We start from the raw sequence: 57,671 nt of genomic DNA on the forward strand, positions 1-57,671 counted from the left end.
ACGAGGTGGATTACAAGCGCTGCCTGGAAGTGCAGTCGCCCTATCTCGGCCCGGTTGAAGGCCACTATACGGACTGGACCCCGCTCGATGGCCGCCCGGGCCTCTTCCCGGAAGACCTCGACGAGAAGGATCCCTGGCAGTTCAAGAACATTCTGGTCCGCAGCTGATCACCCGCGCCTGACACATCCCGGCAGTCAGCCGGGGAAAACCGTTCAAAACCTTGCAAGGCGGACTGTGCAACCGTCCGCCTTGCATTAGATTAAGGGTTCGCAGCATCGTGGCCCGACCTCACGGTGCAGAAGAATCGCGGGAGACCACGCAATGAAGATCAAACAGAGCCTCGTGCTCGTGTCCGCCGCCCTGATGCTGAGCGCCTGCGTTTCGCAGCCGACGCAACGTGCGCTTCCGCCGGCGCAGCCGCAGGGCGTCGAAGGTGCCTGGGTTGATCCCAATGGCATCGTGTCCACCTTCCAGGGCGGCACGTTCAGCACACGCTCGACGGATAACAACGCGCTTCTGGCCAGCGGCACCTACACGAATGTGTCGCCGACGCTGGTGGAGATCAACATGACCTCCATCGTCCGCCGCACCCAGTCCCGCGTCAACTGCGCGCTTGTCTCGCCAAGCCAGCTCAACTGCACCGCCGATACCGGCTCGCAGTTCTCGCTGACCCGCCGCGGCTAAGACGGCCGGATTTCTCCTGGAGCTGCCAGCTCCCGCAAAACCCCGCTCCGGCGGGGTTTCGTGTTTTGCGCGCATCCGTTTGCGGTTACACTACTGTCACATTTCGCTTGAAGTCGCTTTCCCTTGATGGAAACATGAAAAGTGGAACGAGTGTCATAAACCCGAACTACAATCAGGCGGAACAGCGCGGCGGTATCGTCGCTTGCAACAGGAGCAGACCAGGATGATCAGACGTATAGGTTTCAGCGCAATTGCCGCGACAGTGCTTGCCCTTTCCTCGGGGGTCGCCTTTGCCGATTACCAGTTGGACATCCTGCACATCAACGACCTGCACTCGCGCATCGAGGCGATCAACAAGTCCGACGCCACCTGCTCGCAGAAGGAAGCCGATGCCAAGGAATGCTTTGGCGGCATTGCCCGCGTCAAAAGCGCCATCGACGGTTTCCGCAAGGACAATGCCGGCGCCAATATCCTCGTTCTGGATGCCGGCGACCAGTTCCAGGGCTCGCTCTACTACTCCACCTTCAAGAGCGCGCCCGTTGCCGATTTCATGAACGGCATCGGCTTTGACGTGATGGCCATCGGCAATCACGAATTCGATGATGGCCCGGAGGAGCTCAACAAGTTCATCGGCGCGCTGAAATTCCCCATCATCTCCGGCAATACCATCGCCAAGAAGGGCTCGCTGCTCGACGGCAAGTACAAGGGCTATGTGGTTAAGGAGATCGGCGGCCAGAAGATCGGCGTGGTTTCGGTTCTGGCAACCGACAGCGGCGAAACCTCCTCGCCCGGCCCGGATATCTCGTTCGAGGACGAGATCACCTACCTCAAGAGCGCCGTGGCCGACCTGCAGGGCCAGGGTGTCAACAAGATCATCGCGCTGACCCATGTCGGCTACAACAAGGACAAGCAGATCGCCGCCTCCGTGGACGGCATCGACGTGATCGTCGGCGGTCACAGCCACACCTATCTGTCGTCCACCGATCCGAAATCGTCGGGCCCCTATCCGACGCTCGTCAAGAACCCGGCGGGCGTCGAAGTGCCGGTTGTCACCTCCTATGCCTATTCCAAATATCTCGGCGAGCTGAAGGTCACCTTCGATGACAATGGCGTGGTGAAATCCGCAACCGGCGCCCCAAAACTGCTCGATGCATCCGTGACGCCGGACGAGGCCTATACCGCCAAGGTCAAGGAACTTGGCGCACCGCTCGAAGAGCTGAAGAAGAAGGTTGTCGGCACGTCGGAAGGCCTGATCGATGGCGACCGCAAGTCCTGCCGTGCCGTCGAGTGCTCGATGGGCAATCTCGTGGCGGACGCCTCGCTTGCCAAGGTCAAGGAACAGGGCATCACGATTGCCATCGTCAACGGCGGCGGGCTTCGTGCCTCCATCGATCAGGGCGACGTGACGATGGGCGAAGTGCTGACGGTGCTGCCGTTCCAGAACACGATTGCCACCTTCCAGATCAAGGGTGCAGACCTCGTGGCAGCCCTTGAGAACGGCACGAGCCAGATGGAAGACGGCGCCGGACGTTTTGCGCAGGTCGGCGGCATGAAATATTCCTTCGACCGTTCCAAGCCGGTCGGCAGCCGCGTCAGCGCCGTGATGGTCAAGGAAGGCGATGCCTTCGTCGCCATCGATCCGGCAAAAACCTATGGCGTCGTTACCAACAATTACGTGCGCGGCGGCGGCGACGGCTTCAAGATGTTCGCCACGAATGCGGTCAACCCGTATGACTTCGGGCCGAACCTCGAACAGGCCGTGGCCGACTACATTGCCGCCAACTCGCCCTACAAGCCCTATACGGACGGCCGCATCACCGACCTGACGCCGGCCGGCTATGTCGCGCCCGCCAAGGCTCCGGCCCCGGCAGCCCCGGCTCCGGCAACGGCTGCCGCGACGCCTGCTCCGGCTGCAGCGCCTGCGGCACCCGCCCCGGCTCCTGCGGCTGCACCTGCCGCCCCCGCTGCTCCGGCCCCGGCCGCTGCTCCGGCACCGGCTGCCGCGCCTGCTCCGGCCGCTGCTGCTCCGGCAGCCGCTCCCGCACCGAAGACCTACACGGTCGTCAAGGGCGATTCGCTCTGGAAGATCGCCGAAAGCACCTATGGCGACGGCGAAGAATGGACGAAGATTGCCAAGGCCAACACGCTGCGCAATCCCAACATCATTGCCATCGGCGCGACGCTGGAACTGCCGGCCAAGTAACCGCACGATTTTGGCGGACGAATTGTCACGCGCAAGAAACCGGTCCGGGGCTTCCCCGGGCCGTTTTTTATTCCTAGATAGAACCGATTGCCTCCGGCGCGCGTAGCGTGGGATGCATCCGCAGACATTCCGGGGAAAACTTCAAGATGATGAACGCCGCCGACAATCACCTTCCGTCCGATCACCCTCCGGTTCGCTTCGGCAAGGTTGGCGTTCTTCTCGTCAATCTCGGCACGCCGGACGGTACCGATTACAAGTCGATGCGGCGTTATCTCGCGGAATTCCTGACCGACCGGCGCGTCATCGAATGGTCGCGGCTGCTCTGGTATCCGATCCTTTACGGCATCGTCTTGAACAAGCGCCCGCAAAAGGTCGGCGAGGCCTACAAGAGCATCTGGAACAACGAGCTCGACGAAAGCTACCTGCGCACCTATACGCGCAGCCAGGGCGAAAAACTGGCCGAGGCGCTGAAGGATCTGCCGCATGTGCATGTGGACTGGGCCATGCGCTATGGCCAGCCCGCCATCCAGGCGAAGATGGAAGAGATGCAGAAGGCCGGCTGCGAAAAGATCCTGCTCTATCCGCTCTATCCGCAATATGCCGCGGCAACGACGGCAACCGTCAATGACGAGGCCTTCAAGGCGCTCCTCAAAATGCGCTGGCAGCCGGCACTGCGCACCGTGCCGCGCTATCATGACGATGCCGTCTATGTCGACGCGCTGGCCAATTCCATCGAGCAGCATCTGGCCAAGCTCGACTGGGAACCGGAACTGGTGATCACCTCCTATCACGGCATTCCGATGTCCTACTTCAAGAAGGGCGATCCCTATCACTGCCAGTGCTACAAGACGACACGCCTGCTGCGCGACCGTCTTGGCTGGCCGAAGGAAAAGCTGATGCTGACCTTCCAGTCCCGCTTCGGACCGGAAGAATGGCTGCAGCCCTATACCGACAAGACGGTGGAACAACTGGCCAAGGATGGCGTGAAGCGCATTGCCGTGCTGAACCCCGGCTTCGTCTCCGACTGCCTGGAAACGCTTGAAGAAATCGCCGAGGAAGCCGGCGAAATCTTTCTGCACAATGGCGGCGAGAAGTTTACCCACATCCCCTGTCTCAATGACAGCCCCGATGGCATGCGCGTGATCGAGCATGTGGTGCGCAACGAGCTCAAGGGCTGGGTGTAAGGACAAGGCAGGCGGCGGCCGGTCCGACCGGCACCGCTCTCCTGCTTTGAGCCTCAGCCGCCGAGGCTAATTTTTTCGCCATCCTCGGGGATGAGCAGACGTAGGGCAGAAATTCCTGCGGCATCGGCGGCCGCCCGCAGATCGGCGCGGCTGGTGGTGGCGTGATCGAGCGCCTCCATGTGGGTGGCAATCACGGTCGCAAAGGGTGTGGCCTTGCAAAGTTCGACAGTCTGCGCCGCATCCATGACGATCAAGTCGCTATCCCAGACAGCGCCGCAGGAATGCGTCACGATCACATCCGGGAGTGTCATCGCCACCTGATCAAGGACGGGCGGATAAAGCACCGTATCACCGACCCAGTAGATTTGAGGCTCGCCGGGTGCTTTGAGCGAAAGGCCCATGACGGAGCCCATCTTTGCACGCACCGGCCCAAGGCCATGGCTGCCCCGTTGGCGGGTGATGGTGATGCCCTGCCACTGAACGCTGTCGTCCAGCGGTGTGACGTCGAGAAATCCGGCCGCCCCGATCGTGTCCTCATCGCCGGGCTGGCAGAGGATCGGCAGGTCCTTTGGCAGCCGCGCCTTGGCAACGCTGTCGAAGTGATCAGAATGAAGGTGCGAGACGATCACCAGTTCGACACCCTCCAGAATATCCTCGATGGAACACGGCAGCTCGACCAGCGGGTTCGGCGACTTGCCCGTATAGGAGGGCAGGCTGTGGCGCGGGGCGAGATACGGATCGATCAGGATGGTGCGCCCGCCATAGACAAGTTTCAGCGTGGCATTGCGGATCAGCTGCAGTTTCATCGGGCACTCCCCGCGATAAGGTTGCCTGCATTCGGCGCAAGGGCGAAAAAATGCGTCAGCGTCAGCTTGTGCTGCAAGCCGATCGACCTGGCAAGCTGCAAGGACGCAAGGTTCGTCTCCTCCACGACGTAGCGGCCCTGCAGGCTGCGCCTCTCCAGTTCGGCAAAGGCTGCGCGCACCACGCGAGCGGCATGGCCCTTGCGGCGCGCATCGGGACGGGTGGAGAGGCCTCCGACTTCCCAGAGGTCGCCGCTATTCTGGAAGGCGAAACAGACCGAAACGGCGGCACCTTCGTGGCAAGCCTCGACCACGAAGGCGCAACCGGTTTTGAGAAGCGGCATCAACCAGTCGCGCGCATAACCCCTTGCTTCAAACAGCGACCAAGCCTCCGGCGACAGATCGCCGGTCACCGGTCGAGGAAGATCAGCCTCGCAAGATCCTGCAGGACCCTGCCCTGTGAACGATAGAAAGCTTGTGGTGCGACGAAGATCAAAGACCTTTGCCACCGCAACGCGATCCGCCTCCCCAGCAAGCTTGAACACGAGGCGGCAATCGCGCGGGACATGGGCAAGCAACCGGGTCGTCAGTTCCGGATCGTCGCTGGCGATAAAGCAGACAAAGCCGGCGGTCGGATAGGTTTCGCGGTCATAGGCACTGGCGCTGACGCGCAGCAGAACCAGAACCGCCTCACCCCTTTGCCCCCGCACGTGGAACGCTTGCGTATCCTGCGGATAGCCATGCAGGTACTTCGACAGGGAAATCGTCTTCAGCGGTTCCCGGTTGAGATAGGTCAAGATATCGCGCTTCATGGTGCAGGGCCCGGCATGATCCGAGACTGCCGCAAACTCCGATGATGCACCAATCAAGAGATGGAATGGGAGCGGCCGTCACACCGCCTCGGCGCGAAAGCCCGATGTGGCAGCCTTCCAGAAATCCGGGTCCGCGTAGTCTGTCGGATCATCGACGCCGGCAAGGAAAAAGGCTTCGCGACGCTCGACGCAGGTGCCGCAGCGTCCGCAATGCTGTTCCCCGCCCTTATAGCAGGACCAGGTTTCGCTAAACGGCGTGCCGTGGCGTGCCCCTTCGGTGACGATATCGGCCTTGGAACCGTTGACGAACGGCGCCAGCAGCGTCACGTCCGCATAGCCATCCAGCGCCTGGCGCTGCATGACCTGGAAGCTGTCGATGAAGCCGGGACGGCAATCGGGATAGATGAAGTGATCGCCGCCATGGACGGCGACAGCCACCGCATCGGCCTTTCGGGCTGCGGCCATGCCAAACGCGATGGCAAGCATGATGGCATTGCGGTTCGGCACCACCGTCACCTTCATGGTCTCCTCGGCATAATGGCCGTCGGGCACATCAAGATTGTCGGTCAGCGCCGAGCCGGAGAGATGGCGGCCGATGCCGGAGATGTCGATGACATCGTGGGGAACGCCGAGACGGTTTGCCGCGCGGGCGGCAAATTCCAGCTCCTTTTTGTGGCGTTGGCCATAATCGAAGGAGATAAGGCCGATCAGGGTGTGTTCTTTCGCCACCTTGTGAGCAAGCGAAACGGAATCGAGTCCGCCGGAGCAGACGACGAGTGTCTTCATAGGTCAGGGTCCTTGTTTTAACCGGGTAGGCTGCGACCGGATATTTCTGCGCACGGCGGATACAGCAAAAGGCGTCCCCGCGCAAATCCCCGTCATCCCCTGCATCGGCTCTGGCCTCGCCACCCGGTATGACCTACATGAGGGGAACCTGCTTAAACCCGTTTGGAGGGGCTCATGGAATTTTCCGGCTTCGATATCGTCGTCATCGCACTCGTCGCCTTCGTGGTCCTGGTGCTGATTGCCGGCATCAAGACCGTGCCGCAGGGCTATCGCTATACGGTGGAGCGGTTTGGCCGCTACACGCGCACGCTCGATCCCGGCCTCAACCTGATCATCCCCTTCATCGATCGCCTCGGCGCCAAGATGAACGTGATGGAACAGGTGCTGGATGTGCCGACGCAGGAGGTCATCACCAAGGACAATGCCAGTGTATCGGCCGATGCCGTGGCCTTCTACCAGATCCTCAATCCGGCGCAGGCGGCCTACCAGATCTCCAACCTGGAAAACGCCATCCAGAACCTCACCATGACCAATATACGCTCCGTCATGGGCTCAATGGATCTCGACGAGCTTCTGTCGAACCGCGAGGTCATCAACGAGCGCCTGCTGCGGGTGGTGGATGATGCGGTCGGGCCCTGGGGCATCAAGGTCACCCGCGTCGAAATCAAGGATATCCAGCCGCCGCGCGATCTCGTGGAATCCATGGGCCGGCAGATGAAGGCCGAGCGTGAAAAGCGCGCGCAGGTGCTGGAAGCGGAAGGCTCGCGCAATGCTCAGATCCTGCGGGCCGAGGGCGCAAAGCAAGCCGCCGTGCTGAAAGCCGAGGGCGACCGCGAGGCGGCCTTCCGCGAAGCAGAAGCGCGCGAGCGTCTGGCCGAAGCCGAAGCCAAGGCCACCTGCGTCGTCTCCGAAGCGATTGCCGCCGGCGACGTGAACGCCATCAACTACTTCGTGGCGCAGAAATACACCGAAGCCATGGCCTCGATCGGCACGGCGCCCAATTCTAAGATCGTGCTGATGCCGATGGAAGCCTCCTCGCTGATCGGGTCGCTCGCCGGTATCGGGGCGATTGCCCGTGACGTGTTCGGCGAAACGCCCACGGCACCGAAGCAACCCCGCGTGCCGACCCCGCCGCAACCGTCAACAAACCGCAGTGCCACACCAACGGTCAACCCGTTCAACCAGACCAGAACCGAGACCTGAAGGCCATGCTGATCAACCTTGTCGGCTGGCTTGGGCCGTGGAGCTGGTGGATCCTTGGACTGGCGCTACTGGCGGCCGAAATGGCGGCTCCCGGCGTCTTCCTCATCTGGATCGGGCTTGCGGCCATGGTGCTGGGGGCAGCGTCTCTGGCGCTCTGGAGCACGGCCTGGTGGAGCTGGCAGCTGCAACTGGTCCTTTTTGCCGTCCTGTCGCTGGTGCTGACTTTTGCCGGGCGCAGTTTCTTTGCACGCGGCCATACGCAAAGCGACCAGCCTCTCCTCAACCGGCGCGGCGACAGCCTTGTCGGGCGCACTTCAACGCTGGTGGAGCCGATCCGCGAGGGCCGCGGCCGCATCCGGCTGGATGATACCTGGTGGTCGGTGACCGGGCCTGATCTTCCCGCCGGCATGCGCGTGCGCGTGGCCGACTGGACCGGCAGCGAGCTGATCGTCGAACCGGTCGCCTGAGTTTCTGTCAGACGACGCCGATGCGCAAAAGATCGTGGAAATGCACGAGGCCGACCGGATAACGGTTCTCGTCAGCCACGATCAGCGCGCCGATATTGTGCTTGTTGATGAGGCCCAGCGCTGCCGTGGCGAGCGTATTCGGCGCAATCGTCTTCGGCGTTGTCGTCATCACGTCATCGACGCAGAGTTCGCCGAGATTGCGGCTGAGATTGCGCGCCATATCGCCTTCGGTGACGATGCCCGCCAGCCGGCCGTCTTCCTCCAGCACGATGACGCAACCGAAATGCTTGTGTGACAGCGTGCGCACCGCCTCCACCATCGGCGTGCCGCGCGCCACCAGCGGCAGGCGATCGCCGGTGTGCATGATATCGCGCACATGGGTGAGGCTCGCGCCGAGTTTGCCGCCGGGATGGAAGACGTGGAAATCGCTCGGCGTGAAGCCGCGTGCCTCCAGAAGCGCCACCGCCAGTGCATCGCCAAGCGCAAGCTGCATCAGCGTCGACGTGGTGGGTGCCAGCCCATGCGGACAGGCTTCCTGCTCGGCGGGCAACAGCAGCACCACATCGCTTTCACGCGCGAGCGACGATGCGGGCGCACAGGTAAGCGAAACGAGCGGAATGGAGAACCGACGCGTATAGGCGATGATGCTTTTGAGCTCTGCGCTTTCGCCACCCTTGGAGATTGCCAGCACGAGATCATTGCCGGCAATCATGCCGAGATCACCGTGATTGGCTTCGGCGGCATGGACGAACGAGGCGGGTGTGCCGGTCGACGCAAGCGTTGCGGCAATCTTTGCGCCGATATGGCCGCTTTTTCCAACCCCCGTCACGATGACACGGCCGGTAATGGCGGACACCAGGCGGATGGCCTGGCGCATGGGCTCGCCCAGACCGTCGGCAAGCGCCGTTTCCAGCGCTTCAAGGCCGCGCTTCTCTGTTGCGATCGTGCGCAGCGCCGAAGCAACCGCGTCAAACTCTTCTGTCTGCAGGGCGTTCGTGTTCATGGGCGATGCCATAGCGCCGTTTCCCGGCGAAGTCCATGTGGACATAGGCCGCAGGTCGCACGGTCTGCGCCCACCCCTGCGACAAGCTGCACTCATCCAACAAGGAAACGTTAACCACGTTGCTTTAGCATTGGCTAACACTGTTTTCATGCCCGTTTTCCTGTCAGGCCACGCAATGATCTCCACTTTCCTCCTCGCCGGGCTGGTTTCCCGGCACAGGATGCCGGCGACGCTGCTGTTGGCAACCGCGGTGCTGGCGCAAGCCTCCGCCTCCTTTGCGCAGTCGCCAGACATGTCCGGTTCCGATCCGCAGGGGGCGACAAATTCGTCCACCATGACCGTCGGTGCTGCGCCCCTCAGCGCCGGCATGCTGCAGGAGGCGTCGCCGCAGGAGGACCAGGCGGATGACCTCAGCCAGCTGATCGATGGCGCGCAGAACCCGATGGAGACCGGCATCGACGCCGGTGACGGCATAGAGCGCCGCGACGACGGCACCGGCATCCGGCTCGGCACGTTCACGCTTCGCCCGACGATCAACCAGAGCCTCAACCGCGAAACGACGACGAGCGGCGGCATAACATCCACCCGCAGCTATCTCGCCACAACCGCCAATGGCACGCTCACCTCCGACTGGGCCCGCCACCAGCTGACGGTCACCGGAGAAGGCACCTATGAGCGCAATGTCGGCGGGCGCGGCAGCACCGATCCGGAAGGCCGTCTCGATGCTGATCTGCGCCTTGACCTCTCCGGCAACACCACCGGCCATATCACCGGTGGCTATGCCTTCGAGCGCGAGGATACCGGCGATCCGAATGCCGTGAGCGGGGCTACCACCCAGGCCGGGGTCAACCGGTATTCGGCAGGCGCATCGCTGGAGCGGGATTTCGGCGTGCTGCGCGGCACCGCCGCCATCGATGCGGCACGCACCACCTATGGCACGGCCCGCCTCTCTGACGGCAGCAGCCTGTCTCTCAGCGACCGGGACCGGACCGCCGTCGAAGGTCGCCTGCGGCTCGGCTATGAACTCTCGCCCGCGCTCATTCCCTTCATCGAGGCACGGCTTGGTCGCGCCGTCTATGATGCCACGCGCGATGCGTCGGGCTACGAGCGGTCGTCGATAGGCTATGGCGGTCGCGGCGGGCTTCAGTTCGATTTCGGTGAAAAGCTGCGCGGCGAATTCGGCATCGGCTATGCGACGGTGAATTACGAAGATGCCCGCCTTGCCGCCCTCAATGCCGTTACGCTGGATGGCACCGTCTTCTGGTCGCCGCACCGGGGCACGGATGTCGATCTGGGGCTTCGTACCACGCTTCAGGACGCTGCGACGGCCGGCGCCAGTGGCTGGAGCGAATACCAGCTGTCGGCCGGCCTGACCCACCAGATCCTGAACGATCTTACCGGGCGCCTCACGGCGTCTGCCACGCGGCGCGATTTTCCCACGGCAGCGGATGAAACCGACTGGCAGGCCGGCGCCGGCCTCATCTGGAGCGTCAACCGCTATTTCGACGTGACGGCCAATATCGGCTATGAGCACACCGCCAATGCCGGCGGCGCCGACAGCAATCTCTGGCGCGCCGGTCTCGGCCTCAGCCTCAAGCGCTGACCGCGCATAAAAAAGGCCCTGCGGATGATGTTCCTCAGGGCCTTTTCGTTCAAAGCGTAAAACTCAGATCTTCGAGGTCATCGCCTTCAGCGGGCCTTCGATCAGCGGGCGGATGTCGCCGCGCTTCAGTGCGAAGGCAAGGTTTGCCAGGATGAAGCCATCCTTGGCGCCGCAGTCATAGGTTTCGCCCTTGAAGTGATAGCCGGCAAATTCCTGTGCCTTGGCGAGCGCCAGCATGCCGTCGGTGAGCTGGATCTCGTTGCCGGCGCCGCGCTCCTGGGTTTCCAGGATCTTGAAGATTTCCGGCTGCAGGATGTAGCGGCCGTTGATGAAGAAGTTGGAAGGAGCCGTGCCCTTGGCCGGCTTTTCCACCATTTCGGTGATCTTGAAGCCTTCGTCGCCCACCTTGTCGCCAACGCCGACGATGCCATACTTGTGCGCCTGGTCAGGGGCGCATTCCTCGACAGCCAGAACGTTGCCGCCGGTCTTGTCGTATAGCTCGACCATGCCCTTCAGGCAGCTTTTCTCCGACGACATGATCATGTCGGGCAGGAGAACCGCAAACGGCTCGTCGCCGACGATGTCACGGGCGCACCAGACGGCGTGACCGAGACCGAGCGGAACCTGCTGGCGGGTGAAGCTTGCGGTGCCGGCGGTCGGCAGAAGATCCGCCAGAAGCGTCAGTTCGGCGTTCTTGTTACGCTCGCGCAGCATCTGCTCGAGTTCGAACTGAATGTCGAAATAGTCTTCGATGACGCCCTTGCCGCGGCCTGTGACGAAAACGAAATGCTCGATGCCGGCTTCCGCCGCTTCATCGACGACATACTGGATCACCGGCTTGTCAACGACAGTCAGCATTTCCTTCGGAACAGCCTTGGTGGCGGGAAGAAAGCGGGTTCCAAGTCCAGCGACGGGGAATACGGCTTTTCGAATTTTCTGGTTTGCCAATCATGCCTCCTAAAGCACTTCAATCATTTTGGTGCGACGCAAAATTTCAGTTAGCGGATAATCATCACATATTCACAAACAATGACAGATCCGTGTTCGCATGGTAAAGAATTTATTGACATTGTCCGTCTACCCTTCGGTCAATGCCAGGGCGTGGTTCCCGATCCTGGCAATTTTCAGGCCGGACAGAAGGAACACGACTGCCGATGAAAATCTTCTCCAAACATCGTTTCGCAGGCTTTGCCCTGTGCGTGACTGCAGCCATCACGCTTTCGGGCACCGCAATAGATGCCAGAGCAGACCAGGGTTTCAAGTCCTGGGTTGCCAATTTCTACCAGACGGCCGCGGCAAGCGGCATCACCCGCGCGACCTATAACAAGGCTTTCGCCGGCATAACAGGCCCAGATGAAGACGTTTTGCAGAAAGCGGGCTACCAGCCGGAGTTCAAATCGGAAATCTGGCAGTATCTGGATTCTCGCGTCAACCCGTTTACCGTGCGCATCGGCCGCGAAATGCTGGCCAAGCACGGCCGCCTTCTTGCCGGTCTCGAAAACCACTTCGGCGTGGACAAACATATTCTACTGGCGATCTGGTCGATGGAATCCAACTATGGTTCTGTTCTGGAAAAGCCGGATCGTCTGCACCATGTGCCGCAGGCGCTCGCAACGCTTGGCTGGGCCGACGCCAAGCGCTCGAAATTTGCCCGCACACAGTTGATCGCGGCGCTCAAGATCCTGCAGTCGGGCGATGTGACGCCACGCCACCTCACCGGCTCCTGGGCAGGCGCCATGGGCCATACGCAATTCATCCCGACAAGTTACCTGCTCTATGCGGTCGATGCCGATGGCGACGGACGCCGCGACATCTGGAATTCGGTTCCCGATGCGCTGGCAAGCTCGGCCAATCTCTTGGCCAAGAATGGCTGGCAGGCCGGCAAGACCTGGGGCTACGAGGCGGTTCTGCCGCGCGGCGCTGCGCGATATGAGGGCCAGACCAAGACACTTGCCCAGTGGGAAGCGCTGGGCTTCACCCGCCCCAACGGCAAGGGTTTCCCGCGCCAGAGCGACCGCGCGGAGCTGAAACTGATGGCGGGCGCCAATGGTCCGGCCTTCCTGATGGTGAAGAACTTCTTCGTCATCAAGCGCTATAATGCAGCCGACAGCTATGCGCTGGCGGTCGGCCTTCTGGCTGACGAAATTGCCGGCTATGGCGGTGTCACGCAGCCTTGGCCACGCCCGCAAGGCGCGCTCGACATGAAGGAGAAGTTCGAACTGCAGAGCCGGCTGAAAGAGCTCGGCTATTACAATGGCGAGATCGACGGCAATTTCGGCTCCGGCTCGAAAGCAGCCATCAGCGCTCTGCAGGCGCGGCTCGGCATGGAAGCCGATGGAGAGCCGTCGCAGGCCCTTCTGAGGCGGATCCGCAAATAAGCTCTTGGAGGTCAAGCACCGGCCTCTGAACGAAAGACAGGATGGAATGATCAGAAACGGGGCGAGCCGACAGCGATGGGGGCGCGTGCTTTTATTGAGCGCGCTGGCCTTTCCGCTCGCCCTGCCGCTTGGCCTGCCCGATGCGGCAGCGCAGGAGCGGCGCACGCTGATGGATCTCTTCTTCGGCAACCGGCGCCAGGTGCAGGAGCGCTCCATCATCAACCTCAACACGCAGCCGCAACGTCGCCGCCAGCCGGCACGCGTCACCGCTCCCCGGCCCGAACGAGCGCCGGTCCCGATGGCAGGGGCCGCCGATGCCACGGCCGTGACCGCGCCGCCCGCCGTGCAAAAGATGGAAAACGCCCGCAAGATCCTCGTCATCGGCGATTTTACCGCGATGGGCCTTGGCAAGGGGCTCACCGCCGCCTTTTCGGACGATCCTTCTGTTTCGATCCTCGAGCAGGGCTCCGGCTCCTCCGGCCTGGTGCGCGAGGACCACCTGGATTGGCCAAAGGAACTGGAAAAGCTGATTGCCGCGGAAAAGCCGAAGCTGGTCGTGGTGATGATCGGCGCCAATGACCGCCAGACCATGCAGATATCGGGCGGGCGCGAACGGTTTCGCACCGACCGCTGGTTTGGGGAATACGAGGCCAGGGTGACGAAGCTTGTCACGCTCGCGACTGCCCAAAAACTGCCCGTCCTCTGGGTCGGCCTGCCGCCCTTCGAATCGCCCTCGCTGACGGCCGATGCGGTCACGCTGAACAGCATCTACCAGAAACAGGTGGAAGCGGCCGGCGGCGAGTTCGTCGATATCTGGGATGGCTTTGTCAGCGAAGGCGGCCAGTTCATCGTCAGCGGCTCGGACATCAACGGCCAGCCGGTGCGGCTGCGCGCCCAGGACGGTATCGGCTTTACCGATGCCGGCAAGCGCAAGCTTGCCTTCTATGTGGAAAAACTGGCGCGCCGCCATCTCGGCGACCTGTCGGTGACCGACCTCATCCGACTCGATGCCGGCGACCTGCCGCTGCTCTCCAGCCTGCCGCCGCAGGCCGAGACGCCGGTGAAGACGCAGCCGATCAGCCTGTCAGACCCCAGTCTCGATGGCGGTGAAACGCTGATGGGGGCGTCCCGCCCCCTGCCCGCCGCAGCGGATTCGCCGCGCGACCTGCTGGTGACCAAAGGCGAACTGAAGGAAGCCCCCATTGGCCGCGTCGATTACTATCGCATGGATGTGACCGGCGCGACCCGGTAAACCTCAAGCCCGTTCGAAGGCAGCCGGTATTGCGGCCAGAACCGCCAGGCACTCCTCGAAAGCCGTCAGGTCCGTGTAGAGCGCATCGGCTGCGGCGTCATGGATGGCGATATGCCCGCCGCGCCGCTCGATGCCTCCGTGCAGCATGAGGTTCTCGATCATGTCGAAATCCTCAAGCGACATGCCGTCGGGACCGCGCTTGCGCCCATCGGCCCCTTCGCGAATATCGCCGGCGTAGAAATCCCGAGTCCGGGCAAAATGGTTGGCGGTCATGTTGGTATAGGCGGCCACGAGCTTGCCCTGCGCGCACATATAGCCCAGCTCAAAGGCGGTGCCGACATCGGCCGCGATACCGCGAAACGGCGTGAGATTGGCAATGACGCCATCGGCACGGTTCATCATGTCCTCGTCGACGCCGCTGATCTTGAGGCCGAAGGCGTGGCGGGTCGGCGCCGGTTCGATCGTCACATCGCCCGGGCAGATCGGCTCAAAGCCGTAGGCACGGGCCATGGCGGCCTTGGCATCGAGCATGTCGCGGGCATTGGGCAGGAAAACCTCCGGCCCGGCGAGGTAAAGTTTCAAGGTCATGAAACCGGTATCCGGCAATAAACGAGTGTGAAAAAGAAGGACGTCTAAAAGGTCAGCCCGGCGAACCGGGCTGACAGGCAGGACATGGATCAGGCCGGCAGAACCGAGGCGCCCATCAGCGCCTCGTCGACGGCACGTGCCACCTGGCGTCCTTCGCGGATCGCCCAGACGACCAGCGACTGGCCGCGGCGCACGTCGCCGGCAGCCCAGAGCTTGTCGACGGAGGTCTTGTAATCGCGCTCGTTGGCAATGACGTTGGTCGAGCCGCGGCGATCGACGTTGAGCGCCAGCTTGCCCTCCATGTCGGACAGCACGCCGTCCTTGGCCGGGCCGGAGAAGCCGATGGCGATGAAGGCGAGGTCAGCCTTGATGATGAAATCGGTGCCGGCAATCGGCTTGCGGCGCTCGTCCACCTGGCAGCAGCGCACGCCCGTCAACTGTCCATCCTCGCCGACGAATTCCAGCGTTGCGACCTGGAATTCGCGGTTGGCGCCTTCGGCCTGCGAAGAGGACGTGCGCATCTTGGTGGCCCAGAACGGCCAGACGGCAAGCTTGTCTTCCTTTTCCGGTGGCATGGGGCGGATGTCGAGCTGGGTGACCTTCACGGCGCCCTGGCGGAAGGCCGTGCCAACGCAGTCGGACGCCGTATCGCCACCGCCGACGACGACGACATGCTTGGCGCCCGCCAGGATCGGTTCCGACGGCCAGCCGACGCTGTCGATGTTTTCGCGACCGACGCGGCGGTTCTGCTGCACGAGATAGGGCATGGCATCATAGACGCCGTGCAGGTCGACACCCGGAATGCCGGCCGGACGCGGTGTTTCCGAGCCGCCGCAATAGATGACCGCATCATGCTCGGCCAGCAGCTTTTCCATCGGCAGATCGACACCGATATTGACGCCACAATGGAAGGTGACGCCCTCGCCCTTGATCTGCTCGACGCGGCGATCGATGAAATTCTTCTCCATCTTGAAGTCGGGAATGCCGTAGCGCAGAAGCCCGCCGGGCTTGCTCTCGCGCTCGTAAACATGCACGTCATGGCCGGCGCGACCGAGCTGCTGGGCAGCGGCGAGGCCCGCCGGGCCAGAACCGATGATCGCGACCTTCTTGCCGGTATGAATGGTGGCCGGCTGCGGCGCGATGAAGCCCAGCTCATAGGCCTTGTCGGCAATCGCCTGCTCGACCGTCTTGATGGCGACCGGCGCATCTTCGAGGTTCAGCGTGCAGGCTTCCTCGCACGGCGCCGGGCAGACGCGGCCGGTGAATTCCGGGAAATTGTTGGTGGAGTGGAGGTTGCGGATCGCCTCCTCCCACTTGTTGTTATAGACGAGGTCGTTCCAGTCAGGGATCTGGTTATGAACGGGGCAGCCGGTCGGGCCATGGCAATAGGGAATGCCACAGTCCATGCAGCGCGCGGCCTGCTTTTGCACTTCCGGTTCAGACATGGGGATCGTGAACTCGCGAAAATGGCGAATGCGGTCCGACGCCGGCTGGTACTTTGCCACCTGCCGGTCGATTTCCATGAAACCCGTAACCTTGCCCATGTTTCATCCCTCAATCTTCGCCGCTAGCGCAGCACGTTACTAACCATGTGTCGTCGTCTTTGCCGAAGTATCGTCATCCCAATCAGGGAAGGGATTGAACTTAATACTCATAGCCTCGATTGCCGCAGCTTCCGCCGGATGGATCGTAATCGTTCCGTCCCTCTCCTGGCGAATGATGATCCTCTGCCCCTCAAGGAAGAAGTCATCTGGAAGTGCTATAAGACGACGATTCCCTTCTCTGGTGATGTTGCTTTCGCATTCTCTTGTCTGCGGTCCCATCGGCGCCCTCCGGATTGAGTTCAAACTCTTACCACAGGGCGCCGAAAACCAATCATTCCGCCGCAACGCCCATGCGCATGCGTTCCATTTCCTCGAGCGCACGACGGTATTCCACCGGCATGACCTTGCGGAACTTCGGACGGTACTCGGTCCAGCGATCCAGGATCTCCTTGGCGCGGGTGGAGCCCGTGTAGTGGAGATGGTTGGAAATCATCTGGTAGAGACGTTCCTCGTCGTGGCGCGTCATGTCTTCGGAAACGTCCACCCGTCCCTTGTGCATGAGGTCGCCACCATGATGGTGGAGCTTCTCCAGCATGTCGTCTTCTTCCGGCACCGGCTCGAGTTCGACCATGGCCATGTTGCAGCGCTTGGCGAAATCGCCGCTTTCATCGAGAACATAGGCCACGCCGCCGGACATGCCGGCTGCGAAGTTGCGGCCGGTTTCACCCAGAACGACGACGATGCCGCCCGTCATGTATTCGCAGCCGTGGTCGCCCACGCCTTCGACGACGGCAATGGCACCGGAGTTGCGCACCGCGAAACGCTCGCCCGCCACACCGCGGAAATAGCACTCGCCGGTGATGGCGCCGTAAAGCACCGTGTTGCCGACGATGATCGAATGCTCGGCGGCAAGCTTTGAATTTTCCGGCGGACGCACGATAATGCGGCCACCAGACAGACCCTTGCCGACATAGTCGTTGCCGTCACCCACCAGATCAAAGGTAATGCCGCGAGCAAGGAAGGCGCCAAACGACTGGCCTGCCGTGCCACGCAGCGTGACATGGATAGTGTCGTCCTTCAGGCCCTTGTGGCCCCAGCGCTTGGCCAGCGCACCCGACAGCATGGCACCGGCGGAACGGTCGACGTTCTTGATCGGCACTTCGAAGACAACCGGCTCCTTGGCTTCGAGCGCCGGAAGCGACTTTTCGATCAGCTTGCGATCGAGCACATCGTCGATCGGGTGCTTCTGGCGCTCGGTCCAGAAGGTTGCGTCCTTCGGTGCATCGACCTTGTGGAAGATGTTTGAGAAATCGAGCCCCTTGGCCTTCCAGTGGGCGATCATCTCGTCCTTTTCCAGAAGTTCCGAAGCGCCGATGATCTCGTCCAGGCGCGTGAAGCCGAGGGCCGCCAGCATTTCGCGCACTTCTTCGGCGACGAAGAAGAAGTAGTTGATGACGTGTTCCGGCGTGCCCTTGAAGCGCTTGCGCAGAACCGGGTCCTGGGTCGCCACGCCAACGGGGCATGTGTTCAGATGGCACTTGCGCATCATGATGCAGCCGGCGGCAATCAGCGGCGCGGTGGCAAAGCCGAACTCGTCGGCACCGAGAAGCGCGCCGATGATGACGTCACGGCCGGTCTTCAAACCACCATCCACCTGCAGCGCGATGCGTGAGCGAAGGCCGTTCAGCACCAGCGTCTGCTGGGTTTCGGCAAGGCCGATTTCCCACGGCGAACCGGCGTGCTTCAGCGAGGTGAGCGGCGAAGCGCCCGTGCCGCCGTCGAAGCCAGCCACCGTGATATGATCGGCGCGGGCCTTGGCCACGCCTGCCGCCACCGTTCCGACGCCCACTTCCGAAACGAGCTTCACCGAAATATCGGCGGCCGGGTTGACGTTCTTCAGGTCGAAGATCAGCTGCGCCAGATCCTCGATCGAATAGATATCATGGTGCGGCGGCGGCGAGATGAGGCCAACGCCCGGCGTGGAGTGACGGGTCTTGGCAACCGTTGCATCCACCTTGTGGCCGGGCAATTGGCCGCCCTCGCCGGGCTTTGCACCCTGCGCCACCTTGATCTGCAGCATGTCGGCATTGACCAGATATTCCGTGGTCACGCCAAACCGGCCGGAGGCGATCTGCTTGATGGCGGAACGTTCAGGGTTCTGGTTGCCGTTGGCAAGCGGCAGATAGCGATCGCTCTCCTCGCCGCCCTCGCCGGTGTTCGACTTGCCGCCGATGCGGTTCATGGCAATGGCCAGCGTCGTATGCGCCTCGCGAGAAATCGAGCCGAAGGACATGGCGCCCGTGGAGAAACGCTTGACGATGTCCACCGCCGGCTCCACCGCGTCGATGGAGACCGGCGTGCGGCCGATATCGGCCGCCGACTTCACCTTGAAGAGGCCGCGAATGGTGTTCATGCGCAGCGCCGTCTCGTTCACCATGGCGGCAAACTCGCGGTAACGCTCCTGGCTGTTGCCGCGTACGGCATGCTGCAGCGAGGCGACCGCATCCGGCGTCCAGGCATGGCTTTCGCCGCGCATGCGGTAGGCATATTCGCCGCCGATATCGAGCGTGGTGGCGAGAATCGGGTCCTTGCCGAAGGCCGACAGGTGGCGGGCAACGGTCTCCTCGGCGATTTCATTGAGACCGACGCCTTCGATGGAGGTGGCGGTTCCGAAGAAATACTTCTCCACCAGCTCGGACGACAGGCCGATCGCGTCAAAGATCTGCGCGCCGCAATAGGACTGGTAGGTGGAAATGCCCATCTTGGACATGACCTTCAGGATGCCCTTACCCACGGCCTTGATGTAGCGATAGACCACTTCGCTCGCATCGACTTCCTTCGGGAATTCCCCGCGCGCATGCATGTCGGTCAGCGTATCGAAGGCAAGATAGGGGTTGATGGCTTCGGCGCCGAAACCGGCGAGACAGCAGAAATGATGGATCTCGCGCGGCTCGCCCGATTCCACCACGAGACCGACGGAGGTGCGAAGCCCCTTGCGGATCAGGTGATGGTGCACGGCAGCGGTCGCGAGAAGCGCCGGGATCGCAATGCGATCCGGCCCGATCTGGCGGTCCGAGAGCACGATGATGTTATAGCCGCCCTTGACGGCCGCTTCCGCCCGCTCGCAGAGGCGATCCAGCATTTCCGGCATGCCTTCGGCGCCGCGCTCCACGTCATAGGTGAAGTCGAGCGTCTTGGTATCGAAGCGGTCTTCCGTGTGGCCGATGGAGCGGATCTTTTCCAGATCGCCGTTGGTGAGGATCGGCTGGCGCACTTCCAGGCGCTTGGCCTTTGCCGCCCCTTCGTGATCGAGAATGTTCGGACGCGGACCGATGAAGGAAACGAGGCTCATCACCAGTTCCTCGCGGATCGGATCGATCGGCGGGTTGGTGACCTGGGCGAAATTCTGCTTGAAATAGGTGTAAAGCAGCTTCGACTTCAACGACATCGCCGAAATCGGGGTATCGGTGCCCATGGAGCCGATGGCTTCCTGGCCCGTCGTTGCCATCGGCGACATCAGGATGCGGGTGTCTTCCGAGGTGTAGCCAAAGGCCTGCTGGCGGTCGAGCAGCGACACGTCGCGGCGCAGCGCACGCGGCTCGACGGGCTTCAGCTCTTCCAGGATCAACTGGGTGCGATCAAGCCAGGTGCGATAGGGATGCTGCGTGGCAAGCTCCAGCTTCACTTCCTCGTCGGAAACGATGCGGCCCTTTTCCATGTCGATGAGCAGCATCTTGCCCGGCTGCAGGCGCCACTTCTTGACGATGGTTTCTTCCGGCACCGGCAGAACGCCGGCTTCGGACGCCATGATCACGCGGTCGTCGTCGGTGACGACATAGCGGGCCGGACGCAGACCGTTACGGTCGAGCGTCGCGCCGATCTGCTTGCCATCGGTAAACGCAACGGCCGCCGGGCCGTCCCACGGCTCCATCAGGGCGGCATGGTATTCGTAGAAGGCCTTGCGCTCCGGGCTCATGGACTGGTTGCCCGCCCAGGCTTCCGGGATCAGCATCATCACCGCATGGGCCATGGAATAGCCCCCGCGCACGAGAAATTCCAGCGCGTTGTCGAAGCAGGCGGTGTCCGACTGGCCTTCGTAGGAGATCGGCCAGAGCTTGGAGATATCATCGCCGAAGAAGGGCGAGGAAACGGACGCCTGACGCGCCGCCATCCAGTTGACGTTGCCGCGCAGCGTGTTGATTTCGCCGTTATGGGCGACCATGCGGTACGGATGCGCCAGCTTCCACGACGGGAAGGTGTTGGTGGAGAAGCGCTGGTGCACGAGGGCGACCGCGCTTTCGAAACGCGGATCGGACAGATCCTTGTAATAGGCGCCCACCTGATAGGCGAGGAACATGCCCTTGTAGACGATGGTCGAGGACGACAGCGACACCGGATAGAAGCCGGTCTCCTGGCCGCCGAAGGCATCGTAGATACGGTTGGAAATCACCTTGCGCAGCAAGAACAGCTTGCGCTCGAAATCATGGTTCGTCGCTGCATCCCGGCCGGCGCCGATGAAAACCTGACAGTGATAGGGTTCGGTCGCGGCAATATCCGGGGCCTTCGACAGCGAGGAATTGTCGACGGGCACATCGCGGAAGCCGAGGAACTGCTGACCTTCTTCGGCGATGACCTCGATCATCACCTTCTTGAAGTGTTCGATCTGCTCAGGCTCTGCTGGCATGAAGATGTGGCCGACGGCATATTCGCCGGCCTTCGGCAGGGTGACGCCCTGCTTTGCCATTTCTTCGCGGAAGAAGCGGTCAGGAATCTGCACCAGAATGCCGGCGCCATCGCCCATCAGCGGATCGGCACCAACGGCACCGCGGTGCGTCAGGTTTTCCAGGATGAACAGGCCGTCCTTGACGATCTGGTGCGACTTCTGGCCCTTCATATGGGCGATGAAGCCGACGCCGCAGGCATCATGTTCGTTGCGCGGATCGTAAAGCCCCTGCGCCAGCGGCAGGCCGGAGGCGGACAGGCGGCGGAAAGGCATGGCGGCTTTCACGGCTTCGTCCGAGCCGGCCGCAGAGCCTTCTGGTGCATGAACCTTCGTCATCGTCTTTCCTCCTACAGGCCGCACAAGCGGACAGGGTTGACCAGGGTGATGGACCTCGCTCTGCGGGCCAGCACAATCATAGAGGCCACACGCGTAGCGCAGAAGACAGCCACCCTTTAAAAACAAAGGTTAACGGAATTCTGCGCTCTCGTTCGGCAAATTAGGACAGGAAGACTGCCCTAATTCTCAATTCCTATGACAGAAATTTGGCGTTCGCGCAAGGTGCCCGCCATAAAATTCCGACACCCGTTCTGCTTGAAAATGTCGGGAACAACGGCCAAGGACGCAACAAAATTACGTCAGCATGGCGCAAATGATCTTTTTCCTTGCTTCCAAAACAGGTCCGGGCGCCGATGACGGGTAAAACCTATTGAACCTCGCAGATATCGGCCTAATCTCCGGGTCGAGCGGCTGGCGCCGCCGGCCGTTTCCCGGCTGCCCCACACGTCTTGAAAGTCTGCAATTTCATGTTTTTTGCCTCGGATAACTGGGCTGGCGCCCATCACGCCATCAACGAGCGGCTGATGAAGGAATCGACCCGCTTTGCCGCCGCCTATGGCACCAGCGCGCTCGATCAGGCCATCGAGCAGCGTTTCAACGAGATCTTTGAACGCGAGGTCTCGGTATTTTTCGTCGCCACCGGCACGGCGGCCAATTCGCTGTCGCTCGCAAGCCTTGCCAAGCCCGGCGGCGTCACCTTCTGTCATACGGAAGCACATGTGATCGAGGATGAATGCGGCGCGCCGGACTTTTTCAGCGGCATGCGCATGTCGCCCGTCGATGGCCGCAACGGCAAGATGGATCCCAAAATCCTGTCGAGCCGCATCGCCCGCTATCCGCAGGATGCCGTCCATCACGGCCGCGCCACCGCCGTCACCATGACGCAGGCGACAGAGTTCGGCACCGTCTATTCCCTGGCTGAAATCGAAGAGATTTCCCGCGTGGCCAAGGCAAACGGCCTGCCGCTGCACATGGATGGCGCCCGCTTTGCCAATGCGCTGGTACAGATCGGCACGACGCCTGCTGAAATGACCTGGAAGCGTGGCGTCGATGTTCTGTCCTTTGGCGGCACCAAGAACGGCTGCTGGTGCGCCGAAGCCATCGTGTTCTTCAATCCGGAGATGGCCAAGGAACTGCCGTTCATCCGCAAGCGCTCGGCGCAGCTGTTTTCCAAGTCGCGTTTCATCGCAGCCCAGTTCGAAGCCTATCTGCAGGATGATCTCTGGCTGGATCTTGCCCGTCACGCCAACGCCATGGCCGACCGCCTGCGCGCCGGCCTTGCCGCATCCAACAGTGCCCGCCTTGCCTGGGAAACCAGCGCGAACGAGGTGTTTGCCGTCATTCCGAAAGACACCGCCAAGGCCGCCGAAGCCAAGGGCGCCAAGTTCTATGACTGGCTGGAGCCGCACGACATGGCCGAACCGGTCGGGGACGACGCCGTTCTCATCCGCCTCGTCACCAGCTTTGCAACGGAAGCCGAGGATGTCGACGCCTTCCTGGATGTGATCGCCGCAGGCTGAGACAGCACCGGACCATCGGTCAGGGCGCCGGATGCGGCACGATCTGCGAGGTAATGAGGCTCGACAGCGCCTCCACCAGAGCCTGATCGGCGCCCCGTCTGGCGACCAGCACGAACTCCACGTCCTCCAGAACCGGAAGACGGGCGCCGGCAATTTCGCGAAGGCCCTCCGGCGCCATGCTGCGCGGCTGAACCAGCACGCCCATGCCGGCCCGCGCCGCCGCCGTCAGCCCGCTGAGGCTTGCGCAGGTGCAAACGATCCGCCACGGAATTTTTGCCCGGTCCAGCGCATCCTGCGCGGCCTTGCGGGTGATGCTGAGCGGCGGAAAGGCGATGAGCGGCAGCGGCTTATCCTCCTGCAGACGCACCAGATCCGGATCGCGCGCCAGCCAGATGAGCGGTTCGCGGTAGAGCAGCCGACCATGGGTTTCGCCGATATGGCGCTTGGCCAGCACCAGATCCAGATCGCCGACATCCTGCATCTGGGTAAGCGTCGCACTGAGCGCCACCGTCAGCTCCAGATCGACCAGCGGATAAAGCCGGATGAAATCCTCCAGAACGCCGGTCAGGCGGCTTGCCACCACATCCTCCGATACCCCGAGCCGCAGGCGACCGCGCAGGCGGTTTTCCGAAAACAGCGACAGGGCACGGCCGTTCAGATCCAGCATGCCGCGCGCATAGCCGATGAGCGCTTCGCCTTCTGCCGTCAGCCGCACATGATGCGTTGTGCGGTCGATCAGCTGGCGCCCGAGCGACCGTTCCAGGCGCTGGATGTGCTGGGTGAGCGTCGGCTGGCCAATCCCCAGCCGCTCGGCCGCCGCTGTAAAACTGCCGGTCTGCTGCAACATGACGAAGCTCGACAGGTGAGTGAGGTTCAGCATTTATTGCAATCCGTGATAACTGTTAGTGTTTGCATCTTGCATCATGATGGGTGAAGGGTAAATCCTGCCTGCCACGTTAGGATGCCTGCCCATGAGCCGCTTTCTTCCCGATCGCTTCACCCTGATGCTGGTGACGACGGTCATCATCGCCTCCTTCCTCCCCGCCAAGGGCGCCTTCGCCGACTATTTCGGCATTGCGACGGATTGTGCCATCGCGCTTCTGTTCTTTCTCCATGGCGCGCGGCTGTCGCGTGACGTGGTGATTGCTGGCGTCTTGCACTGGCGCCTGCACCTGACCATTCTTGCCGTCACCTACGCGATCTTTCCGCTGCTCGGCCTTGCTGCCGGCTATATTCCCGGCGAGATCCTGAAGCCTGAGCTTTACATCGGCATCCTGTTCCTGTGCGTGCTGCCCTCCACCGTGCAGTCGTCCATCGCCTTCACCTCGATTGCCGGCGGCAATGTGCCGGCCGCGATCTGCTCGGCGTCGGCCTCCAACCTCTTCGGCATGTTCCTGACGCCGCTGCTGGTTGGCCTGTTGATGACGACAAACGGCAGTTCCGGCTTCTCTCTGGATGCGCTGGAGACCATTCTTCTGCAGCTTCTTGCCCCGTTCATCCTCGGCCAGATCCTGGAGCCGTGGATCGGCAAATGGATCCGCGGCCGCAAGAAGCTGTTGATGCCGGTCGACCGCGGCTCGATCCTGATGGTCGTCTATCTCGCCTTTTCCGAATCGGTCAACGAAGGTTTGTGGCAGACGTTTTCCATCCGCGATATCGGCGTCGTGCTGGTTCTGGATGCGCTGCTGCTGGCGCTCGTGCTGGCGATCACCATGTTCGGCAGCCGGCTTCTCGGCTTCAACAAGGAAGACGAGATCACCATCACCTTCTGCGGATCGAAGAAGAGCCTTGCCTCCGGCGTGCCGATGGCAGGCGCCATCTTCGCGGGCCAGAGCATCGGCGCCATCGTTCTGCCGCTGATGCTGTTCCACCAGATCCAGCTGATGGTCTGCGCGGTGCTTGCGCAGAAATATGCAGCAAAGCGTGCCGCCTCTGCCGTGCCCATGGCGGTTGAGCCCTCCAAGATCTGACAAAGGCAGGCGGTCATTAACACCGCCTTGCCCACAGAAAAAAGGCCCCTCCCGTCAGGGAGAGGCCGTCTGCAGCCGGAACGCTGATGCGCGTCAGTTGACCTGTTGCGGAGCCACCTGGGCTTCGATGGTCTTTGGCGTTTCCACCACATCCGCGGCAATCGCGATGCGGCGCGGCTTCAGGGTTTCCGGAATATTGCGCAGAAGATCGATGTGGAGAAGGCCGTTCTTCAGCGAGGCGGCCTGCACTTCCACATGGTCTGCCAGCTGGAAGCGGCGCTCGAAGGCGCGCTTGGCGATGCCGCGATAGAGGTATTCGCTCTTGCCGGCACTGTCTTCCTCGGACTTTTCACCCTTCACGGTCAGCACATGGGCATGGGCCTCGATGCTGAGTTCGGTTTCATCGAAGCCGGCCACCGCCATGGTAATGCGGTAGGTGGTCTCACCGGTGCGTTCGATGTTGTAGGGGGGATAGGTCTGGGCCTGCTCGGGATGGCTTGCGCCATCGAGCATGGAAAAAAGCCGGTCGAAACCGACGGTGGAGCGATAGAGCGGCGAAAAATCGACGTGACGCATGATGTCCTCCTTGAAGCGACGTTTGCGAAGTTCAGTCTCACGGCGGCACCCCGTTCTGGCTGTGCCACCTTTTGGTTACGGACCCTTTCGGCGTCCGTGACAGACAGATGGGAGCTCTAAATTTCCGCTTCAAGACCTTTTGGCTGCAAAAAAAGCGAGGTCACCTCATCTGCCGGGATCTGCGGCTGAACGGCGGGTGAACGGACGGTTCCGCCACCGTTCAGGCACCCTCTGCCAGAAAGGCGACAACCGGACGGCCTGCCGCCGGCCACTGAAGCCACGTCCCTTCTCTTCAGTGTCATTTGGTCGGGGCCGGCAATCCGGCTCCGGCTTTTTTCTTTGACGCCTGCGCGCCAAGATCCTAACCCTTGCACCAGCGAGACGGTCCGGTGCTTTGCGCCAGCAGACATTGGCCGGTCGAAGCAGACAGACGACGTCTGCCGTGTTTCCCGCGGCATACGTTGCACAGGAAGGACGGCAAGCCGATGGATGACATCCTCTTTTCCACGCCCGGCAATCCGGTTCCCGACAATCATGTCGCCGGCTATTTTGAGGGCCATCGCGGCACGCGGCTGCGCTACAGCCTGTTTCGCTCCCATCTGTCGCCGGCGCGCGGCACTGTCGTCCTCGTTCAGGGTCGCAACGAATTCATCGAGAAATATTTCGAAACGATCCGCGACCTCAACGCAAAGGGCCTGTGGGTGGCGACCTATGATCTGCGCGGCCAGGGCGGATCAGACCGGCTGCTTGATGATCCCCGCAAGGGCCATGTGCGCCGCTTTGCCGATTACGAGCGCGATCTGGAGCTGTTTCTCGAAAAGATCGTTCTGCCGGATGCGCGCCTGCCCTTCTTTCTGGTCGCCCATTCCACCGGCGCGCTGATTGCGCTTTCGGCGGCCCCTCGCCTGCAGAACCGCATCGACCGCATGGCGCTGGCGGCGCCCTATGTGGCGCTGACCGGGCAATCGCTGCCCGAACCCTGGATCCGGCGGCTGTCGCGGCTGCTCTCCACCCTCGGGCTTGGCGCCACATCGCTCGGCGCCGACCGCAGCCAGCGCCCGTTCGAGGGCAACCCGCTCACATCGGATCGGCAGCGCTTCCTGCGCAATGCAGAGATCATCGCCGCACGGCCGGACCTGACCATCGGCGCACCCACGGCACGCTGGCTGCACGAGACGCTGAAGACCGCTGCCCGCGTCTCCTCCCAGACGCATCTGACGAAAATCACCATTCCGACGCTGCTGCTCGCCCCGATGCTGGATGGGGTCGTGCCCTATCTGGCGCAAGAGCGGCTCTCGCGCAATTTCCGCGCCGGACAGCTGGTCACCATCACCGGTGCGCGCCATGAAATCTTCCAGGAGCGCGATATTTTTCGCGTCCAGGCACTTGCCGCCCTGGAGGCATTCATGCCGGGCAGCGAGCCGATTCCGGATTTTTCCGAGCCCGCCGCCTGACGCGTCCGATCACTTCAGATAGGCGATCGCCTCGTCGTAAACGGCGCGGCTTCCTGCCGCGATGATGCTGCCGCCCGCTTCGGGCCGTCCGCCCTCCCAAGTGGTGACAATGCCACCGGCCTGCTCGATGATCGGGATCAGGGCCCCGACATCATAGGGCTTCAGGTTGTTTTCGATGACGAGATCGACATGGCCTGCGGCAAGCAGCACATAGGCATAGCAATCAAGGCCATAGCGGAACAGCTGCACCTTGTCTTCCACCGCCTTGTATCGCGCCAGGGCGTCGTCTTCGAAGATATGCGGCGAGGTGGTGAACAGCGTTGCGTTTGCGAGCGTGCCGCAATCGCGCGTGCGGATCTGCCGCTCGCCGTCGGGACCGCGATACCAGGCGGCCGTGCCATCGGCATAATAGCGCTCGCCGGTAAACGGCTGGTCCATCATCCCCATCACGGCCCGGCCCCCGGCATAAAGACCGATCAGTGTACCCCAGGACGGAAGGCCCGAGATGAAGGCGCGGGTTCCGTCGATCGGATCGATCACCCAGACATGCTCGCGGTCCAGGCCTATGGATTCATGCTCCTCGCCGAGAATCCCATGGTCGGGGAAGCGGGCGGTGACGAGATCGCGAATGGCGGTTTCGGCGGCGCGGTCGGCCTCCGTGACCGGATCGAACCCGCCCGCCAGCTTGTTGGCAACCAGGGTGCCGGTGCGAAAACGCGGCAGGGTCTGTTGGCGGGCGGCATCGGCCAGGGCATCGAAGAAAGCGCGATCAGGCAACATGAAATATCCCGTGCTTGAGAGGGTGCCTGTCTTTCTACCCGATCGGTCGACCGGGGCAAGCCGATCCTGCAAAATGCTCTATGCCTCAAGTTTAATCACAGGCAATAATTGCTTGACAAATGAGCATAGCTTTCGTAACGTCGTGATCGCAGTCTTTTGACTGTAAATACCCTCCTTGGGTGTTTCCTCCCTAGACTTAGCCGCGCCCGTAGGCGCGGTTTTTTTTGACCTGCACACGGCCGCATGCAGGCGCGAGAGCGCCAACCACATTGCACGCAGGATAAAATACAGGAGGGGCCGCTATTCCGCGGCGAGCGCCATGTCGGCACTGAAGCCGACGGAAAATTCCACCATCTGGCGCATGAAGGTGGAGAGTGCACCGGCAATCAGGTCAAAATCCGGCCGCCGCTGCAGCGTGACCTCATCGACATAGAGCGCGCGATTGACCTCGATCTGGAGCGCGTGCAGGCCCCGCACGGGGCGTCCGTAATGCTCGGTGATAAATCCGCCCGCATAGGGCTTGTTGCGCACGGCGTGAAATCCCATGTCTTCCAGGAAATGCAGCGCGGCCCGCGACAGGTCGGCGGAAGCGCTGGTGCCGTAGCGATCGCCGATGATGAAGTCCGGGCGCACATTCGAGCCGGCAACCCGGATGGTTCCCGGCATGGAATGGCAATCGATGAGGATGGCGAGACCGAAACGGGCATGGGTGCGCGCAATCAGGCGCCGCAGGCAGGCATGGTAAGGCTTGTAGATCGTCTCGATCCGCGACAGGGCCTCGTCCACCGAGAGCCTGCGCGCATAAATCTCCATGTTCTCCGCCACGATGCGCGGCACGGTGCCGAGCCCGCCGGCGACCCGCATCGAGCCGATATTGGCGTAGGACGGCAGCGCGCCGTCAAACATGCGCGGATCAAGCTCATAGGGCTCGCGGTTCACATCGAGATATGCACGGGGAAAATTGGCCACCAGAAAGGGCGCGCCGAGGGCCGTGGCATCGGCAAACAACTCATCGACATAGTGATCCTCCGACCGGCGGATGCCGATCTGGTCGAGACGCGATGCCTTGAGAAATTCTGCCGGATACTGGCGCCCGCTATGGGGAGAGTTGAACACGAAGGGAATGATCTGCGTGTCAGGCTCGCGCACCTCGAAGGGGTCAAAATCGCCCGTCACCCAATCCATGCCCTTTACCATGCCGTGAACTTGTCTTAACCGCCATGTTGCCAGTTGCCCGCTGTGAAGTCCATACTATCTACACCCACTGCCGCGGGCGTTGCCGCCTTGCGCATTCACAGGTTTTTTACTGCGGCTGCGTAGGGTGCGGATCCTTTCGAACCATGAGAAACCACAAACGGTCCTGATGATGCAAAAAATCCTTCTCGCCGAAGATGATAACGATATGCGCCGTTTCCTGGTGAAGGCGCTGGAAAAGGCCGGCTACAAGGTGGCGTCCTTCGACAATGGCGCAAGCGCCTATGACCGGCTGCGCGAAGAGCCCTTTTCGCTGCTGCTGACCGATATCGTCATGCCCGAAATGGACGGCATCGAACTGGCACGCCGCGCCACCGAACTCGATCCTGACCTCAAGGTCATGTTCATCACCGGCTTTGCTGCCGTGGCGCTGAATTCCGATTCGAAGGCCCCCAAGGACGCCAAGGTGCTTTCCAAGCCCTTCCACCTGCGCGATCTGGTGGACGAAGTGAACAAGCTTCTGGCTGCCTGAGCCGGGATTCCGGGCTTCCGGAAGCGACTGTCAAAAAACAGTCACGACCGGTGAAAAAAGCGGTTGACGGGCCGAGCCTGTTATGGTCTATGCCGCGTCACGGAAGGGCGTGTAGCTCAGCGGGAGAGCACTACGTTGACATCGTAGGGGTCACAGGTTCAATCCCTGTCACGCCCACCATTCCATTCTAAACGTTGAGAAATCCGCTTCGGCGGATTTTTCCGTTTTAGGGCTCTGGCGACAGATTTTGCGCGTCACCTGCCCTCTTTCAAAGGCTTGCCGTGCCGATGACGAAAGCCGCCGCGACGGCCTCTGATGCCACCCCTTGCGCGCCGGCGTCCGCAACTTATCCACAGCCTCGACACGAGTGAAGCTCAGCCAAAACCGGTCGGGGATGAATTCCCCGAGGCGCCCCCTATCTCCCTGTGGACAACACCAGCCATGGGAGAAAGACGATGGGACTTTTCGACAGCCTGATGGGTCACGGATCGAAAGTCGATCCAGCCGATCTTAACAAGCGCCTCGATGGCGTGCTGATCGACGGCGAGGCGCCGCAGCTCGCCTTCCGCATCGTGCGCGATTTTTTTGTCTTCACCCAGCACCGGCTGATCCTCGTCGATATCCAGGGCATGACGGGCAGCAAGGTGAGCTATACCAGCGTGCCCTACCGGGCCATCACGCGCTTTGCCGTGGAAACCGCCGGGACCTTCGATCTCGATTCGGACTTGAAGATCTGGGTTTCGGGAAGCGCCACGCCGATCGAACGCACGCTCGGCAAGGGCAGCGATGTGCGCGGCATTCAGCGCGCGCTGGCAACCGGCGTCTGCCGCTAGCGCATCGGCGCGAAGACCAGAGCCATTATTGCCAAGCATGAAGCATAGGCAGTGCAACAAGCGCCGTGCTCCGCCCCGATGAATGGGCAATGCCTCCTCTTGCTTGCGCCAAGCGCAAGCCTGCAGCCGTCTCAAGCCACAGGTGGGTGTGCTTCGGTGTTGCTTGCGAATACCTCTTCACATTTTCGTTAACAGCTTTTCGGCCTGAAACCTCCTGCCCCTCTCGTGGTTGTTCTTCCGTACAGTCTACCACGTGGAGGAGAACATGCAGAAATTCATGAATGTACTGCTGGTAACAGCAGCCTTTGCTAGCCCTATACCGTATCAGGCTTTCGCCCAGGATATTGGTGTATCAGTGGGCGGCATCAGCGCCGGCGTCGATGTCAACACCAGCAACGGGCTGGGGGTCGGTGCCGATGCGTCCATCGGCGGCAGTTCCGGCATCAATGCGGGTGCTGACGCCAATGTGGGAGGAGGAAGCGTTGCGGGCGCGGACGTGAATGCGTCGGTCGGCGGAGCCAATGGCGTGAACGCCGACGCGAATGCCAATGTCGGCGGCGGCCGCGGCATCGATGCCGGCGCCACGGCCTCCATCGGCGGCAGCCGCGGCGTCAATGCCGATGTCGGCCTTGGTGTCGGCGGCGGACGCGGTGTCGGCGTGGGCGCCAATGTCGGCATCGGCGGCACCTCGCCCGGCGGCATTCCTGGCGGTCCCGGCAGCAATCCCGGCACTGGCAACCCCGGCAATCCCGGTAACCCCGGCAGCCTGACGCCGGCGCAGATGCAGACACTGCGCAACATGTCGGGCGACGAACGCCGGCAGATGATGGTGCGTTGCGCCACGATCAGCTCGCAAAGCTATGATGCGGCGCTCGTCAACCTCTGCCGCCTGCTGCGCCAGAGCGCATCGCGCTGAGCAACCCCTTCCAGGTTCTACAATCAGGCAGCACAAAAGGCGGGCCCCTCGAGGACCCGCCTTCTTGCTTCACGTCACATACCAGACCGGATGACCGTTCCGACGCGCGGCCTACCAGCGCGGCGGCGGACCCCAGTCTCCCCGGGGCGGGCCCCAATGGCTGTAATGCGGTGGCGGACGGTAACGCGGCGGCGGCGGGCCCCAGCCCCAATCGGGCGGTGGCGGGCGATAATAGCGCCGCGGCGGCGGCCCGCGACGCGGCACGCAATCACCCCAGCGGTTCAAACGCCACCCGGGCCCGCAGGCATAATCCACCTGCTGGATGAGGCGCGATGGCGCGACCTGCGGCGCCTCCGGGCTGAATGCGCGGGGTACGGGCTGGGCAAGACTGGCGCCAGCGCCAGCAAGGGTCAGGGCTGCGGCAAGGAAAAAAGACTTCATGGTCGTGTACCTCGTGTCAAGCGACGGGGACAGAATTGAGCGCGACAGCTGAATGTCGGCTGAATCGTCCGTTCATCCGCCAGAGGCTTTTCAAGACCGGCACCCGGGCAAAATTTTGCAGGATCGACAAAATATTCTGGAAATTTCTGCTTTCACCGCCTCGAATTCGACGAAAATTGCCTAGCTATGACATCAACCGCGACATCTGTCCCTGCCTGTGGCCTGAAGAGCCAAGACGGGAGGCGCAAAGGACCTGGCCGCGGAAAACCGTTTGCCGTGCGACCGACAAGCCCATCAGGAGGGCGTGCTGCCCGATGAAGACGCTCTCCATTGCCTCACCGCTGCGACTGGGCCAGACCTGGATCAAGCTTGCCAAGAAAAAGGCCTTTGCCCGCGGCAGTGAGATCGGCCTGGTACTCGCCGCGGTGCTGATCGGCCTTGCGGCGGGAACCGCCGTCAGCGGCATGAGCTTCCTGTCGCGCAGCCTGCACAGCCTGATTTTCGGCATCACCATCGACGACTGGCTGAGTTCGTCCACCATCGAAAACCAGCTGGTGGTGCTGGTGGCGCCGATTATCGGCGGCATTCTGCTCGGGCTGGTGCTCTATATCCTCGCCCGACGGCGCAAGCGCGCCATCGTCGACCCGATCGAGGCCAACGCGCTCTATGGCGGACGCATCTCGCTCACCGACAGCATCATCGTTGCCGGCCAGAACCTCATCTCCAACGGCTTCGGCGCCTCGGTGGGGCTGGAGGCAGGCTATACGCAGCTTTCGGCAGGCCTTGCCTCGAAGCTCGGCACCAAGCTCAACCTGCGCCGCGAGGATATGCGCATCCTCGTCGGCTGCGGGGCGGCCGGCGCCATTGCCGCCGCCTTCAACGCGCCGCTGACCGGCGCTTTTTATGCCTTCGAACTGATCATCGGCACCTACAGCATGGTGGCGCTTGCTCCCGTCGTCGTCGCCGCCATTATCGCAACCTTTGCGGCGCGGGCCTTTTCCGGCAACAGTTTCATCATCGAGGTGGGGGAGATTGGCGTCATCACCCCGGCCGATTACGTTCCGGCCATCGTGCTCGGAGCCATCTGCGCCGGTGTCGGCATTCTCATCATGCAGGGCGTCGCCTTTGTCGAGGAACTGGCGCGTAAAAGCTCGCTGCCGCCTTATGTGCGCCCGGCGCTCGGCGGCATCGTCGTCGGGCTTCTCGCCATGATCACGCCACAGGTTCTGTCTGCCGGCCACGGCGCGCTGCATCTCAACCTCGACAGCGAGGCGCCGGCCAAGATCCTCATCGGCATCCTGCTGCTGAAATCGCTCGCCTCCGCGGTGTCGATCGGCTCGGGGTTCCGCGGCGGCCTGTTCTTCGCTTCGCTGTTCATGGGCTCGCTGATCGGCAAGATTTTCGGCACGCCGGCCGATTTCATCACCACGGGCACGCTGACACCGACCGTGCTTGCGGTGGTCGGCATGAGCTCGCTTGCCGTTGCCATCATCGGCGGGCCGCTCACCATGACGTTTCTGGCGCTTGAAATCACCGCCGACTTTCCAATCACCGCGCTGGTTCTGGCCGCCGTCATCACCTCGTCGCTCGTGGTGCGCACCACCTTCGGCTATTCCTTTGCCACCTGGCGTTTTCACCTGCGCGGGGAGAGCATCCGCAGTGCCCATGATGTCGGCTGGATCCGAAACCTCACCGTCGAAAAGCTGATGCGCGCCGATGTGAAATGCGCAAAGCTTGGCGTGCCGCTCGCGGAGTTTCGCGAGGCCTTTCCGCTGGGCTCGGCCAAGCGCGTCATCCTGCTCGACGACCAGGACCGCTATGCAGGCATGATTTCCCTGCCCGACATCTATGCCGAAGAGGCGGAAACCGCCCGGCCGCGCACGCAGCTTGCCGATTTCGTCAGCCACCAGAACGATTTCCTGCTGCCGCAGATGAACGCCAAGCAGGCCGCCGAAATTTTTGACCATGCCCGTGCCGAAGCGCTGCCGGTGATCAGCAACCTGATCGACCGGCGGGTAGTCGGCCAGCTCAGCGAAGCTCATACGCTGCGCCGCTACAGCGAAGAACTGGATCGGCGCCGCCGCGAGGCTGTGGGCGAAGTCTGACACCTCCGCCCCATCACGCACCGCGCTCCCTGAGTTGCGCCCCCTGCCGCAGCGCAAATAAAAAAGGCACCGGATTGCTCCGGTGCCCGTTCGTCATGAAAAGTCTTGGGTAAGAAGGCTTATGCAGCGCTCTTGGCGTAGTCAGCCGTCGGCACTTCGGCAATCGTCTTCAGAACGATGGAGGCGATCTGGTAGGGGTCGCCCTGCGAGTTCGGGCGGCGGTCTTCGAGGTAGCCGCGGTAGTCGTTCTTGACGAAGGAGTGCGGAACGCGGATCGAGGCACCACGGTCAGCAACGCCGTAGGAGAACTTGTTCCACGGAGCCGTCTCGTGCTTGCCGGTCAGGCGCAGATGGTTGTCCGGACCGTAAACGTCGATGTGCTCCTTCCAGTTCTTCGCGAACGCTGCCATGAGCGCTTCGAAGTACTCCTTGCCGCCAACTTCGCGCATGAAGGTGGTGGAGAAGTTGCAATGCATGCCCGAACCGTTCCAGTCGGTGTCGCCGAGCGGCTTGCAATGGAACTCGACATCGATGCCGTACTGTTCGCAAAGACGCAGCAGCAGGTAGCGTGCGATCCAGATCTGGTCGGCGGCCTTCTTGGAGCCCTTGCCGAAAATCTGGAATTCCCACTGGCCCTTGGCCACTTCGGCATTGATGCCTTCGTGGTTGATGCCGGCAGCAAGGCAGAGATCCAGGTGCTCTTCAACGATTTCGCGGGCAACCGAACCGACGTTCTTGAAGCCGACGCCGGTGTAGTACGGGCCCTGCGGAGCCGGGTAGCCCTGTTCCGGGAAGCCGAGCGGGCGGCCGTTTTCGTAGAAGAAATATTCCTGTTCGAAGCCGAACCAGGCGCCTTCGTCGTCGAGGATCGTGGCGCGGCTGTTGGACGGATGCGGCGTGACGCCATCGGGCATCATGACTTCGCACATGACCAGCGCACCATTGGTGCGGGCCGGATCGGGATAGATGGCGACGGGCTTCAGGACGCAATCGGAGCTATGACCTTCGGCCTGCATGGTGGACGAGCCGTCAAAACCCCAGAGCGGCAGCTGCTCAAGCGTCGGGAATTCGTCGAATTCCTTGATCTGCGTCTTGCCGCGAAGATTGGCGACCGGCTTGTAACCATCGAGCCAAATATACTCGAGCTTGTATTTCGTCATAGTCATCTCTCGTTTCTATGCTGCGAGGTGTGAGCACATCCCGCGCCAGGGCACCGCATCATGGGCGCCACCGCCGGGACTGCCAGTGGAAATGCATAATGCGTGCCAGTTGGAAGCAGAGCCGCTAGCGCTGCCCATTTCTCACCGCATCCGACAGTCCAGCCCGCGGCGGTGACTGCCATCACGTAGCGCCCTCAACACCGCTTGGAGGGAACCGGATGAGGCTTCGTGTGTTGAGGGGGGAGGATCGCCAAGCACGGCTCCACCCACGCCCCCTCATTCCTTAGCCCTCACTTATCGCAGTTGCCAAATGCGTAGATTCTGGGCATAATGCATAAAATTAGACCACCAAAAAGATGCAAAAGAATGCATCGTGATCGAAATTTAGGCAAATAAGCCTCCTGGAATGGAAGAATGAACGAAGGATAAGACCATGGCCACCGCAATCGAACCCACCACTGCGCAGATCATCCCCTTCCCCGCTGGCGGCATCCGCCGGCTGCGCGAGCGCGCACCGCGTGTCGAGGTTCAGAAGCAGGCAGAAGTGGTGCGTCATACCGACCTCGCCTTTGGCGGGAGCTGGTATCACGAAGAAGCGATCAGCGGATCCGACAAGCCCGTCAAGCCGCACGCGTGAGCGCATCTGCACACAAGACAGGCAGAACAGCGCAAATATTAGGCTAAAGCCTCCTCAATGGGCAATTGGGGAGGTGCGGCGGCTGCAAGCCGCCTCTCAGCCTGGAACACGCGCCTCATATTGCGGCAGCCCGAAACATAAAAGGGCAGAAAATCAAGCTCTTCCGCAGAACGAGCGACAGATTTCGCCGCCGCATCATGGTAAAATGTCGCCCTCCACACCGCTCTTGTCCGGATCACCTTCCGGTCTGCTTGCGCATGCCGTCGCACTTTTCCGGATATGCGTGGAAGCGCCTTGCTTTCTTCTCCTGCATTGCACAAACTCTGGGCCTTCATGCGCGCCGGGTCCATTTGAGGGAACCCGACAAGGAGTTCCATGTCGATCAAGGCCAGTATCTATCACCTGACTCATTACAAATATGACAGGCCCGTTCGCCTTGGGCCGCAGATCATTCGACTGAAGCCGGCCGCGCATTCCAGAACGCGCGTCATCAGCCATTCGCTGAAAGTCTCGCCGTCGAACCATTTCGTGAACCTGCAACAGGACCCTTACGGCAATTACCTTGCCCGCTACGTCTTCCCGGAACCGGTGACGGAACTGAAGATCGAGGTGGATCTCGTCGCCGACATGACGGTCTACAATCCGTTCGACTTCTTCGTGGAGGAGGAAGCCACCCGTTGGCCCTTCGATTATCCGCAGGATCTCATCGAAGATCTGTCGATCTATCGCAAGCCGGAAGAGCCCGGGCCGCTGCTGTCGGCGTTCATGAAGACGGTGGACTGGTCGCCGGACCAACCGACCGTCGACATGGTGGTCGGCCTCAACGCGCGCCTGCAACGCGATATCGGCTATGTCATCCGCATGGAACCCGGCGTCCAGACGCCCGAGCAGACGCTGCAGACGGCGCGCGGATCGTGCCGCGATACCAGCTGGCTTCTCGTGCAGGTGCTGCGCCACCTGGGCTTTGCCGCCCGTTTCGTTTCCGGCTACCTGATCCAGCTGACGCCGGACCTGAAGGCGCTCGACGGCCCGTCCGGCACGGAGGTGGATTTCACCGACCTGCATGCCTGGGCGGAAGTCTATCTGCCGGGCGCCGGCTGGATCGGGCTCGATCCGACGTCGGGGCTTCTCACCGGCGAAAGCCATATCCCGCTGGCCGCCACCCCGCATTATCGCAACGCCGCGCCGATTTCCGGCGGTTATTTCGGCGAGGCTGAAACCTCTTTCGAATTCGACATGCGCGTGACGCGCGTGGCCGAGCATCCGCGCATCACAAAACCGTTTTCCGAGGAAAGCTGGCAGGCGCTCGATGCCTTGGGCCGCAAGGTGGACAAGGTGCTGGCCACCGAAGACGTGCGGCTCACCATGGGCGGCGAGCCGACTTTCGTGTCGATCGACGATTTCCAGTCGGACGAGTGGAATACGGCAGCCGTCGGGCCGACCAAGCGCGACAAGGCCGATATCCTCATCCGCAAGCTGCGAGAACGTTTTGCGCCGGGCGGCTTCCTGCATTACGGCCAGGGCAAGTGGTATCCGGGCGAAAGCCTGCCGCGCTGGACCTTTTCGCTCTACTGGCGCCGCGACGAAAAGCCGATCTGGCGCGATGCCAGCCTGATTGCGGAGGAAGGCGAGGACTACAAGGTCACCGAAGCGGATGCCGGGCGTTTGCTGACCGCCATTGCCGGCGAACTGGACATTACGCCCGACATGGTGGTGCCGGCCTTCGAGGATCCGGGCGAATGGATTTTGCGGGAGGCAAACCTTCCCGACAATGTCGATCCGGCCAATTCCAAGCTGAAGGACCCGGAAGAGCGCAACCGCCTGGCGCGCGTGTTCGAGCGCGGGCTTACAAGGCCGTCCGGCTATGTGCTGCCCGTGCAGGCCTGGAACAGCCGGGCAAGCGGCATGCGCTGGGTGAGCGAAAAATGGCGCACGCGCCGCGGCCGCATCTTTCTGGTGCCCGGCGACAGCCCCGTCGGCTACCGCCTGCCGCTCAACTCGCTGCCCTATATCCCGCCGTCGCAATACCCCTATATCAACCCGATGGACCCGACGATCGAGCGCACGCCGCTGCCGGATTTCCATGAGGAGCCAGCCGCTTCCCAGATCAAGGAGCGCAAGCTTTCGGCAGCGCATTTCGAGCCGACGGCCGAAAATTCGCAGCCGCAGCAGCGGGTGAGCGAGGAAATCATCGGTTTCGTGCGCACGGCCATCAGCGTGGAAGCGCGCGACGGGCGGCTCTGCGTGTTCATGCCGCCGACCGTCAGCATCGAGGAATATCTCGATCTGATCGCGTCTGCCGAACGCGCTGCAACCCAGCTTGGCCTTGCCGTCCACATTGAAGGCTATGCGCCGCCGCACGACGAGCGGCTGAACGTCATTCGCGTCGCGCCCGATCCGGGCGTCATCGAGGTCAACATCCACCCGGCCTCCAGCTGGCAGGACTGCGTCGACATCACGACCGCCATCTATGAGGAAGCCCGCCAGAGCCGGCTCGGCGCCGACAAGTTCATGATCGACGGGCGCCATACCGGCACCGGCGGCGGCAACCATGTGGTGGTCGGCGGCGCCAATCCAAATGACAGCCCGTTCCTGCGCCGGCCGGACCTGTTGAAAAGCCTGGTCCTGCACTGGCAGCGCCATCCGGCGCTCTCCTACCTGTTCTCCGGCCTGTTCATCGGCCCGACCAGCCAGGCGCCGCGCATCGACGAGGCGCGCCACGACAGCCTCTACGAGCTGGAAATCGCGCTGGCCCAGGTGCCGGCGCCGGGCGAAGGCCTGCCGCCCCTGCCCTGGCTGGTGGACCGCCTGTTCCGCAACCTCCTGACCGACGTCACCGGCAATACCCACCGGTCGGAAATCTGCATCGACAAGCTGTTTTCGCCGGATGGACCGACGGGACGGCTTGGGCTTGTGGAATTCCGTGGTTTCGAAATGCCGCCGAATGCGCGCATGTCGCTTGCCCAGCAGTTGCTGGTGCGCGCGCTGATTGCCCGCTTCTGGAAAAACCCGCTGCAAGGCTCCTTCGTGCGCTGGGGAACGGCGCTTGCCGACCGCTTCATGCTGCCGCACTACGTCTGGGCCGATTTCATGGACGTGCTTGCAGACCTTCGGGAACATGGTTTCGACTTCCGCCCCGAATGGTTTGCCGCACAGCTGGAATTCCGTTTCCCCTTCTTCGGCGAGGTGGAATACGAGGGCGTGAAGCTGGAACTGCGCCAGGCGCTGGAACCGTGGCACGTGATGGGCGAACAGGGGGCCATCGGCGGCACCGTGCGCTATGTGGATTCCTCGGTCGAGCGCCTGCAGGTCAAGCTGCAGACGGACAATCCGGAGCGCTACCGCGTCACCTGCAACGGCCGCGCCGTGCCGCTTGCCGCAACCGGCCGTTCCGGCGTGTCGGTTGCCGGCGTGCGCTTCAAGGCCTGGCAGCCGGCAGCCGGCCTGCATCCGGTCCTGCCGGTCAACACGCCGCTCACCTTCGATATCTACGACACCTGGTCCAGCCGCTCGATCGGCGGCTGCGTCTACCACGTGGCGCATCCCGGCGGGCGCAATTACGAGACTTTCCCCGTCAATGGCAACGAGGCGGAGGCCCGCAGGCTTGCGCGCTTCGAGCCATGGGGGCATACGGCTGGCCGTTACGACGTGGCGCCGGAGCGAGTCTCGCCGGAATTTCCGCTGACGCTCGACATGCGTCGGCCGATAGGAGTGTGATGTGGGAGTGATCCGGGCCGGCGATCTGAAGGCGCAAGACGAGGCGATCGGGGAAGACCCGATCCTCGGCTACCGCGCGCTGCCCGGCGTTTCCGACGAAATGCTCGACCGCGACGGTGAAATCCGTCCGGTCTGGCAGCACATGATCGATGCGCTCGGCCGCCTGTCGGAGGCCGAACTGCACGAGCGCTTTGCCCGTGCCGATCGTTATCTGCGCGATGCCGGCGTGTTCTACCGCGCCTATGGCGCCAAGGGCAGCGGCGAGCGCAGCTGGCCGATCTCGCATGTGCCGGTGCTGATCGACGGCAAGGAATGGGAAAAGGTCTCCGCCGGCCTGATCCAGCGCGCTGATCTCATGGAAAAGATCGTCGCCGACATTTATGGCGACAACACGCTGGTGCGCGATGGCATTCTGCCGCCGGCGCTTGTTGCCAACAATCCGGAATTTTTACGGCCACTGGTCGGCGTGAAGCCGGCCAATGGCCATTACCTGCATTTCTGTTCCTTCGAAATCGGCCGCGGGCCGGATGGCAACTGGTGGGTGCTGGCCGACCGCACGCAGGCGCCCTCCGGCGCCGGTTTTGCGCTGGAAAACCGCGTGGCGACCACGCGCGCCTTTTCCGACATCTATGGCGAAACCCATGTCCATCGTCTGGCCTCCTTCTTCGGTGCCTTCCGCAACGCGCTGCAGGCCCACAAGAAGAGCCCGGATGATCGGATTGCGGTCCTGACGCCCGGTCCCGCCAACGAGACCTATTTCGAGCACGCCTATATCGCCCGCTATCTCGGCTTCATGCTGCTGGAAGGCGAGGACCTGACTGTCGTCAACGACAAGGTGATGGTGCGCACCGTTGCCGGCCTGAAGCCCGTCGGCGTGCTCTGGCGCCGTCTCGATGCCGCCTATGCCGACCCGCTGGAACTCAACCAGTTCTCGCATATCGGCACGCCGGGCCTGGTGCAGGCGCTGCGTGCCGGTTCCGTCTCCATCGTCAATGCGCTCGGCTCGGGCATCCTGGAAACGCGCGCGCTTCTCGCCTTCACCCCGACCATCTGTCATCACCTGCTGAACGAGGAACTGCTGCTGCCGTCCATCGCCACCTGGTGGTGCGGACAGAAGGCGGAGCGTCAGCATGTCGCCGACAATATCGGCCGCATGGTGATCGGCCCTGCCTATTCGCGCCTGCCCTTCTTCGATGACAGCGGCCAGTCGGTGCTCGGCGCCACGCGCAAGAACGCCAAGCAATCCGTCGAGGAATGGCTGGCAGCCGAGGGAAGCCGGCTCGTGGGCCAGGAAGTGGTGACCCTGTCGACAACGCCGGCCTATGTCGATGGAAAGCTCACACCGCGGCCGATGTCGCTGCGTGTCTTTGCGGCGCGCACCGAAAACGGCTGGCAGATCATGCCGGGCGGCTTTGCACGCATCGGTTCCGGCGCGGATGTCGCCGCCATTGCCATGCAGGCCGGCGGCACAGCGGCCGACGTGTGGATCGTCTCCGACAAGCCCGTCGAGCGCCAGACGCTGTTGCCGCCGGAAGAAAGCTTCTCGCGCAACATGCCCGGCAGCCTGCCGAGCCGTGCCGCCGACAACCTGTTCTGGCTCGGCCGCTATATCGAGCGGGCGGAAGGGGCGCTGCGCATCCTGCGCGCCTGGCACATGCGCTATGCGGAAGCCGCCGATCCCGAGCAGCCTCTGCTCGCCGATGTGACGCGCTACCTCAAGGGCATCGACATGGACATGGCCAAGGCCGTGCCGGAGCCCCTGATCCGCAACATCGACAGCGCCATCTATTCGGCAAGCAATATCCGCGACCGCTTTTCGCCCGACGGCTGGCTGGCGCTCAACGATCTCGCCAAGACCGCCAAGCGTTTTCACGAGGCGGTGCAGGCCGGCGATGATGCCGCGCATGCCATGACGGTGCTGTTGCGCAAGCTCGCCGGCTTTGCCGGTCTTGTGCATGAAAACATGTATCGCTTCACGGGCTGGCGCTTCCTGTCCATCGGCCGCTATCTGGAACGCGGCCTGCACATGACGCGGCTTCTCGGCCATATGTCCGGGCCGGATGCGCCGGATGGTTCGCTCGACATGCTGTTGGAAATCGGCGACAGCGTGATGACCCATCGCCGGCGGTATAATGTCAATACGGCGCGCCTCACCGTGACCGATCTTCTGGCGCTTGATCCGCTCAACCCCCGTTCCGTGCTCTTCCAGCTGAACGAGATCCGCACGGAAGTCGAGCAATTGCCGCATCCCTACGGCACGGGCCAGATGTCGGCGCTCGACCGGGAAGCCATGCGCCTGCATTCCGGCCTTGCGGTGATGACGCCGGAAGGCATGAGTGCCGATATCTACAGCAAGCTGGAGAGCGAGATGGAAAAGCTTTCCGATCTCATCGGCCAGACCTATTTCGGATAATCCATGCTTTACGATCTGTCGCTGCACATGGGCTATCACTACGAGGCGCCTGCCTCCGGCGCACGGCACATGCTGCGCCTCATGCCGCTATCGCTCACCGACCGGCAACGGCTGATCGCGGGTTCCCTCACCGTCTCGCCGACGGCCGACGAGCGCAGCACGTTTACCGATTTCTTCGGTCAGCAGACCACCTCCATCCTGTTTCGCGCCCCGCATGAACGCCTCGACATCCGCATGCAGGCGCGCGTTCAGGTGGATAGCGTCCCCCTGACAGCCGACCTTTCGCCGCAACTGCCGAAACTGCATCAGGAACTGGCCGATCTTCTGTCGGTCGATGCCGCTTCGCCGCATCATCTGTCGGGCGCCAGCCCGCTTCTGCCGGACGTGCCCGACATCGCCGCCTATGCGCGCGAGGTGCTGAAGCCCGGGCAGACGGTGCGCGAAATCGCCACCGCCCTTTGCGCCCGCATCCACAAGGACTTCAAATACGACCCCGACGCCACCACCGTCGATACGACGCCGCGCGAAGGGTTCCGGCTGAAGCGCGGCGTCTGCCAGGATTTTTCCCATATCATGATCGTGGCGCTGCGCAGCCTTGGCATTCCCTCCGGCTATGTCAGCGGTTTTCTGCGCACACTGCCGCCGCCCGGCAAGGAGCGGCTGGAGGGCGCCGATGCCATGCATGCCTGGGTGCGCGTCTGGTGCGGCAAGGCCGCCGGTTATATCGAGCTTGATCCGACCAACAACATTCCCGCCAGCAGCGACCATATCGTCGTCGGCTACGGGCGGGACTATGCCGACGTGGCACCGGTGATCGGCGTGGTCAAGACCTATGGCCGGCACAAGACCGAGCAGGCGGTGGACGTCATTCCGGTCAAGGGGTGAGCGAACCGTCGCCCGAAGGACGGCTGCACGACATCCTCTCAAGACCGGTCTCCGGGGCAAACGACCCGGTGAGGCCACCTGCGCTTATCTTTTTTTCTCAGGATGTTGAGGGGTTTCCGGGCCGCTTTGCGACGAACGCCAAGAACATCGCAGAGGATGATTGCAAGTGCCTGCCAACGATGCATAAACTGTGTTCCGACACCATGGCGGATTGTGCGCTAGAACCATCCCTCCTCGTTTCAAAAAGCAAAGTTGGGCGACCTCATGAACAACAGCGTTTCCCCGGTAGATATCCCGCAGCCGGCCCCCCGCAGCTCGAACCCGGAGATCATGGCCGAAGAAATCATCGAGCGCCTGACCTACCGCATCGGCAAGGACGCCAAGGTTGCAAAGCCGCATGACTGGCTGACGGCCACCATTCTGGTGGTGCGCGACCGCATCATCGACCGCTGGATGGAATCCACCCGCAAGGTCTATGCCACCGGCGACAAGCGCGTCTATTATCTATCGCTGGAGTTCCTGATCGGTCGCCTGATGCGCGATGCGGTGAGCAATCTCGGTCTGATGGAAGAGATTACCGATGCCCTGACCTCGCTCGGCGTCGACATCAACGTGATTGCCGGGCTCGAGCCGGATGCGGCGCTCGGCAATGGCGGCCTCGGGCGCCTGGCGGCCTGTTTCATGGAGAGCATGGCAACCGTCGAAATCCCGGCCTATGGCTATGGCATCCGCTATGTCCACGGCCTGTTCCGCCAGCAGATGGCCGATGGCTGGCAGGTGGAGCTGCCGGAAACCTGGCTTGCCCACGGCAACCCCTGGGAATTCGAACGCCGCGAAAGCTCCTATGAGATCGGCTATGGCGGATCGGTGGAGAGCGTCGGCGGTTACGACGAGGCCCCCCGCTATGTGTGGAAACCGGCCGAGCGCGTCATTGCCATGGCCTATGACACGCCGATCGTCGGCTGGCGCGGCAAGCGCGTCAACACGCTGCGCCTGTGGTCGGCACAGCCGATCGACCCGATCCTGCTTGATGCCTTCAATGCCGGCGACCATATCGGGGCACTGCGCGAAAGCAACAAGGCCGAGGCGCTGACGCGCGTCCTCTATCCGGCAGACGCCAATCCGGCCGGCCAGGAACTGCGCCTGCGCCAGGAATATTTCTTCTCGTCGGCCTCGCTGCAGGACATCCTGCGCCGCCACCTGCAGCAATATCCCGATTTCACCAACCTGCATGAAAAAGTGTCGATCCAGCTCAACGACACGCATCCGGCCGTTTCGATTGCCGAACTCATCCGCCTTCTCGTCGACGTGCACGGCATGGACATGGACGAGGCCTGGGAGATTACCCGCCAGACCTTCTCCTACACCAACCACACGCTTCTGCCGGAAGCGCTGGAAAGCTGGCCGGTGCCGCTGTTCGAGCGCCTGCTGCCGCGCCTGATGCAGATCGTCTATGCGATCAACACCAAGATCCTGCTCGACGCGCGCAAGGAGAAGAAGTTCAGCGACAGCCAGATCCGCTCGATCTCGCTGATCGATGAAAACGGCGACCGGCGCGTGCGCATGGGCAATCTTGCCTTTGTCGGCTCGCACTCCATCAACGGCGTCTCGGCGCTGCATACCGACCTGATGAAGGAAACGGTGTTTGCCGACCTGCATGCGCTTTATCCCAAGCGCATCAACAACAAGACCAACGGCATTACCCCGCGCCGCTGGCTGATGCAGTGCAATCCGGGCCTTACCAGTCTCATCCGCGAAGCGATCGGCGACAGTTTCGAGGACGACACGCAAGCCCTGAAGGCGCTTGATGCCTTTGCCGACGACAAGAGCTTCCAGGAAAAGTTCGCCGCCGTGAAGCGCGCCAACAAGGTGAAGCTTGCCAATCTGGTCGGCAGCCGCATGGGAATCCGGCTCGATCCGTCGGCCATGTTCGACATCCAGATCAAGCGCATCCACGAATACAAGCGCCAGCTTCTCAACATCGTGGAAGCCGTGGCGCTCTACGACCAGATCCGCTCGCATCCCGAGCTGGACTGGGTTCCGCGCGTCAAACTGTTCGCCGGCAAGGCGGCGCCGAGCTATCACAATGCCAAGCTGATCATCAAGCTTGCCAATGACGTGGCGCGCGTGATCAACAACGACCCGGCCGTGCGCGGCCTGCTGAAGGTCGTCTTCGTGCCGAACTACAATGTGACGCTTGCCGAAACCATCGTGCCGGCCGCCGACCTCTCCGAACAGATCTCGACGGCCGGCATGGAAGCCTCCGGCACCGGCAATATGAAGTTTGCGCTGAACGGCGCGCTGACCATCGGCACGCTCGATGGGGCGAATGTCGAAATGCGCGATCATGTCGGCGCCGACAATATCGTGATCTTCGGCATGACGGCCGAGGAAGTGGCACGCGTGCGCGCCGACGGCCATGAGCCACGCGCCATCATCGCGGCCTCGCGCGAGCTGTCGCAGGCGCTGGCCGCCATCGCATCCGGCGTGTTTTCACCGGACGACCGCTCCCGTTTTGCCGAACTGATCGACGGCATCTACAATCACGACTGGTTCCTGGTGGCGGGCGATTTTGATTCCTATGCCAATGCTCAGCGGCAGGTGGACCAGATCTGGACCGACCAGACGCTCTGGTACAGCAAGACAATCCGCAACACCGCCCGCATGGGCTGGTTCTCCTCGGATCGGACCATCCGCCAATATGCGACGGAGATCTGGAGAGCCTGATGAACCAGACGCCCATCCCCCTCGGCAAGGACGCAGCTGGCACCACTGAACTTCCCCTTCCCGAGATCGAGGCGATCATCCGCGGTTCCCACGGCAATCCGTTTTCGGTTCTCGGCACGCACAAGATCGGCAGCGGCGTGATCGCCCGCTGCTTCATTCCCGGCGCAGAAGCCGTCACGGCCCTGGCGCTTGATGGAACCGAAATCGGTGAACTGACCCAGCGTCACGTCGATGGCTTTTTCGAAGGCCGTGTCGCGATTGCGGCTCCGCGCGCCATCCGCTACCGCGCACGGCGCGGCGACGTGGAATGGGCGCTGACCGACCCCTATAGTTTCGGGCCGGTGCTTGGCCCGATGGACGACTATTTTCTGCGCGAGGGCTCGCATCTGCGGCTCTTCGACAAGATGGGCGCACATCCGCTGAAGCATGAGGGCGTGGACGGTTTTCACTTCGCCGTCTGGGCGCCGAATGCCTCGCGCGTCTCGGTCGTTGGGGATTTCAACGCCTGGGACGGACGACGCCATGTGATGCGGCTTCGCATCGATACCGGCATATGGGAAATCTTTGCGCCGGACGTGCGCCCCGGCGCCACCTACAAGTTCGAAATCATCGGCAAGACCGGCGAGGTGCTGCCGCTGAAGGCCGATCCTTACGCGCGCCGCGCCGAGCTTCGTCCGCAGACAGCCTCCATTGCGGCACCCGAACTCGTGCAGAAATGGGAAGACGCCGCTCACCGCGACTTCTGGGCCAAGGCCGATCACCGCCGTCAGCCGATCTCCATCTATGAGGTCCACGCCGGATCCTGGAAACGCCGCGCCGACGGCACGTTCCTGAGCTGGGACGAACTGGCCGCCGACCTCATCCCTTACGTGGTCGACATGGGCTTTACCCATATCGAATTCCTGCCGATCACCGAACATCCCTATGACCCGTCCTGGGGTTACCAGACGACCGGGCTTTATGCGCCGAGCGCCCGCTTCGGCGAGCCGGAAGGCTTTGCCCGCTTCGTCAACGGCTGCCACAAGGTCGGCGTCGGCGTCATCCTCGACTGGGTGCCGGCGCATTTCCCGACCGACGCCCACGGGCTTCGCGAATTCGACGGCACCGCGCTTTACGAGCACGCCGATCCGCGCCAGGGCTTTCACCCCGACTGGAACACGGCGATCTACAATTTCGGTCGTCTGGAAGTGCTGGCCTATCTCGTCAACAATGCGCTCTACTGGTCGGAGAAATTCCATCTCGACGGGCTGCGGGTCGATGCGGTCGCCTCGATGCTGTACCTCGATTATTCGCGCAAGGACGGCGAATGGGTGCCCAACGAATATGGCGGGCGGGAAAATCTTGAGACGGTGCGCTTCCTGCAGAAGCTCAACACGGTGAGCTATGCCGCCCATCCCGGCGTCATGACCATTGCCGAGGAAAGCACCTCCTGGCCGAAAGTGTCGCATCCGGTGCATGAAGGCGGGCTCGGCTTCGGCTTCAAGTGGAACATGGGCTTCATGCACGACACGCTGAGCTACCTGAAGCGGGAGCCCGTGCATCGCAAGCATCACCACAACGAGCTGACCTTCGGCCTGCTCTACGGCTTTTCGGAAAACTTCGTGCTGCCCCTCAGCCATGATGAGGTGGTGCACGGCAAGGGTTCGCTGATTGCCAAAATGGCCGGCGACGACTGGCAGAAGTTTGCCAACCTTCGGGCCTATTACGGTTTCATGTGGGGCTATCCGGGCAAGAAGCTTCTGTTCATGGGCCAGGAATTTGCCCAGTGGAGCGAATGGAGCGAGGCGCGGTCTCTTGACTGGAACCTGCTGCATTATCACCCGCACGAGGGCGTTCGCCGGCTGGTGCGCGATCTCAACTTCACCTACCGGTCGAAAAAAGCGCTGCACCAGCGCGACTGCGAACCGGAAGGCTTCGAGTGGCTGATTGCCGACGATTCGGAAAACTCTGTCTATGCGTGGCTGCGCAAGGCGCCCGGTGAAAAGCCGGTGGCGGTGATCACCAATTTCACGCCGGTGCTGCGTGAAAACTACCGCGTGCCGCTGCCGAGCGCCGGCCGCTGGCGCGAAGTCTTGAATACCGATGCGGAAATCTATGGCGGCAGCGGCAAGGGCAATGGCGGGCGGGTGCAGGCGGTTTCGGCCGGCGGCGTCATCCATGCGGAAGTCACATTGCCGCCGCTTGCCACCATCATGCTGGAACCGGAAAACTAAAAGCCAGGCACATCAGGGAGGGATATCAATGACCACGAAACGTGTACAGCCGCTGGCACGCGATGCCATGGCCTATGTGTTGGCCGGCGGCCGGGGGAGCCGCCTGAAGGAACTGACGGACCGGCGCGCCAAGCCTGCCGTCTATTTTGGCGGCAAGGCCCGCATCATCGATTTTGCCCTCTCCAACGCCCTGAATTCCGGTATCCGCCGCATCGGCGTTGCCACCCAGTACAAGGCGCATTCGCTGATCCGCCACCTGCAGCGCGGCTGGGACTTTTTTCGCCCGGAGCGGAATGAGAGCTTTGACATCCTGCCGGCGTCGCAGCGCGTGTCCGAGACGCAGTGGTACGAAGGCACGGCAGATGCCGTGTTCCAGAACATCGACATCATCGAGCCCTATAACCCGGAATATATGGTGATCCTCGCCGGTGACCATATCTACAAGATGGACTACGAGCTGATGCTGCAGCAGCACGTGGATTCCGGCGCGGACGTCACCATCGGCTGCCTGGAAGTGCCGCGCATGGAAGCGACCGGCTTCGGCGTCATGCATGTGGATGCCAAGGACCAGATCATCGCCTTCGTGGAAAAGCCGGCCGATCCGCCGGGCATGCCCGACCGCCCGGATTTTGCGCTCGCCTCCATGGGCATCTACGTCTTCCACACGAAATTCCTGATGGAATGCCTGCGCCGGGATGCGGCGGATCCCAATTCCAGCCGCGATTTCGGCAAGGATATCATTCCGTGGATCGTCGCGAACGGCAAGGCGGTGGCGCACCGCTTCAACGAATCCTGCGTGCGCTCGGATTTCGAAAAGCAGGCCTACTGGCGCGACGTCGGCACGATCGACGCCTATTGGCAGGCCAATATCGATTTGACCGGCATCGTTCCGGAGCTCGATATCTACGACAAGTCCTGGCCGATCTGGACCTATGCGGAGATCACGCCGCCGGCAAAATTCGTCCATGACGACGAAAACCGCCGCGGCTCGGCCGTCTCCTCCGTGGTGTCGGGCGATTGCATCATCTCCGGCTCCTCTCTCTACAATTCGCTGCTGTTTACCGGCGTGCGGGCCAATTCCTATTCGCGCCTCGAAGGGGCAGTGGTGCTGCCCAATGTGCGCATCGGCCGGCGCGCGCAGCTTCGCAATGTCGTCATCGATGCCGGTGTAACCATTCCCGAAGGTCTGGTGGTCGGCGAAGAGGCCGAACTCGATGCAAAGCGGTTCCGCCGCAGCGAGAACGGCATCTGCCTGATCACGCAGGCGATGATCGACAAGCTGGACCTCTCGGGCGGATAACGGAGACACAATGAAGGTTCTTTCGGTTGCTTCCGAAATCTATCCGCTGATCAAGACCGGAGGGCTCGCCGACGTGGCGGGCGCTCTGCCGCTTGCGCTGAAACCCCAGGGGATTAAGACCAGGACGCTGGTACCCGGCTATCCCGCAGTGATGGCCGCACTTGGGGAAACGACAGCCCTCATGGACTTCGAGGATCTGTTGGGCGCTTCCGCACAGGTGCTTGAAGCAACCGTTGCCGGGCTCGATCTGCTGGTCCTGGATGCCCCTGCCCTTTTCGATCGGGCAGGCGGGCCCTATCTCGACACCGATGGCAAGGATTATGCAGACAACTGGCGCCGCTTTGCAGCGCTCTCCAAGGCCGGCGCCGAGATTGCCGCGGGCGCCATTGCCGGCTGGCAGCCGGACCTTGTGCATGTCCATGACTGGCAGGCCGGCCTGCTTCCCGCCTATCTGCTTTATGGCGACAAGCCGGCGATCCCCAGCGTCATGACCATTCACAACATCGCCTTCCAGGGTAATTTTTCGGCCGGCATCTTTCCCGAACTCGGGTTGCCGGCCCATGCCTTTGCCGTGGAGGGCATCGAATATTACGGCATGGTCGGATATCTGAAGGCCGGCATCCAGACCGCCTGGGCCATCAGCACCGTCAGCCCTTCCTATGCGGAGGAAATCCTCACCCCCGAATTCGGCATGGGGCTGGAGGGGCTGCTCAGCCGGCGCACGCTCGACCTTCACGGCATCGTCAACGGCATCGACACGGATGTCTGGGATCCGGCCATCGACCCTCTCATCCACAGCGACTACTCGGCCGCCGACACCTCGGCAAGGATTGCCAACAAACGGGCGCTGGAGGCACAGTTCGGGCTTCACGAGGATGACGATCCGCTGTTCTGCGTCATTTCGCGTCTGACCTGGCAAAAGGGCATGGATCTGGTGGCGGACGCCGTGGATGAACTGGTGGCGCTCGGCGGCAAGCTTGCCGTGCTCGGCTCGGGTGACGCAACGCTGGTTGCGGCCCTTCGCGAAGCTGCTGCCCGCCATCCCGGCCGCGTCGCCATTACCGTCGGATATAATGAGCCGCTGTCGCACCTGATGCAGGCCGGCTCCGACGCCATTCTCATCCCCTCGCGCTTCGAGCCCTGCGGCCTCACCCAGCTTTACGGCCTGCGCTATGGCTGCGTGCCCGTGGTGTCGCGCACCGGGGGCCTCAACGACACCGTCATCGACGCCAATCCGGCAGCGCTTGCCAGCGGCAGCGCCACCGGTATCTCCTTCGGCCCTGTCACGCTCGACGGGTTGAAGCGCGCCATCCGCCGCACCATAAGGCTCTACCGGGAGCCCGAAACCTGGGCCGGCCTCCAGACGCAGGGCATGCAGAGCGATGTCTCCTGGGACAAGAGTGCCGCCCTTTACGCCAAACTGTATTCCAGCCTTCTACCGAAAGGTTCGCATTGATGATCAAGACCGTTTCCACCACGCCCTACAAGGACCAGAAGCCCGGCACGTCCGGCCTTCGCAAGAAGGTCCCGGTTTTCGCGCAGGAAAATTATGCCGAAAACTTCATCCAGTCGATTTTCGACAGCCTGGAAGGCTTTGAGGGCAAGACGCTGGTGATTGGCGGCGACGGCCGGTATTACAACCGCGAAGTCATCCAGAAGGCGCTGAAAATGGCCGCGGCCGCCGGTTTCGGCAAGGTGATGGTTGGCAAGGGCGGCATCCTGTCGACGCCGGCCGCCTCCCATATCATCCGCAAATACGGCGCCTTCGGCGGCATCGTCCTGTCAGCCAGCCACAATCCCGGCGGTCCGACCGAAGATTTCGGCATCAAGTACAATATCGGCAATGGCGGACCGGCGCCGGAAAAGATCACCGATGCGATCTTTGCCCGCACCCAGGTCATCGACAGCTACAAGACGCTCGACGTCGCCGATATCGATCTCGACGGGATCGGCAGCTTTGATCTGGCCGGCATGGTGGTCGAAGTCATCGATCCGGTGACCGATTATGCCGATCTCATGGAAACGCTCTTCGACTTTGCCGCCATCCGCGATCTCATTGCCTCCGGCTTCCGCGTGGTCATCGATTCGATGAGTGCCGTGACCGGCCCCTATGCCGTCGAAATCCTTGAAAAGCGTCTGGGTGCTGCCAAGGGCTCTGTGCGCAATGAAATTCCGCTGCCGGATTTCGGCCACCACCACCCGGACCCGAACCTCGTTCACGCCAAGGCCCTCTATGACGACGTCATGAGCTCCGAGGGCCCCGATTTCGGCGCCGCATCCGATGGCGACGGCGACCGCAACATGGTGGTCGGCAAGGGCATGTTCGTGACCCCGTCGGACAGCCTTGCCGTTATTGCCGCCAATGCGACGCTGGCGCCCGGCTATGCCGGCGGTATTGCCGGGATCGCCCGCTCGATGCCGACCAGTGCGGCCGCCGACCGCGTCGCCGAAAAGCTCGGCATCGGCATGTATGAAACACCGACCGGCTGGAAATACTTCGGCAACCTGATGGATGCCGGCAAGGTGACGGTCTGCGGCGAGGAAAGCTTCGGCACCGGTTCGTCGCATGTGCGCGAAAAGGACGGTCTCTGGGCCGTGCTGTTCTGGCTGAACATCGTAGCCGCGCGCAAGGAAAGCGTGAAGGACATCGTCACCAAGCATTGGGCCGAATACGGCCGCAATTATTATTCGCGTCACGACTATGAAGAGGTCGACACGCAAGCCGCCAACGGCCTCGTTGCCAACCTGCGCGACAAGCTTGCGACGCTGCCCGGCCAGACTTTCGGCGACCTGACGGTCGAAAGCGCCGACGACTTTGCCTATCTCGATCCGGTCGATGGATCGGTCTCGAAGAACCAGGGCATCCGCATCCTGTTTAAGGGCGGCAGCCGCGTCGTGTTCCGCCTGTCGGGCACCGGCACATCGGGTGCGACGCTGCGCCTCTATGTGGAGCGTTACGAGCCCGATGCGTCGCGCCACGCCATCGAGACGCAGGCAGCCCTTGCCGACCTCATCGCCGTGGCCGACGAGATCGCCGAGATCAAGACCCGCACCGGCCGCGACGCCCCGACCGTGATCACCTGATCCACCCGCAATCGCCTTGGCTTTCCTCCCCTGCCGGAGGGAAGCCGTCAGCCTTCGCGAATGTCCGGTTCCACCAGAAGCGCCAGTTGGCCGAGCGATTCCTGCCAGCCGAGATAGCAGGCCGATTCCGGGATCATGTCCGGAATGCCTGCCTGGGTGATCTGGATGTCGGTTCCGACTGCAACCGGCTTGAACTCCACGGTGGTGATCATCTCGCCCGGTAGCGACGGATCATCGAACTTGTCGCTATAGCTGATCTTGCTGTCGGCAACGATGTCCAGATAGGTCCCGCCAAAGCTGTGCGTTTGCTGGGTCGAAAAATTGGTGAAGGACATGCGGAAAGCGCCGCCCACGACCGGCTCGAAGGCGTGCATATGGGCGGTGAACCCATGCGGCGGGTTCCATTTCACCATGGCATCCGCATCGCTAAAGGCCCGAAAGACACGCTCGACCGGGGCTTTCAGAACACGGTGCAGGGAAATGGTGAAAGGCATGGCTTTTCCTCCTCGTTAAGCGCCAGGGACTATGGTGTAGAAGCGAGGGCGCGAATAGCCTTTTGATCAGCAGTTGCGGGACATTTTGCGAGTGTTCCGCCTCACCAGGAGCTGGAGTGTTCATGACCCGTGTCCCGCTCGGAGCCGTCGTGCATGACCACGGCACCACTTTTGGCGTCCTCTCCGCCCATGCGCAGACGGTGGATCTTTGCCTGTTCGACGGCGAGACCGAAGCGCAGCGCCTGGCGCTTGTGCCGGATGGCAAGGGACTGTTCAGCCTCGACGTTCCAGGCATCGGTCCAGGCACACGCTACGGCTTTCGTGCCGGCGGCGCCTACGATCCGGACCGCGGCCTGTGGTTTGATCCTTCAAAACTTCTGACCGATCCTTACGCAAAGGAACTCGACGGCCCCTACCGTCACGATCCTCGCCTTGCGCAGTTCGGCGTGGATACGGCAGCGCTGGTGCCGAAAGCCCTTGTGCGGCAGGGGGTGCCGGTTCCCCGCCGGAAGGCGCTCTTTCAGCCGGGGGGCCTCATCTACGAGATTGCGGTGCGGCCATTCACCCTGCTCCACCCGGACGTGCCGGAAAACCAGCGCGGCACGGTGGCAGCGCTTGCCCATCCGGCCGTTCTGGCGCATCTGAAGCGGCTTGGCGTCGATGCGGTGGAACTCATGCCGATCACCGCCTGGATCGACGAGCGCCACCTGCCGGCGCTCGGCCTCACCAATGGCTGGGGCTACAATCCCGTGGCCTTCATGGCGCTCGATCCGCGCCTTGTGCCGGGTGGCGTAGCGGAACTTGCGGCAACCGTGAAGACGCTGCACGACAACGGCATCGGCGTGATCCTCGATCTCGTCTTCAACCATACCGGCGAAAGCGACCGCTTCGGCGCGACGCTTTCGCTGCGCGGGCTGGACAACCTCACTTATTACCATCACATGCCCGGCGCGCCGGGTGTGCTCGTCAACGATACCGGCACCGGCAATACGGTGGCCTGCGACCATCCCGTCGTGCGGCGCCTCATCGTGGATACGCTGCGCCATTTCGTCCTCCATGCCGGCGTCGATGGCTTCCGCTTTGATCTGGCGACCATTCTCGGGCGCAGCATGGAAGGCTTTGCCCGCGACAGCGATACGCTGGCGGCGATCCTTCAGGATGATGTGCTCTCGGATCGGGTAATGATTGCCGAACCCTGGGACATCGGCCCGGGCGGCTATCAGCTCGGACAATTTCCTGCCCCCTTCCTCGAATGGAACGACCGCGCCCGCGACGACATGCGCTGCTTCTGGCGCGGGGACGCGGGAAAAACCGGCGCCCTCGCCTCCGCGCTTGCCGGATCCTCTGGCCTGTTTGCCGCCCATGGCCAGACGGAAACCCGCAGCGTCAACTTCCTTGCCGCCCATGACGGCTTCACGCTGATGGACCTCGTGTCCCACGCGCACAAGCACAATGAGGCCAATGGCGAAGACAATCGCGACGGCCATAACGAGAACCATTCGTGGAACAATGGCGTGGAAGGCAGAAGCGACGACCCAGGCGTTCTGGCCGCGCGGCAAAACGATATCAGGGCGCTGCTCGCCACCCTGTTTGCCACGCGCGGCAGCATCATGCTGACGGCCGGCGACGAAGGCGGCCGCTCGCAGCAGGGCAACAACAATGCCTATGCGCAGGACAATGCCCTCACCTGGCTCGACTGGGCGGCGCTGGACGAAGATCTGGTGGCCCACACCGCCGCGCTATCGGCGTTGCGCAAACGCTTTTCCGTCTTTTCCGACACCCACTTCTTCACCGGAGAAGAGGGTGACGTCGTCTGGCTGAATGAACAAGGCCAGCCGATGACGGTGGCGGACTGGGAAACGCCCGAGCGCGTGCAGCTCACCATGCTTCTGGCGACGGGCGACCGAAAGAGTGCTGCCGATGCGAAGTGCCAGACCTCGCTCGCGGTGATCTTCAATCGCGGCAATACGCCCCTCCCCGTCACGCTGCCTCCTGGAAAATGGGCAAATCTTATTTCCGGTCAGCCGCTTGGGGATGCACCGATTGCCCCGCGCAGCGTCGTCTGGGCAAGGAATTGCTGATGTGTGCACTGCACCCTATCGGCGCCACGGTTTTTCTGTAAGAGTTCCATCAGGGTTATCAACGGACAGAGTCTGCAATGCCACGTGACGTTTCCCTGAGCGATGTAAAGGATCTGGTCGGGCAGGAAATCGGCGTTTCCGACTGGATCACCGTCGACCAGACGATGATCGATACCTTTGCCGATGCGACCCACGACCACCAGTTCATCCACACGGATCCGCAGCGCGCCGCCGCCGAAAGCCCGTTCGGCGGCACCATCGCGCACGGATTTCTGACGCTCTCGCTGCTGTCGGCGATGAATTATTCCGCCGTGCCGCGCATTCGCGAGCAGACGATGGGGCTGAACTACGGCTTCGACAAGATCCGCTTCGGCTCGCCGGTGCGCGCAGGCCGCCGGGTGCGGGCGCATTTCACGCTGACGGAAGCGCGCTTTCGCGGCGCCAGCATGCTGATGGTGACATACGACGTGATGATGGAAATCGAGAGCGAAAAGAAGCCGGCGCTGACAGCCACCTGGAGCACCATCATCCAGTTCGACCCGAAAGACCGGCCACCCGAGGCCTGAGTGAGGCAGCCATCTTTCGGCCACCTCAACACCCCAGTTTGCCAACCGGTCTCCCAGGAAAACAGATCGAGCATTCCCGCATTTCATCTCCAGCGAGGGTTTTGATGTTCCCGCTTTCCCACATGATGAAATCCTTCATTCGCAAGGGCCGCCTCACGGTGATCGATGCCGAAGGCAAAAGCCACGTCTTTGCCGGCACACCCGGCATCGAAGTCACCATGCGACTGACCGATCCAAAGCTCTACAGATCGCTGGTGTTCAACCCGGAACTGGCCGCGGGCGAGGCCTATATGGATGGCACGATGCGGTTCGAGCAGGGATCGACGCTTCGCGATTTCCTGCAGCTGTTTTCCGTCAACCGCCTGTCGCTCGGCTCCTATCCGCTGCAAAAGGTGCTGCGCGCAATCAAGATGAAATTCCGCAAGCGCCAGCAATCCAACCGCAAGGGTGAGGCCCAAGAGAACGTTGCCCATCACTACGACCTCGGCAATGATTTCTACAAGCTCTTCCTCGACAAGAACATGCTCTATTCCTGCGCCTATTTCCGCGATCCGGCCGAGACGCTGGAAGAGGCGCAGCGCAACAAGCTGCGGCTGCTGGCCGCCAAGCTCTGCCTGAAACCCGGCATGAAAGTGCTCGACATCGGCTGCGGCTGGGGCGATCTGGCGCTCTATCTGGCCACACTCGAAAATGTCGAGGTCACCGGCGTGACGCTGTCGAAGGAACAGCAGGCGCTGGCCTCCAAACGGGCGCAGGAGGCGGGTCTGTCTGACCGCGTGCGCTTCGAGCTCAAGGACTACCGCAACGTCACGGAGCAGTTCGATCGCATCGTATCAGTCGGCATGTTCGAGCATGTCGGCGTTCATCACTACGACGAATTCTTCAAGAAGCTCAATGCGCTGATGCCCGATGACGGGCTTGCCGTCATTCACTCCATCGGCCATATGAGCCCGCCCGGCATGGCAAGCCCTTGGCTGCGCAAGTATATTTTCCCGGGTGCCTATTCGCCGGCGCTGTCGGAAGTGTTCGAGGTGGTCGAGCAGAACAGCCTTTGGGTGACGGACCTGGAGTTTCTGCGCCTCCATTACGCCGAAACGCTGCGCCATTGGACAGAGCGTTTCGAGGCCAATCGGGACCAGGTGATCGCGCTCTACGACGAACGCTTTGCCCGCATGTGGGAATTCTACCTGATCAGCGCCGAGATGATGTTCCGCACCGGCAGCCAGCTCGTCTTCCACATGCAGCTGTCGCGCCGCCGCGACGCAGCCCCGATCGTGCGCGATTACGTTACGGACCAACAGCGGCTCTATATCGAGCGCGAACGTGAGCTCAACATGTCGGTGGAACCCGCGCCGGCCTTTCTCACGCCGGCGCGCTGAGGATAGGGGCGGCCTCGTTCAGAGCGCCGCGTCCTCCGCCGCATCCTGAAGCAGGCCAAAGGCGTACTGCGAAAACGAGCGCCAGAATTCCACGCGGAAGGCATCCTCTGCGGTGCGCAGCACCACCACTTCGATCTTGCCGAAGAGGGTGCGGGCGCAGGCTCCGACGGGAAACATCTTCAGTGACAGGTCGAGCGGGCAGCCGCCGTTCAGCGTCTTTGCCGCACCCGGACCGGCAACAAGAACGGCCGTGTTGCGATGCGACACATCGGTTGCCGAATGCAGCGCGCCAGAGCTGCCAAGCGCCGCCATCAGGCCACCCTCGCCCTCGTCGATGACCAGCCATTCGTCCGGCCCGAGCCACAGGGCCGACCGCTTGCCGGCCGTTGCGGACGTCTTGGCCTGCGTGGGAAGCGACAGGCCGAGCGCTGCCGAAAGGGCTGCGACATCCTCCGGCCGTGCGCGCAGCGACACACGCTCGGCGGGCTGCGCCGGCGTCAGGCTGGTGACGGCCGATCCACCGTGGAAGCCGGAGAGCGGCAGGGTGCGGGTTGCAAGCTCAACCATGGATACGGCCTCCTTCCTTGTCGAAGAACACCATATCGGTGACTTCGACGGCAATCGTCTTGTCCTTCATCGGCACGTAGAGCGTTTCGCCCATTCTCGCACGACCGCCGGCGACCAGCGCAATGGCAATCGAGCGGCCAAGCGTTTCCGACCAGTAGGCCGAGGTCACATGGCCGAGCATGGTCATCGGCTTCGGCTGGTTCGGGTCGGCAACGATCTGGCCGCCCTCCTCCAGCACTTCCGTCGGATCCTTGGTCAGGAGGCCGACAAGCTGCTTGCGGTTCTCGCGGATGAGATCGGGGCGCTGCAGGCCGCGAATGCCGACGAAATCCGGCTTCTTCTTCGACACTGCCCAGCCATAGCCGGCATCATCCGGCGTCACCGTGCCGTCCGTATCCTGGCCAACGATGAGATAGCCCTTTTCGGCGCGCAGAACGTGCATGGTCTCGGTGCCGTAGAGGCAGGCGCCGAGCGCTTGCCCACGCTCCCAGATCGCCTTCCAGACGGACGCGCCATAATCGGCCGGCACGTTGATTTCAAAACCGATCTCGCCGGTAA

Annotated in this window: 47 protein-coding genes and 1 tRNA gene (2 of these 48 only partly in view); 29 read left to right on the forward strand and 19 right to left on the reverse strand. The window is 62.3% G+C overall.

Translation table 11 applies throughout. The features are described 5' to 3' along the window. The 4 genes from ACEXP3_RS07195 to hemH form a co-directional block, all read left to right on the forward strand. On the forward strand, nt 1-167 hold the 3' end of the coding sequence (locus ACEXP3_RS07195) for a homospermidine synthase (RefSeq protein WP_377296638.1). 1,285 nt of this gene lie to the left of the window's left edge; only the last 167 of its 1,452 coding nucleotides appear in the window; the start codon falls outside the window, past its left edge; the stop codon is at nt 165-167. Between the two features lie 154 nt (nt 168-321). After that, on the forward strand, nt 322-684 hold the full coding sequence (omp10, locus tag ACEXP3_RS07200) for an outer membrane lipoprotein Omp10 (RefSeq protein WP_210105587.1): 363 nt from the start codon (nt 322-324) through the stop codon (nt 682-684). Between the two features lie 223 nt (nt 685-907). Further along, a complete protein-coding gene (locus ACEXP3_RS07205) occupies nt 908-2,887 on the forward strand; it encodes a 5'-nucleotidase C-terminal domain-containing protein (RefSeq protein WP_377296639.1) in 1,980 nt (659 codons plus the stop codon). Between the two features lie 149 nt (nt 2,888-3,036). Beyond that, a complete protein-coding gene (gene hemH / locus ACEXP3_RS07210) occupies nt 3,037-4,071 on the forward strand; it encodes a ferrochelatase (protein WP_377296895.1) in 1,035 nt (344 codons plus the stop codon). A gap of 53 nt (nt 4,072-4,124) precedes the next feature. Here hemH and ACEXP3_RS07215 read toward each other — a convergent pair whose 3' ends face one another. The 3 genes from ACEXP3_RS07215 to queC form a co-directional block, all read right to left on the reverse strand. Beyond that, nucleotides 4,125-4,877 (reverse strand): MBL fold metallo-hydrolase, encoded by a 753-nt coding sequence (locus ACEXP3_RS07215; RefSeq protein WP_377296641.1) that lies wholly within the window; start codon nt 4,875-4,877, stop codon nt 4,125-4,127. Continuing rightward, the gene (locus tag ACEXP3_RS07220) at nt 4,874-5,686 is read right to left on the reverse strand and encodes a GNAT family N-acetyltransferase (protein ID WP_377296642.1); all 813 of its coding nucleotides are present in this window, start codon (nt 5,684-5,686) and stop codon (nt 4,874-4,876) included. The genes ACEXP3_RS07215 and ACEXP3_RS07220 overlap by 4 nt, the downstream gene beginning before the upstream one ends. Nucleotides 5,687-5,764: 78 nt before the next feature. Beyond that, nucleotides 5,765-6,472, reverse strand: coding sequence for a 7-cyano-7-deazaguanine synthase QueC (gene queC / locus ACEXP3_RS07225; RefSeq protein WP_377296643.1), 708 nt, complete (start codon nt 6,470-6,472; stop codon nt 5,765-5,767). Nucleotides 6,473-6,646: 174 nt separating this feature from the next. On the opposite strand from queC, the gene ACEXP3_RS07230 reads away from it, so the two are divergent. Next, nucleotides 6,647-7,675 carry an SPFH domain-containing protein gene (locus tag ACEXP3_RS07230; RefSeq protein ID WP_377296645.1) on the forward strand — a complete coding sequence of 343 codons (1,029 nt, stop codon included), beginning with the start codon at nt 6,647-6,649 and terminating at the stop codon, nt 7,673-7,675. Between the two features lie 5 nt (nt 7,676-7,680). Further along, nucleotides 7,681-8,142, forward strand: a complete 462-nt coding sequence (locus ACEXP3_RS07235) for an NfeD family protein (RefSeq protein WP_377296646.1) — start codon at nt 7,681-7,683, stop codon at nt 8,140-8,142. 7 nt (nt 8,143-8,149) lie between these two features. Here the strand turns inward: ACEXP3_RS07235 and ACEXP3_RS07240 are convergent, their stop codons facing one another. Beyond that, on the reverse strand, nt 8,150-9,145 hold the full coding sequence (locus ACEXP3_RS07240; RefSeq protein ID WP_377296896.1) for a KpsF/GutQ family sugar-phosphate isomerase: 996 nt from the start codon (nt 9,143-9,145) through the stop codon (nt 8,150-8,152). A 175-nt stretch (nt 9,146-9,320) separates the two neighbouring features. On the opposite strand from ACEXP3_RS07240, the gene ACEXP3_RS07245 reads away from it, so the two are divergent. Continuing rightward, nucleotides 9,321-10,748 (forward strand): outer membrane beta-barrel protein, encoded by a 1,428-nt coding sequence (locus ACEXP3_RS07245; RefSeq protein WP_377296647.1) that lies wholly within the window; start codon nt 9,321-9,323, stop codon nt 10,746-10,748. A gap of 63 nt (nt 10,749-10,811) precedes the next feature. On the opposite strand, the gene galU is transcribed toward ACEXP3_RS07245, so the two are convergent. Beyond that, nucleotides 10,812-11,696, reverse strand: a complete 885-nt coding sequence (gene galU / locus ACEXP3_RS07250) for a UTP--glucose-1-phosphate uridylyltransferase GalU (RefSeq protein WP_377296648.1) — start codon at nt 11,694-11,696, stop codon at nt 10,812-10,814. A 206-nt stretch (nt 11,697-11,902) separates the two neighbouring features. On the opposite strand from galU, the gene ACEXP3_RS07255 reads away from it, so the two are divergent. Both ACEXP3_RS07255 and ACEXP3_RS07260 read left to right on the forward strand, forming a co-directional pair. Further along, nucleotides 11,903-13,126 (forward strand): lytic murein transglycosylase, encoded by a 1,224-nt coding sequence (locus ACEXP3_RS07255; RefSeq protein WP_377296649.1) that lies wholly within the window; start codon nt 11,903-11,905, stop codon nt 13,124-13,126. A gap of 85 nt (nt 13,127-13,211) precedes the next feature. Further along, complete coding sequence (locus tag ACEXP3_RS07260; RefSeq protein ID WP_377296650.1) at nt 13,212-14,378, forward strand: DUF459 domain-containing protein; 1,167 nt, start codon at nt 13,212-13,214, stop codon at nt 14,376-14,378. 3 nt (nt 14,379-14,381) lie between these two features. On the opposite strand, the gene ACEXP3_RS07265 is transcribed toward ACEXP3_RS07260, so the two are convergent. From ACEXP3_RS07265 to gltB, 4 genes are all read right to left on the reverse strand, one after another. Further along, nucleotides 14,382-14,966 carry a nucleoside 2-deoxyribosyltransferase gene (locus tag ACEXP3_RS07265; RefSeq protein WP_377296651.1) on the reverse strand — a complete coding sequence of 195 codons (585 nt, stop codon included), beginning with the start codon at nt 14,964-14,966 and terminating at the stop codon, nt 14,382-14,384. An 89-nt stretch (nt 14,967-15,055) separates the two neighbouring features. Further along, the gene (locus tag ACEXP3_RS07270) at nt 15,056-16,510 is read right to left on the reverse strand and encodes a glutamate synthase subunit beta (RefSeq protein ID WP_377296652.1); all 1,455 of its coding nucleotides are present in this window, start codon (nt 16,508-16,510) and stop codon (nt 15,056-15,058) included. A gap of 39 nt (nt 16,511-16,549) precedes the next feature. Further along, the gene (locus ACEXP3_RS07275; RefSeq protein ID WP_377296653.1) at nt 16,550-16,789 is read right to left on the reverse strand and encodes a hypothetical protein; all 240 of its coding nucleotides are present in this window, start codon (nt 16,787-16,789) and stop codon (nt 16,550-16,552) included. Nucleotides 16,790-16,841: 52 nt separating this feature from the next. Further along, nucleotides 16,842-21,506 carry a glutamate synthase large subunit gene (gene gltB, locus ACEXP3_RS07280; RefSeq protein WP_377296897.1) on the reverse strand — a complete coding sequence of 1,555 codons (4,665 nt, stop codon included), beginning with the start codon at nt 21,504-21,506 and terminating at the stop codon, nt 16,842-16,844. Between the two features lie 530 nt (nt 21,507-22,036). Between gltB and ACEXP3_RS07285 the strand changes: the two genes are divergently transcribed. Then, nucleotides 22,037-23,089 (forward strand): threonine aldolase family protein, encoded by a 1,053-nt coding sequence (locus tag ACEXP3_RS07285; protein ID WP_377296654.1) that lies wholly within the window; start codon nt 22,037-22,039, stop codon nt 23,087-23,089. Between the two features lie 19 nt (nt 23,090-23,108). Here ACEXP3_RS07285 and ACEXP3_RS07290 read toward each other — a convergent pair whose 3' ends face one another. Beyond that, nucleotides 23,109-23,969 carry a LysR family transcriptional regulator gene (locus ACEXP3_RS07290; protein WP_377296655.1) on the reverse strand — a complete coding sequence of 287 codons (861 nt, stop codon included), beginning with the start codon at nt 23,967-23,969 and terminating at the stop codon, nt 23,109-23,111. A gap of 91 nt (nt 23,970-24,060) precedes the next feature. On the opposite strand from ACEXP3_RS07290, the gene ACEXP3_RS07295 reads away from it, so the two are divergent. Continuing rightward, nucleotides 24,061-25,059: a bile acid:sodium symporter family protein gene (locus ACEXP3_RS07295; protein ID WP_377296656.1), complete on the forward strand. Its 999-nt coding sequence runs from the start codon at nt 24,061-24,063 to the stop codon at nt 25,057-25,059. Between the two features lie 93 nt (nt 25,060-25,152). Here ACEXP3_RS07295 and ACEXP3_RS07300 read toward each other — a convergent pair whose 3' ends face one another. Beyond that, entirely contained in the window at nt 25,153-25,635 is a 483-nt protein-coding gene (locus tag ACEXP3_RS07300; protein WP_377296657.1) for an Hsp20 family protein, read from the reverse strand. A 485-nt stretch (nt 25,636-26,120) separates the two neighbouring features. Between ACEXP3_RS07300 and ACEXP3_RS07305 the strand changes: the two genes are divergently transcribed. Then, nucleotides 26,121-27,089 carry an alpha/beta fold hydrolase gene (locus ACEXP3_RS07305; protein WP_377296658.1) on the forward strand — a complete coding sequence of 323 codons (969 nt, stop codon included), beginning with the start codon at nt 26,121-26,123 and terminating at the stop codon, nt 27,087-27,089. A 9-nt stretch (nt 27,090-27,098) separates the two neighbouring features. On the opposite strand, the gene hisN is transcribed toward ACEXP3_RS07305, so the two are convergent. Next, nucleotides 27,099-27,869, reverse strand: coding sequence for a histidinol-phosphatase (hisN, locus tag ACEXP3_RS07310; RefSeq protein WP_377296659.1), 771 nt, complete (start codon nt 27,867-27,869; stop codon nt 27,099-27,101). Between the two features lie 300 nt (nt 27,870-28,169). Continuing rightward, nucleotides 28,170-29,054 carry an N-formylglutamate amidohydrolase gene (locus tag ACEXP3_RS07315; protein ID WP_210105666.1) on the reverse strand — a complete coding sequence of 295 codons (885 nt, stop codon included), beginning with the start codon at nt 29,052-29,054 and terminating at the stop codon, nt 28,170-28,172. A gap of 178 nt (nt 29,055-29,232) precedes the next feature. Here ACEXP3_RS07315 and cpdR1 point away from each other — a divergent pair, with 178 nt between their 5' ends. From cpdR1 to ACEXP3_RS07335, 4 genes are all read left to right on the forward strand, one after another. Further along, the gene (gene cpdR1, locus ACEXP3_RS07320; RefSeq protein ID WP_210105567.1) at nt 29,233-29,595 is read left to right on the forward strand and encodes a response regulator CpdR1; all 363 of its coding nucleotides are present in this window, start codon (nt 29,233-29,235) and stop codon (nt 29,593-29,595) included. 105 nt (nt 29,596-29,700) lie between these two features. Continuing rightward, nucleotides 29,701-29,775: transfer RNA gene (locus ACEXP3_RS07325), tRNA-Val, on the forward strand. 275 nt (nt 29,776-30,050) lie between these two features. Further along, nucleotides 30,051-30,428, forward strand: coding sequence for a PH domain-containing protein (locus tag ACEXP3_RS07330; RefSeq protein WP_377296660.1), 378 nt, complete (start codon nt 30,051-30,053; stop codon nt 30,426-30,428). Nucleotides 30,429-30,693: 265 nt separating this feature from the next. Beyond that, the gene (locus ACEXP3_RS07335) at nt 30,694-31,344 is read left to right on the forward strand and encodes a hypothetical protein (protein WP_377296661.1); all 651 of its coding nucleotides are present in this window, start codon (nt 30,694-30,696) and stop codon (nt 31,342-31,344) included. Between the two features lie 111 nt (nt 31,345-31,455). Here the strand turns inward: ACEXP3_RS07335 and ACEXP3_RS07340 are convergent, their stop codons facing one another. Continuing rightward, a complete protein-coding gene (locus ACEXP3_RS07340; RefSeq protein WP_377296662.1) occupies nt 31,456-31,785 on the reverse strand; it encodes a GCG_CRPN prefix-to-repeats domain-containing protein in 330 nt (109 codons plus the stop codon). Nucleotides 31,786-32,099: 314 nt separating this feature from the next. Here ACEXP3_RS07340 and ACEXP3_RS07345 point away from each other — a divergent pair, with 314 nt between their 5' ends. After that, on the forward strand, nt 32,100-33,890 hold the full coding sequence (locus ACEXP3_RS07345) for a chloride channel protein (protein WP_377296663.1): 1,791 nt from the start codon (nt 32,100-32,102) through the stop codon (nt 33,888-33,890). 119 nt (nt 33,891-34,009) lie between these two features. Here the strand turns inward: ACEXP3_RS07345 and ACEXP3_RS07350 are convergent, their stop codons facing one another. Continuing rightward, on the reverse strand, nt 34,010-35,050 hold the full coding sequence (locus ACEXP3_RS07350; protein ID WP_377296898.1) for a glutamine synthetase beta-grasp domain-containing protein: 1,041 nt from the start codon (nt 35,048-35,050) through the stop codon (nt 34,010-34,012). Nucleotides 35,051-35,483: 433 nt separating this feature from the next. Between ACEXP3_RS07350 and ACEXP3_RS07355 the strand changes: the two genes are divergently transcribed. Continuing rightward, complete coding sequence (locus ACEXP3_RS07355; protein WP_210105562.1) at nt 35,484-35,687, forward strand: DUF2735 domain-containing protein; 204 nt, start codon at nt 35,484-35,486, stop codon at nt 35,685-35,687. A 38-nt stretch (nt 35,688-35,725) separates the two neighbouring features. Here the strand turns inward: ACEXP3_RS07355 and ACEXP3_RS07360 are convergent, their stop codons facing one another. Beyond that, complete coding sequence (locus tag ACEXP3_RS07360; RefSeq protein ID WP_377296665.1) at nt 35,726-36,073, reverse strand: hypothetical protein; 348 nt, start codon at nt 36,071-36,073, stop codon at nt 35,726-35,728. Between ACEXP3_RS07360 and ACEXP3_RS07365 the strand changes: the two genes are divergently transcribed. The 8 genes from ACEXP3_RS07365 to ACEXP3_RS07400 all read left to right on the forward strand — a co-directional run bounded on the left by ACEXP3_RS07365 (nt 36,063) and on the right by ACEXP3_RS07400 (nt 52,026). Then, nucleotides 36,063-39,404, forward strand: coding sequence for a transglutaminase family protein (locus ACEXP3_RS07365; protein WP_377296666.1), 3,342 nt, complete (start codon nt 36,063-36,065; stop codon nt 39,402-39,404). The two genes, ACEXP3_RS07360 and ACEXP3_RS07365, sit on opposite strands and share 11 nt — an antisense overlap. A 10-nt stretch (nt 39,405-39,414) precedes the next feature. Then, on the forward strand, nt 39,415-41,817 hold the full coding sequence (locus ACEXP3_RS07370; protein WP_377296899.1) for a circularly permuted type 2 ATP-grasp protein: 2,403 nt from the start codon (nt 39,415-39,417) through the stop codon (nt 41,815-41,817). A gap of 3 nt (nt 41,818-41,820) precedes the next feature. Continuing rightward, entirely contained in the window at nt 41,821-42,702 is an 882-nt protein-coding gene (locus ACEXP3_RS07375; RefSeq protein ID WP_377296667.1) for a transglutaminase family protein, read from the forward strand. 264 nt (nt 42,703-42,966) lie between these two features. Continuing rightward, nucleotides 42,967-45,429 (forward strand): glycogen/starch/alpha-glucan phosphorylase, encoded by a 2,463-nt coding sequence (locus ACEXP3_RS07380; protein WP_377296668.1) that lies wholly within the window; start codon nt 42,967-42,969, stop codon nt 45,427-45,429. Next, on the forward strand, nt 45,429-47,642 hold the full coding sequence (gene glgB / locus ACEXP3_RS07385; protein ID WP_377296669.1) for a 1,4-alpha-glucan branching protein GlgB: 2,214 nt from the start codon (nt 45,429-45,431) through the stop codon (nt 47,640-47,642). The genes ACEXP3_RS07380 and glgB overlap by 1 nt, the downstream gene beginning before the upstream one ends. Nucleotides 47,643-47,670: 28 nt before the next feature. Next, nucleotides 47,671-48,942, forward strand: coding sequence for a glucose-1-phosphate adenylyltransferase (glgC, locus tag ACEXP3_RS07390; protein ID WP_377296670.1), 1,272 nt, complete (start codon nt 47,671-47,673; stop codon nt 48,940-48,942). Between the two features lie 10 nt (nt 48,943-48,952). After that, nucleotides 48,953-50,398, forward strand: coding sequence for a glycogen synthase GlgA (gene glgA, locus ACEXP3_RS07395; protein WP_377296671.1), 1,446 nt, complete (start codon nt 48,953-48,955; stop codon nt 50,396-50,398). Continuing rightward, nucleotides 50,398-52,026: an alpha-D-glucose phosphate-specific phosphoglucomutase gene (locus ACEXP3_RS07400; protein ID WP_377296672.1), complete on the forward strand. Its 1,629-nt coding sequence runs from the start codon at nt 50,398-50,400 to the stop codon at nt 52,024-52,026. Before glgA ends, ACEXP3_RS07400 begins: the two co-directional genes overlap by 1 nt. Before the next feature lie 47 nt (nt 52,027-52,073). Here the strand turns inward: ACEXP3_RS07400 and ACEXP3_RS07405 are convergent, their stop codons facing one another. Beyond that, the gene (locus ACEXP3_RS07405; protein WP_377296673.1) at nt 52,074-52,520 is read right to left on the reverse strand and encodes an SRPBCC family protein; all 447 of its coding nucleotides are present in this window, start codon (nt 52,518-52,520) and stop codon (nt 52,074-52,076) included. 122 nt (nt 52,521-52,642) lie between these two features. Here ACEXP3_RS07405 and glgX point away from each other — a divergent pair, with 122 nt between their 5' ends. From glgX to ACEXP3_RS07420, 3 genes are all read left to right on the forward strand, one after another. Continuing rightward, the gene (gene glgX, locus ACEXP3_RS07410) at nt 52,643-54,601 is read left to right on the forward strand and encodes a glycogen debranching protein GlgX (protein ID WP_377296674.1); all 1,959 of its coding nucleotides are present in this window, start codon (nt 52,643-52,645) and stop codon (nt 54,599-54,601) included. A 77-nt stretch (nt 54,602-54,678) separates the two neighbouring features. Then, entirely contained in the window at nt 54,679-55,167 is a 489-nt protein-coding gene (locus ACEXP3_RS07415; protein ID WP_377296675.1) for a MaoC family dehydratase, read from the forward strand. A gap of 104 nt (nt 55,168-55,271) precedes the next feature. Continuing rightward, nucleotides 55,272-56,546, forward strand: coding sequence for a class I SAM-dependent methyltransferase (locus tag ACEXP3_RS07420; protein WP_377296676.1), 1,275 nt, complete (start codon nt 55,272-55,274; stop codon nt 56,544-56,546). 18 nt (nt 56,547-56,564) lie between these two features. Here ACEXP3_RS07420 and ACEXP3_RS07425 read toward each other — a convergent pair whose 3' ends face one another. Both ACEXP3_RS07425 and ACEXP3_RS07430 read right to left on the reverse strand, forming a co-directional pair. Next, on the reverse strand, nt 56,565-57,113 hold the full coding sequence (locus ACEXP3_RS07425) for a sarcosine oxidase subunit gamma (protein WP_377296677.1): 549 nt from the start codon (nt 57,111-57,113) through the stop codon (nt 56,565-56,567). Continuing rightward, on the reverse strand, nt 57,106-57,671 hold the end of the coding sequence (locus ACEXP3_RS07430) for a sarcosine oxidase subunit alpha (RefSeq protein ID WP_377296678.1). It continues 2,398 nt past the right edge of the window; only the last 566 of its 2,964 coding nucleotides appear in the window; its start codon lies beyond the right edge, outside the window; it ends in the stop codon at nt 57,106-57,108. The genes ACEXP3_RS07425 and ACEXP3_RS07430 overlap by 8 nt, the downstream gene beginning before the upstream one ends.

The organism is Neorhizobium fuzhouense, assembly GCF_042611105.1.
In the GTDB taxonomy this organism is placed as follows: domain Bacteria; phylum Pseudomonadota; class Alphaproteobacteria; order Rhizobiales; family Rhizobiaceae; genus Neorhizobium; species Neorhizobium galegae_A.

Bases quoted from the DNA above. Each gene is read 5' to 3' on its own strand.
- omp10 (WP_210105587.1), top strand. From the start codon at position 322: ATGAAGATCAAACAGAGCCTCGTGCTCGTGTCCGCCGCCCTGATGCTG.
- ACEXP3_RS07205 (WP_377296639.1), top strand. From the start codon at position 908: ATGATCAGACGTATAGGTTTCAGCGCAATTGCCGCGACAGTGCTTGCC.
- hemH (WP_377296895.1), top strand. From the start codon at position 3,037: ATGAACGCCGCCGACAATCACCTTCCGTCCGATCACCCTCCGGTTCGC.
- ACEXP3_RS07215 (WP_377296641.1), bottom strand. From the start codon at position 4,877: ATGAAACTGCAGCTGATCCGCAATGCCACGCTGAAACTTGTCTATGGC.
- ACEXP3_RS07220 (WP_377296642.1), bottom strand. From the start codon at position 5,686: ATGAAGCGCGATATCTTGACCTATCTCAACCGGGAACCGCTGAAGACG.
- queC (WP_377296643.1), bottom strand. From the start codon at position 6,472: ATGAAGACACTCGTCGTCTGCTCCGGCGGACTCGATTCCGTTTCGCTT.
- ACEXP3_RS07230 (WP_377296645.1), top strand. From the start codon at position 6,647: ATGGAATTTTCCGGCTTCGATATCGTCGTCATCGCACTCGTCGCCTTC.
- ACEXP3_RS07235 (WP_377296646.1), top strand. From the start codon at position 7,681: ATGCTGATCAACCTTGTCGGCTGGCTTGGGCCGTGGAGCTGGTGGATC.
- ACEXP3_RS07240 (WP_377296896.1), bottom strand. From the start codon at position 9,145: ATGAACACGAACGCCCTGCAGACAGAAGAGTTTGACGCGGTTGCTTCG.
- ACEXP3_RS07245 (WP_377296647.1), top strand. From the start codon at position 9,321: ATGATCTCCACTTTCCTCCTCGCCGGGCTGGTTTCCCGGCACAGGATG.
- ACEXP3_RS07255 (WP_377296649.1), top strand. From the start codon at position 11,903: ATGAAAATCTTCTCCAAACATCGTTTCGCAGGCTTTGCCCTGTGCGTG.
- ACEXP3_RS07265 (WP_377296651.1), bottom strand. From the start codon at position 14,966: ATGACCTTGAAACTTTACCTCGCCGGGCCGGAGGTTTTCCTGCCCAAT.
- ACEXP3_RS07270 (WP_377296652.1), bottom strand. From the start codon at position 16,510: ATGGGCAAGGTTACGGGTTTCATGGAAATCGACCGGCAGGTGGCAAAG.
- ACEXP3_RS07275 (WP_377296653.1), bottom strand. From the start codon at position 16,789: ATGGGACCGCAGACAAGAGAATGCGAAAGCAACATCACCAGAGAAGGG.
- gltB (WP_377296897.1), bottom strand. From the start codon at position 21,506: ATGCCTTTCCGCCGCCTGTCCGCCTCCGGCCTGCCGCTGGCGCAGGGG.
- ACEXP3_RS07285 (WP_377296654.1), top strand. From the start codon at position 22,037: ATGTTTTTTGCCTCGGATAACTGGGCTGGCGCCCATCACGCCATCAAC.
- ACEXP3_RS07290 (WP_377296655.1), bottom strand. From the start codon at position 23,969: ATGCTGAACCTCACTCACCTGTCGAGCTTCGTCATGTTGCAGCAGACC.
- ACEXP3_RS07295 (WP_377296656.1), top strand. From the start codon at position 24,061: ATGAGCCGCTTTCTTCCCGATCGCTTCACCCTGATGCTGGTGACGACG.
- ACEXP3_RS07300 (WP_377296657.1), bottom strand. From the start codon at position 25,635: ATGCGTCACGTCGATTTTTCGCCGCTCTATCGCTCCACCGTCGGTTTC.
- ACEXP3_RS07305 (WP_377296658.1), top strand. From the start codon at position 26,121: ATGGATGACATCCTCTTTTCCACGCCCGGCAATCCGGTTCCCGACAAT.
- hisN (WP_377296659.1), bottom strand. From the start codon at position 27,869: ATGTTGCCTGATCGCGCTTTCTTCGATGCCCTGGCCGATGCCGCCCGC.
- ACEXP3_RS07315 (WP_210105666.1), bottom strand. From the start codon at position 29,054: ATGGATTGGGTGACGGGCGATTTTGACCCCTTCGAGGTGCGCGAGCCT.
- cpdR1 (WP_210105567.1), top strand. From the start codon at position 29,233: ATGATGCAAAAAATCCTTCTCGCCGAAGATGATAACGATATGCGCCGT.
- ACEXP3_RS07330 (WP_377296660.1), top strand. From the start codon at position 30,051: ATGGGACTTTTCGACAGCCTGATGGGTCACGGATCGAAAGTCGATCCA.
- ACEXP3_RS07335 (WP_377296661.1), top strand. From the start codon at position 30,694: ATGCAGAAATTCATGAATGTACTGCTGGTAACAGCAGCCTTTGCTAGC.
- ACEXP3_RS07340 (WP_377296662.1), bottom strand. From the start codon at position 31,785: ATGAAGTCTTTTTTCCTTGCCGCAGCCCTGACCCTTGCTGGCGCTGGC.
- ACEXP3_RS07345 (WP_377296663.1), top strand. From the start codon at position 32,100: ATGAAGACGCTCTCCATTGCCTCACCGCTGCGACTGGGCCAGACCTGG.
- ACEXP3_RS07350 (WP_377296898.1), bottom strand. From the start codon at position 35,050: ATGACGAAATACAAGCTCGAGTATATTTGGCTCGATGGTTACAAGCCG.
- ACEXP3_RS07355 (WP_210105562.1), top strand. From the start codon at position 35,484: ATGGCCACCGCAATCGAACCCACCACTGCGCAGATCATCCCCTTCCCC.
- ACEXP3_RS07365 (WP_377296666.1), top strand. From the start codon at position 36,063: ATGTCGATCAAGGCCAGTATCTATCACCTGACTCATTACAAATATGAC.
- ACEXP3_RS07375 (WP_377296667.1), top strand. From the start codon at position 41,821: ATGCTTTACGATCTGTCGCTGCACATGGGCTATCACTACGAGGCGCCT.
- ACEXP3_RS07380 (WP_377296668.1), top strand. From the start codon at position 42,967: ATGAACAACAGCGTTTCCCCGGTAGATATCCCGCAGCCGGCCCCCCGC.
- glgB (WP_377296669.1), top strand. From the start codon at position 45,429: ATGAACCAGACGCCCATCCCCCTCGGCAAGGACGCAGCTGGCACCACT.
- glgC (WP_377296670.1), top strand. From the start codon at position 47,671: ATGACCACGAAACGTGTACAGCCGCTGGCACGCGATGCCATGGCCTAT.
- glgA (WP_377296671.1), top strand. From the start codon at position 48,953: ATGAAGGTTCTTTCGGTTGCTTCCGAAATCTATCCGCTGATCAAGACC.
- ACEXP3_RS07400 (WP_377296672.1), top strand. From the start codon at position 50,398: ATGATCAAGACCGTTTCCACCACGCCCTACAAGGACCAGAAGCCCGGC.
- ACEXP3_RS07405 (WP_377296673.1), bottom strand. From the start codon at position 52,520: ATGCCTTTCACCATTTCCCTGCACCGTGTTCTGAAAGCCCCGGTCGAG.
- glgX (WP_377296674.1), top strand. From the start codon at position 52,643: ATGACCCGTGTCCCGCTCGGAGCCGTCGTGCATGACCACGGCACCACT.
- ACEXP3_RS07415 (WP_377296675.1), top strand. From the start codon at position 54,679: ATGCCACGTGACGTTTCCCTGAGCGATGTAAAGGATCTGGTCGGGCAG.
- ACEXP3_RS07420 (WP_377296676.1), top strand. From the start codon at position 55,272: ATGTTCCCGCTTTCCCACATGATGAAATCCTTCATTCGCAAGGGCCGC.
- ACEXP3_RS07425 (WP_377296677.1), bottom strand. From the start codon at position 57,113: ATGGTTGAGCTTGCAACCCGCACCCTGCCGCTCTCCGGCTTCCACGGT.